The sequence below is a fragment of the Caenispirillum bisanense genome, assembly GCF_039523075.1.
Classification (GTDB): domain Bacteria; phylum Pseudomonadota; class Alphaproteobacteria; order Rhodospirillales; family Rhodospirillaceae; genus Caenispirillum; species Caenispirillum bisanense.
The window spans coordinates 1-55,666 of record NZ_BAAAEP010000003.1; the positions used below are offsets into that span (position 1 = coordinate 1).

Below are 55,666 nucleotides of genomic sequence, written 5' to 3' on the forward strand. Positions count from 1 at the left end.
GCCGACGATCTGGATCTGGTGCGGATAGGTGACGGACGAGTTCTGGCAGGCGGTGACGTATTCCCTCTGGCCGTTCGCCCGCGTGTAGTAATAGCGCTCCTGCCCGGTGCTCTGGCCGGCGCTGATGTTGTGCTCCCAGGTGCCAGGGTTTTCGCAGCCGTCAGTGGTGGCGATGAGCGCGCTCGACGCGGTATCGGGCTGGCACTCGGTGATGAACTCCGGCTTGCCGTCCACCGTGATCTGTACTCGGCTGGCGCGGGTGATGCGCTTGCCGGTGGTGTCGACGACGGGAGGGCAGACCTGCTGACCGGCGGCGGTCTCGTAGAGCCGCAGGTGCTGATACCAGGTGTCGCTGTCGATGCAACTGCCGGCCTGATAGGTCAGGCCGCCCATACGGTAGACGAGCTTGGTCTGCCGGTTGGAGCGGCCGGCGGCGAAGTCGTGGCGGAGCGTGCAGCCCTCCGCCGTCTCCACCAGCGGCACCGGCGTCGCGCCTTCGGCCGGGGCGCAGTCGCGCACGACGATGGTGGCGTTCTCGGCATTGCGGTAGCGCAAGGAGCCCTGCTCGACCACGGTCATGCGGTCGTGGTCGACGAAGTGGGGGCAGACGGTGCGCTCTTCCTCAATCGGGAAGATCTGCTCAGGGTTGTCTTCGCACCGCTTGACCTCCACCTCCTGGCCGGCTGCGTTGACGTAGAACTGGCGGCGCTGGGCGGTCGCGGTGCGGGCTCTCACGTCGATGCGGTCGGGGCAGGTCAGCGACGACCACAGCAGCGGATAGCGGGTGGCGCCGTCCTCGCAGGGCTCGGTTTCGGTGGTGGCGCCGGTGGTGATGACGACGCGGCTCTGCTGGATCGCCACACCCTGGCTGCGGTCGATGCGGATGGGGCAGCCGTCGGTGATGATGGCCACCTCGGGCAGCGGGCCGGGGTCGAACTCCTTGCCGTCTCCTTTGGCCTGCTGCAGCCTGTCAGGCGTCTTGTAGCCGGCGGCATCAGGGTTGGACGACGTGCCGGATCCGCTCTTGCCGTCGCGACCGTCCTTGCTGTCGCGGCCGTCCTTCTCGTCCTTCTTTTTGTCCTCTTCCTCCTTCTCGTCTTCCTCCTGCAGGCGCATCAGGGCGGCGATCATGGTTTCCTGGTCGCCTTCCACCGTCACTTCCTCGGCGGTGGGAAGGACAGGGGCGGCCTTGATCTCGAACTGGCTGACGAACAGCTCGTGCGGCAGCGCCTCGATCTTTTCGTCCTTGGTGACGGCGGTCAGCACCAGCTGGCCGATGCGGTCGCCCTCCACCGTGACGTAGCGGGTGAAGGCCTTGGCGGTGACGCCTTCGAGCAGCTTGGGCTCGGCGCCGGGCACCGCCTTCAGGGTCATGTCGAGCGGGATCGGCTCGCCCTCGGGCACCTCCACCGACACCTTGGGCAGGGTCAGCATGGGCACCTTCTGCACCACCAGCGCGTCGGCCTCGGCCGGCGTGCCGGCGGCGCCGGGCTGGGCGGTCCCTGGTTGGGTGGCGTCAGCGGCGCCGGGCTGGGTCGGGGCGGCAGGATCGCCCGCCGCCGGCGCCGCCGGATCGGCCGGCGTGCTCTGCGCCAGCAGCGGCGCGCTGAGGCAGGTGGAGGCAAGCAGGATCAGCACGAGGCGTTTCATGAGGTCACCTCACGGATGTACCAGTCGGCGGAGGGGCGGATCTGCACGCGCGTGCCCTGCGGCACGGTGATGATCGGCGCCAGGTCGATGGTCTGTTCGAGGACGGAAGCGGTGATCTCGCCGAAGCGGGTCGACATCTCCTCGGCCCCCTTGTCGGTGGCCTGGGCCAGCGTGTCGGCGGTCTTGTCGCCGGTGGAGGCCATGGCGGTCGCGAGCCGCACCGCGGTCGAGATGCCGGTCAGCATCAGCGCGGTGCCGTAGCGTTCGCCGAAGCGGGTATCGACCTCGCCGGTGAAGCCGGCGCGGCCCTGGACATCGCCGGCGGCCGAGGCCAGCTCGATGATCTCGGCCCGATGCTCGGCCATCAGCACCCGGTTGCACGACACCGCCAGGCGCGAGGCGCCGATCTGGTCGGGGCTCTCGTAGTCGCACACCAGCCGCGAGCCCTTGGGGATCAGCAGGTTGCGGCCGTGGTAGCCGAACACGTCGCGGCTGACCTGGATGACGATGGAGCCCGACGAGCCGTCGAGCTGGCTGTTGATGCCGGTCTCCAGCACGCCGACGATGTAGCGGTCAGTGGTGACGATGCGGCTGTTGTCCACCGGCAGGCTGGAAACCCGGCGGTCGCCTTCGTAGTCGGGCTTGGGCGCCGGGGCCGCCACGGCCGGCGGCGCCACCGTCGGCCCCGGCGTCAGCGATGCTGGCATCAGCTGCGGCATGTTGGCCCTGTAGGTGCTCATGCTGCCGTCGAAGGTGGGGCGGGCGGCGGTGCGGGCGTTCCACGCCGCCTGCGCCGCCAGCCGGTAGGGATCGGGCGGCGGCGGGGCCGGCGGCGGCGCCGGGGGATCAGGCGGCGGCGGCGCCGGCATCTGCACCACCTTGGTGATGACGACGGGCGGCATGGCCGGGGCCGGCGGCCGTTCCGGCGGCGCCGGCGGGGCGGGCACCGACCACGCCGCTTCGTCGTCCTCGGGCAGGGCGGCGGCCGGTGGCGGTTCGGCCGGCGGGGCGCACAGGCCCGACAGCGTCAGGCCGAGCACCAGGGCGACGTCGCAGACGGCGCTCATGCCCCGGCCTCCGCTCCGTCGTAGCGGATGCACAGATAGCTGTCGCCCGACTTCAGCGTCACCAGCCGGCGGGTGCTCTCGACGATGAAGGTGTCGCCGTCGACGCGGGTGTTGACCAGCTCGTCGATGCCGTCGACCACCACGTAGGCCGTCGGCAGCTCGATGTCCTTCCAGCGGTCGCCGAACTTGATGTAGGTGAAGTGGTCGTCGCGGTAGACGGTCTGCGGCTTCAGGCTGTCGTCGCTGCCCCACAGGCTGTACTGGCCCCAGCCGCGCAGGGACGACGGGTTGAAGGGAGCGGATTTGACGAAATCCTTGTCGCTGGCCTTGCCGGTGGTGGCCGCCGCCGCCTCGGCAACGGCCGCCGGCGGCACCAGCGGCAGCGGCGCCGCGACGGTCGTCGTGCCGCCCAGCGGCTCGAAGCCGGGCACGGCGGGGTCGCTGTCCGGCCCCACCTTCACCGACCCGTCGATGCGCACCAGCAGGTCGGGGACGCGCTTGGAGTTGTAGCCCTCGGCGCGCAGGTAGATGGGATAGACGGTGCCGCTCTTGCCGTAGACGACGATGTTGCTGTCGAACCCGAAGCCGCCGGCGCGGATGGCGAGGCGGCGGTCGCCGCGCGGCTTCACCTCGAAGCCCTTGCTGTCGCCGAGGTCCACCGCCTCGATCTGCTCGCCGGCCGGCAGTTCGAGCACCGTCACCATGTACTCGCGCACCCGCACCTTGTAGGTGCTGGAGGGGTCGAGGTCGTAGGTGAAGACCGCCGCGCTCTCCGGCGCGTCATCCCAGGCCGACTGGATCATGCCGATGGAGCGCGCCCGCGACAGGTCGCCGAAGTCGCCTTCGGCATGGGCCTTGATCTGCTGCACGATGTCCTCCGGCACCGGGATCGCCGGCCCCTCCGGCGGCTTGGCGGTGGGCGCCACGGCGGCCGGGCTCGGCGGCACGCTCTGAACGGGGGGCGGCGGGGGCGCGCCGACCGGCGTCTGGGCGAGCGCCGGCGTCGACAGCAGGTGGAAGACGGCGAGGCCGGCGGGAACGGTGAGGAAGCGGCAGGTCATCGGGAAGGGTCCTCGGACAGGGAGCGGCTGAGGGCGGCGCAATTGGCGATGCCCGACAGCCCGCCGGCGAGCGCCAGCAAGGCCAGGGTGGGCAGCAGGAAGGGCCGGCCAGAGGCGCCACTGGCGCCGGCGTAGGCATCGGCCAGGGCGAAGGCAGCGGCGACGGCCAGCAGGACAAAGCGGCCTCCAGGCGCGGCCGGCGCGGCGCGGTGGAACCGCCGCGCCACGGCGGCGGCGGCCGTCCACGCCCCGGCGCCGATGGCCCCTGCGGCGACCAGCACCATCCAGGCCAGCGCCGGCCGGCCGGTGGTGATGATGTCGCAGGCGGCGGCCGTGGCGAGAGCGGCGGCGGTGCCGGCGAAGGAGCGGGCGGCGGTCATGATGTCGGCCGCTCCTTCAGCACGAACTGCAGCACCGTGATGCCGAGCGGATTGCTGAAGCGGTCTTCCGCCGTCACCGACTGCGGCCGGGTGGTCATCGACAGGTAGGCGCGCAGCGCCTTGCGCCCGACCTCCTGGCCGCGCCGCTCGTCGATCTGGGTGAAGTCGACGGCCAGCTTGTAGTCGTCATCGAAGCTGACCAGGCGCGTCGCGTCGTCGACCACGACGTGGCGGATGACGCCGTCGGCCAGCGCGTCGGAGCGCTCCTTGGTGTCGATGCGGTCGCGCCGGAAACCGCGCCAGAAGCCACCGTCGGACATGCGCGCCGCCTCGGCGCGCCGCTCGGCCTCGGTGATCGGGTCGATCTCCAGCACCAGACGCACGTAGCGCCGCGCCATGGATTCCAGCAGCAGGTCGAAGCCCTGCACGTCCTCCGAGATCGGCTCGATCTGGTAGAGCTTGTCGTCGGCCTCCGAGGTGCGCACCAGGGCGACCTCGGTGGTCTTCAGCGGCACCAGGGCGCCGATGGCGTTGGCCTGGACGACGACGGAGGCAAGCAGGCCGACGTTGACGACCACCGACAGGCGAAGCAGCCACGCGAGGCGCCGATGGGACACGGCGAATCCGTAAGGGTCCGCCTCGGCGACGGCGGTGTGGCGGTTGAGTTCGGGCGCGGGGCTCTCGGGTTCCGCCGGTGCATCATCGGCCGCCGACGGAGTGGCTTCCGCCGCCACTGGCTGGCCCGCCTTGCGCCGGCGGCGCAGGGTGGGCAGCGTCGGGCGGCAAAGCGTGATCTGGCTCAGCCGACCCATCGGAAGCCCTCGCTGTTGTAGTCGATGGGATCGCAGGCGCAGGGGCTCAGCTTCATTTCGTCGGCGCCATTGCCGCCGCCGTTCTGCGGCATCTCGCGCGGGGCGCCGCAGGCGGCCAGCGCCAGGGTGAGGACGAGGACGGTGAGGATCTTCATGGGGATGGGCCTCTTCGGGGATGGGGACAGGGGAGCGGGCGCCGTCACTTGTCGAAGTGCGGCGTGTTCAGCTTTTCCTTGATCTTCTCAACGGGGGTCCGCGCCTGGTTGAGCTTGTCACCGACGTTGCCCGCGACGTTCTTCAGCGGCTTGCCGATGAGCGCGAGACCGGTCGCCGTGGCGCCGGCGGTGATGATGGCGGCGGCCTGGTTGGTCAGCTGCGAGTGGGTGACGGAGTTCGCGATGCTGGTGGCTTCGGCGAGGAAGGCCGTGCCGAGCCAGCCCAGGGAGATGGCGATCAGCAGCTTGGGGTTGCTGAAGGTCATGGTGTCGGCGATGGAAGCGCCCATCGCGGGATCGCCGATGTTGAGCGCCTTGACGCCGTAGAGGATCAGCGCCACGGCCACCGTGCTGCCGAACAGCACCATGAAGGCGGCAAAGAGGGTGCGGAGCGCCGTGTAGGCCATGCCGCGTCCCCAGCCGAAGCCGAAGCACATCATCAGGATGGGCGACAGCGCGGCCAGCATCATCACGCGGAAGATGCTGACCACCACCTGCGCGAAGAACACCACCAGCAGCAGGAAGTACGGGATGATCAGCAGCAGGGCGTAAATCAGCGGCGCCAGCGGGTCCATCAGGCCGGTCTGGCTGGCCATAGCAGCCGCCATTCGGAACACCTGAAAAACCCCTTCCTCCGCCGTCATGACCAGCTTCGTCATGCCACCGACGCCCTCGGGAGCAAGGCTTTCGCCGCTGACCTCCCCCACCGACAGCGCCGCACTGGCGCCCGATCCCATCACCGCCAGTGAGGCGTCGTAGACCTGGGAAACGAGCCCCGGTCCTTGGCCTGCCAGCAACAACCCTGCTATGCTAACAAACACGAATTCCTTGCCGAGTGCGGCCAGATCGGCCTGCCCGAGCATCATTTTGAAGCCGTGGACGACGATCCACAGGCTCGCCAATGAAAGGAAGACCGCCCACATGGGACCGATCAGCACGTCGCTGAGATCGCTGACGAAGTTGTTCGCGAGATCGACGTATTCCGTCACGATGTCGCAGGTGAAGCAGCGATCTTTGCTGGCCCTATCTACAGCCATGGTTTGTCTCCTTGTTTCCACCGCCGCCGACGCGCAAGACGTTCGGAAGAAGATGTTTGTCGACTGGGAGTACGCGGTGCGTGCATGGCAGACCCTGCCGACAGGCGAGGATTTCGACCGCGAGGCTGAGCGCGTGGGACCGGCCTTCGAGGCGTGGAAGAAGGCGAACGGCCAACCGGACGTGGCGACGTTGAGCGCCCTGACCGGCAAGGACGCCGATCTGGTTCGCCAGGGCTACGACCTGGAGCGCGTGTACTGGATGTGGCAGGAGGTCTACAGAAACTGGGGGGCTGGCCGGGGGCTGGTCAGTCCTGCTGAGCCCTGGAACCAGAGCACGCGTTGCGGCTTGATCGAAGCCACCAACATCTTCACCGGCCAATGCAACGACATGCCGGACTGGCGAACGGAAAAAGGGCGTGCCCGCGACGACAAGAAGATGGCTGACTTCCTTGCCAAGCAGGCCAAGAAGGCCGCCACCAACTGACGGGATCTGACGACGGAGGGTGCTCATCGGGCATCCTCCCGGACGTTGGGGGCGTCCTCGTCGCTCATGGGGTCCTGGTCGACCATGCTCATGGTCGCCTGGGCGCCCTGGATCTTCAGCAGGCTCGCCAGCAGCTGCGTCTGCGTCGCCTGCTGGCGGGCGATCAGCAGCAATGCCTGGTTGCTCACCGCGAGGCGGGTGTTCACGTCCTTCGCCGCCTTGGCGGCGGTCTCCAGCTCGCGCACCGCCCGGTCGGACTGCTCAGCTGCGGCGGCGGTCTGCACGTCGGCATGGGCCAGGGCGTCGACGGCGGCGGTGCGCAGCACCCGCGCCCGGCGCTGGATCACCTCGCGGCGGGCTTCCTCCTGTTCGGCCCAGCTCATGCCGCGGGCGCGGGCGGGGTCGAACCACAGGGTATTGGCGTAGGCCTTCCGCGCCCCGCACACCGACGACAGGTCGAGGTCGTCGAGATCCACATCGGGCATCAGGGTGCTGAGGTCCGGCAGCAGGCAGTTGGCATCCCGCTGCAGCTGGCCGGCGATCTTCGCCATGTTCAGGAACGGGATGTCGATCTGCCCGACCTCGCCAAGGGCGTTGACCGTGTCCTGCACGAAGGTCGACACGTCGTTCAGCACCGACAGGATCTGCAGGCTGTTTTCCACCTCCTGCTTGATGAGCGAGATCTGCTCCTTCAGCGCCGACAGCTGCTTGGCCGCCTCGGCCAGGTTCTTGGTGTCGATCACCGCATAGGTCGCCATGGCCGCCGTCGGCGCGACGATCAGCCCGAGGGCCAGAGCGATGGTCGGCAGGACGCGCCGTTTCATCGCTCACCTCCAGCGCTCTTGCGGGCGCGGATGTGGCTCCAGGTTCTGGCATCGGTGACACCGCAGGCAAGGGCGCAGAACACGAAGGCCGTCACCGGAGCAACGACATTGAGGGTGCCGAACAAGGACGCGAGAGCGAGGGCGAAGCCGGTCATCGCCAGCGGCCAGCGCGTCAGGCGCAGATCCCGGAAGTCGAGATCGGCGGTCGCCATGTCCTTGGGGTGCTTGACCTCAAAGGCGCGGATGATCACGAAGATGGGCGGATAGGTGACCGCGAACGCCATCAGCGTGAACGGACCACCCAGAGCGGACAGAACCAGACAGGTGAGGGAGTTCGAGAAATGCCGAATGTGTGGGAGTGGGCTGGCTACGGGGCCATCGGGGTGAGCACCCTCCTCCTTGCCGTCCTGTTCTTCAGGCCGTGGTGGCTCGGAAGTCATGTCTGGCTTCCCATTGTTCTTGTTCTGATCATGGCCGTGAGCGGCATCGTGCTGCTCACCATCGGTCAGTTCTGACGGCGGCCGTTTCATCGCTCACCTCCGGCGCTCTTGCGGGCGCGGACGTGGCTCCAGGCGTCGGCCTGGACATCGGCCAGGGCACAACCGAAGGCGCAGTAGACGAAGACGGCCAGGGGGGCGAGAAGCCCGATGTTCCCCGTCAGGTGGGCCAGGCCGAACCCCAGGCCCGCCACCCCCAGCGGCCAACGTGCCCGCTGGACCTCGCCAACGGCGGGATCACCTTGCGGCAAGGTCTGTGCGCCGTTGATCCTCAGGTGGTATGAAATCCCCAGCGCAAACGCATAGGCGGCGAGGAAGACGCCGAGGCCCGGAAGGCCGGCGGAGGCGCTGAACAGCCAGCACGTACCCGAGAGGGAGAGAGACACATGAGCGTTGTAGCGAGCCTCGCCGACGGACGGCGACGGAAGCAGGACGCGCCGTTTCATCGCTCACCTCCGACGGCCATGCGGTCGCGGCGGTATTGGCTCCAGGCCTCGCTGTCGGCCAAGCCGGCGAACAGGCCGGACAGCACGCCGAGCGCAGCGCCGACGATGACCGCCTTGTCATTGCCACCTCCGAAAGCGATGCCAAAGCCGGCCATTGCGAGGGGAAGACGCGCGACATACAGTTCCCATGCGGGAGCCGGCGAAATGCCCGCCTTTGCCGCTGCCTTGTCGAGCCGCCAGGACACCAGCATCACCGCCGCATGGATCGTGACGAAGATCAGCCCGGCGGCCGGTAGGGCAGACACCGTCATCGCGAGGCAAAGGACGCTGATCAACGAGGAAAAGGTGGCGGCATGCTTCAGGTTGTCGGTGTTCTTCTCATTGCCTTGTCCGGAGTCGTGATCTGGCGATTGCATGATCGGATGGTGCTCCTGACGCATACGAGACACGCTCTCGGCGTGGTGGGATGTCTCTTTCTGGTCGGCTTCTTTCTGGCGGTTGTCGGCAGCCTCTGATGCCGGATTGCCACCCTGGCTCGTCCGCCGGGGCCTCACAGGTGCCGGTGCCATTGGTCCCCCCAGGCGGTCTTGAGCCGGTCAAGGTCGGCGTTGGCGTCGACGCCGGAGCGGTAGAACCGCAGCGCGCCGCCGAGGAACGACAGGTCGATGTCGAGGATGGCGCTCTCATCGAAGCCGGTGGCGCCGTCGCGCTTGACCACCAGCGCCTGGCGCCGGCCGCCGGTCACCGTCTGGCCGAGGCAGAAGGCCAGCTGCTCGTCGTTGAGGCCAAAGGGCGCGAAGGTCTCCGCCTTGGCATTGGCGTTGGGCAGGAAGATCAGCGTCGCGCAGCTCTCGACAAAGGCGTCGGCGCGGCCGGTCTTGAACAGCGCCGCCGGGTCTTGGAAGGCCATGCCGACGACGCCGTTGAGCTTGCGGTACTCGCGGAACATCTCGACGGCGAGATCGAGGAACCCGGCGTTCTGCAGGAGCTTCGCCGCCTCGTCGATGAAGATCACGAAGCCGCGGCTGTTGCGCGCCGCCGTCTGGCCGATGGACGACGCGATATGCGCCACCACCGGCGGGCCGAGGTCGGGATCGCCCAGCGCCTCGTTCATGTTGATGCCGACCATGTAGTGGTCGAGCACGCCGGCGAGGCTGTCGTGAGGGGCGTTGAAGACGTGGGCGTGCATGCCCGTGTTGCCCTTGTCGTCGACCACCCACTGGCTGAAGTGGCGCCGCAGGTCGGAGCGGCGGGCGAAGGCATGGTCGAAGATCTCGTTGAGCGTCCGGTGCGGCGGCTCCAGGTGGAAGGCGAGGTCGACGGCGTGGTTGAGCGCGTCCTTGTCCTCGGCCGTCAGGTCGAGCCCGCCGCACAGCGCCCGCAGGATGGCGTAGACGCGGTTGCGGGCGGCCGGCGTGTCGGCGCCGACGTCGAGCGGGTTGAGCGCCAGCTGGTCGTAGCTTTGATAGGCGCCGCCCATGCCTTCGACCATGAAGCGGGTGCCCTCTTTGGAATCGAAGATGTAGCTGCGCACCCGGTCGAACTTCGCCAGCCCGCCGAGCAGGTGCATGAGCAGCGTCGACTTGCCGCCACCCGAGGGGGCGAACACCAGGAAGTGGCCGAGGGACTGCGGCTTGTCGGCGACGTGGAACTGGAAGGCATAGGCGCCACCGGAGGGCGTCATGAAGTAGCGCACGGGCTGGGCGCCGAACGGCCCCCGCTCCAGCCCGCGCGGCGCGTGGTGGACCGGCCACAGGGCGGCGATGTTCTGGTCGCGCAGCACCAGCGGCCGCAACAGCCGGCCGCCGGGAACGACGGCGCGCTTGGCCGGCGCCGTGGGAAGACGGGCGAACCAGCAGACAGGGGCGCCGGTCGTCTCGACGGAGTAGCTGATCCTGCGGTCGCCGAGGACTTCGCAGACGCGCTTGACCAACTGCGCCAGGGCCAGCTCATCGTTGGCGCGGGCGATCACCTGGAACTGGGTCACGAACAGCGTCGAACTGCCGTCCGACAGCAGCTCCAGCACCGCCGCCGTTTCCGAGGCCAATGCGGCGTTGCCGATGAGCGCCGTGCGCTGCGCCCGCTCCTGGCGTTTGTACATGAGCAGCGCCTTGTCGCGGTCGAAGGGGTCGCAGACCTGGACGATCTCCAGGTCGCCATCGAGGGCCAGCAGGTCACCGATCAGCCGCCCCGACACCGCCTCCGGCCATTCGCGGATGCCGATGATGCGGTGAAAGGCCGCCTGCGGCCCGTAGCTGCGCACCAGCCCCGAGGGTTCGAAGTGCAGATCGCAGGCCGGCAGGCTACCGGACAGAGACCGCGATTGAGGCTTGAGATCCCGTCGGTACTCGCCGCTGACCAGGCCGTTGAGCAAGCCGGTCAGCAGGCAAGGAGCGTGGGGATCATCGGGCCGCGTCACCGCCTCCGGCTTGTACGCCGCAAGGCTCGACGCGACGGCCTGGTCCGCATCGGCCAGCACATGGTGCAGCCGCCCCGTCGCGATGAGATACCATTCGACCTCGTAGCTCGACTGGTAGCGGGCCGTCTCGGCGGCGCCGATCTCGGCCAGCGTCGGGTGCGGCCAGCTGCCGGCGCAGGACAGCGGCCGGCGCCGCTTCACCGCCAGCCAGCGCAGCTGCAGCCCCTTGCCACCGAGCTGGTGCAGCAGCGCCTGGCGCCCCAGCAGCAGGGCCAGTTGTTCCCGCTCCACCTTGGCGTCGTAGCTGACGCCGCGTAAGGCCCACACGCGGGTCAGGGCGCCGTCCTTGCTCACCACCGTGCAGCCGTCGCCGGCGATGTGGTCCAGCTCCAGCTCGCCCTGCAGCCAGTCCTGCTTGACGTCGCCGAGCACCATGCGGCGGGCGGCGGGCACGGCGATGGCGCCGCCGAGCGCGGCCATGACGCCGGTCGCGATCACGTCGGGCCAGATCATCGCCGCGCACTCCCCGCCACCAGGGCGCGGCCGGAGCGCAGGCGCCCCTTCCACCAGCGGCGGGCGGTGAGCAGCACCCGGTCATGGTGATGATCGGCGCGGGTCGCCCGCCAGAAGCGGTGCCACAGGATGAGGAACACGGCGACGCCGGCCGGCAGGCTCAAGGGCATCAGGCCCGACCAGATGCACAGCGCGATGGCGACGAAGGCGCCGGCCGAGGTGAGGCCGAACAGCGCCGGCGGCAGGCCGAGGATGGTGATGGGCCGCTGGATCTGCGGCAGGACGGGGCTGGCGGCTTTCATGATCCCGCCCTCACGAGGCGAACAGGGCGGCGACGATGGTCGGGCCGACCATCACCAGCAGGCCGCCGATGAGCGCGAAGGCGAAGCGGTTCCAGTCCATGCGGCCCGACATCGCCGCCCACAGGCCAAGCGCGATGATGCCGAGGCCGAGCACGCCGGCTCCGATCTGGCCGAGGCCGCTGGTCAGCGTCTCGATGAACTTGGTGATCGGCGCCGTCCAGTCGTCGGCGGCGAAGGCCGGGCTGGACGACAGGGCGAGCAGGACGGCGAGCGGCAGGGCACGAAGACGACGGATCATGATGGGAAGTCCTTGAGTCAGGGGATGTGCGACAGGATGAGGAAGAAGCCGCCGAGGACGCAGGCCGCCCCGAGGAGCGGCGCGGTGAGGCAGGCGACGAGGAGCGAGCGGCGGCCCATGGCGGCCCTCACCGCAGCACCAGCACGGCGGCGGTGACCGCGAGGGTCGCGGCGACGCCGGTGGCGAGGCTGAGAAGGGAGAGGCGGAAGACCAGGCGCCGCATGGCAGCGGTGCTGCGGTCGGCGAGTACCGCCGCCTCCTGCATGGCCGCCAGCCGCTGCTTGAGCGCGTCGGAGGTGACGGCGTCGTGGATCTCGGCCAGTGCGGCGCGCACCTCGGCCGTATGGCCGCGCGAGACCGCCGCCACCTCGTCGCGCAGGGCGGTGCGGAAGGCATCGAGCGCCTGGACGGTCTCGCCCAGCGCGGCGCGGTGGATGGTGTAGACCATCAGCACCGGGTCATCCTTGCCGACCGAGGCGCCATGGTCCTTCAGGAGGGCGGCGCGCAGGTCGTCGATGCTCTGCGGCGGCGGCAGCGGCGCGCTCATAGCTGCGCCAGCTCCATGGCGGCGCGAATGCTGCGCCAGGTCATGGACAGCCGTTGCCGGCTCATGATGCTGAACTCGGGGTCCTGCGCGGCCTGGTCGAACGCGAGATGGCGCCGCAGCATCATCTCGATGTCCAGACCGAAGGTCTCCTTCCGCACCTGCGGCAGCCGCACCATGGCGAGGATGCGGTCAGCGTTCTTCTTGTAGAGAGCCGCGTCCTCGAAGGTCTGCACCTTACCGCCGCTCACCCGCTCGACCCGGCCGAAGTACTCGTTCAGCCACACCACCACCGGGACGGTGGGGAAGTACTGCAGCACCGACGCCAGCCCTTCCAGCGTGTCGGTCATGGCCTGGCCGCCGGTGACGACGGAGTGGATGCGCACCTCGTGGCCGGCGCCCTGGATGAGGTCGAGGGCCTGGTTCTCGACCATGTAGGCCAGCAAGGGCAGGAAGGTGGCCGCACCGTTGTCGATCACGACGGTGGCGTCGGCCGGTGCGGTGACCAGCTTCTCCAGCAGGGCGTCGAAGGAGCGCGGGTTGATCTCGTCGACCCGCTCGCCGAGCTGCACGCGCTCGACGCCGAAGGCGGTGTAGCCGCCGAACGACTGGTTGACCGGGTCGGTGTCGTAGCAGGCGAGCGCCCCGCCGCGGCCCTGGTAGTACTGCGCCAAGAGCGAGGCGACGAAGGACTTGCCGACGCCGCCCTTGCCCTGAAGGGTGAGATTGATGAGCGCCATGGATCTGTTACCTCAGTAGGGGATGTCATCGTCGGCATCGGCCGGCGGCGGCGCGTTGCCGCCAGGGCCGGGCGAGCGGTCGAGCAGCAGCAGCTGGCTCTTGAAGGGGTTCAGCACGACCTCGGTGGCGTAGTGGTCCTGACCGCTCTGGTCCTGCCACTTGCGCGTCTGCAACTGGCCCTCGACGAAGACCATCAGGCCCTTGCGCAGGGACCGCTCGGCAAAGTCGGCCAGCGGGGCGGCGAAGATCACCACCCGGTGCCACTCGGTGCGCTCCCGCCGCTCGCCGCTCTGGCGGTCCTTCCAGATCTCCGAAGTGGCAAGGTTGAGGGTGACCACTTTGTCGCCCGCCTGCGTGTGCCGGACCTCGGGGTCGCGCCCCAGCCGGCCGATCAGCTCGACCCTATTCAGCATTGTCAGTGTCCTTGACGGAGGGAGGGGCGACGGACGCGGCTGCGCCCTCGGCGCTGATGGCGCCGGCGTCGGTCGTGTCGGTGTCGGGAGAGGGGTGATCGTCGCCCCAGATGTCGGTGTCGGTGCCGCGCATTCCCGGCGCGTGCTCGACCGTTGGCATCAGCGAGCTGATGATCGCCGAGTTGTCTGAGGCCGGCGCCGCCGGTGTCGGTGGGCTCGACGGGCGCGGCCTGGGGGACAGGGATGTACTCGCGGTGAGGCGGCCGGTTCGGACCTGGCGCTGCGGCGCCGCGTCCGGTTCTGTCAGAGCCTTGCGAATCTTATAGAACGCGGCACGGGACATGGTGATGCGCCCGGCATCTCGCATGTCTCCGAAGATCGAATTCAGGCTTTCTCCGGCGCCAGCGCGCCGTTTGATTTCCGGCCAGACGGCGCGGAATTCGATCTGTGATGCTCCCCACTTCCCCACGTCAAGCCTCGATTGCTCGTTCGACTTGACAGGGTGCCGAAGGTTGTGGCTCTAACTTATGCGTTGGCGGCGAAAAATCTCGTCATCCAACTCATGTTACCACGAAGGCAGTGCAGGCCCCCGCAACCACCGACAGTGAAAGCCCCTTGGCCTCCGGCCAGGGGGCTTTTGTTTTCAATGGGTTGCGCCAATCCGGCGGCGGCCAAGATGCCAGTGAACGATCCCTCGAACAGGATGACGGCTTCACCATCCTGGGCAGGTTGCACCGTGATCCGCTCGATCATGCCGCGCAGCATGTCGCGTAGCGGGGCCAATTGCTCCTCCTTGTCGGAGGTGGCCTCGGGCGTCAGCAACAGCAGCAAATCCTTGATGAGTGCATGGTACACCGCCATTACGTGACCGGCGCTGAGTGGCGGTAAGGGCACGCCTGCGGCAGTGTCGAGGTCGTTGATCTCCGCTGCGACCTTAACCTTCTCCGCCTCCAGGTTCGCCAACTTGGCGAGGAGAGCCGTCGAGTGCCCGGCGGCGGCGATGGCGTCGGTTAGCTTGTCGATCTGGCTGTCCAGTCGGCGCAGTTTGGCACCCAGGGCGGCGCGTTTGGCCTCGGCCTGCCCGGCGTCCTGCTCATGCTGCTCCTGCACGCGATTGAGCGCCAAGCCCACGGCTTCTGGTGCCATGAGCCGGTGTCGTAGGGCATCGGCAACGCGCGTCTCCAAATCGGCACGCTTGAGCTTGGTGTCGTTGGGGCAGGTGCCCTTACTGCGGTTCTGGGCGCAGCCGTAGCGGTAACCATCCACCATGACGTAGGGCGAGCCGCAGCAACCACAGTAGAGCAGGCCGGATAGGATGTATCGGTTGCGGTGCGCCCTATTGAGGGCATTGCCGTCTTCGTCCCGGCCCATCTCAGTCCGCACCTCACCTTGGCGTGCCTTGACCCTGGCCCATGTCTCGTCGTCGATGATGCGGAGTTCGGGGGCCTCCACTACCTCCCATTCCTCGGGAGGCTTGGGGCGGGCCTGCCGCTTGCCAGTCACCGGGTCCTTGACGTAGCTGCAACGATCCCACTCGATGCGGCCCACATACGCCGCGTTGTTCAGCAGGCCGGTGCCGCGCGCGACTTGCCCCCGGATGGTGGTGTCGCCCCACGGCCTGCCGCCGGGACCGGGCACGCCCCCGGCGTTGAGTTTGGCGGCAATAGTGCGGGGGGATACGCCATCGGCGTATAGGGTAAAGATGCGCCGCACCACGGCGGCCTCCTCGGTGTCGATGATGCGTTTGTCAGGGGTGGCGGGATCGGCTCGGTATCCGTAGCCGATGCCGCCAGCCGACAGCCCGGCCAGCACCTTGCCCCGCAGGCCACGCCGCGTCTTGTGGCGCAAGTCTTCAAGGTAGGACTGCGCCACGGCTCCCAGGACACCGGCCAGCAGGGGGGTAATCTCGCCTCGGTCGGTGGTGTGTAGCTTGACTCCGAGGAAGGCGAGGCGGTCGTGCAATCCGGCCACGTCGGCGACACGGCGGCTGAGGCGGTCCAGGGCCTCGGCCACCACCACATCGAAGGCGCGCCGATCCGCATCCCGGCGCATGCGCTCGTACTCCGGTCGGGCTGCGCTGGCACCGGACATGGCCGCGTCGGCATAGGTGGCGACAATGGTCCAGCCCATGCGCTCGCAATACTGGCGGCAGGATTCAATCTGATCCTCGATTGATTCCGGGCGCTGCTCATCGGAGGAGTAGCGAGCGTAGATGACGGCGCGGAGAGGCTGCGTGCGCTGGTTGCGAACGGGCATGGTTATGTCCTAATCTGCTGCGGTGTGAATGATACACTCACAAAAAATATCACTCAAGGGCGTTCACAAAAAATGTTGACGATGCCGCTTGAATGGTAAACTGTGTACGTCACATTCACTGGCGTTGGGAGTGGGGTCATGGATCTACTGGGTTTGGCGGAAATTGCGGCTCTGCTGGGGGTTTCTAAGCAGGCCGTTGCCAATTGGAAGGCTCGGAAGGCCGATTTTCCGAAGCCGATTGCTGAACTGAAAAGCGGACCCGTCTGGTCCAAGGCTGCTATTGTCGCTTGGGCCGATAGCGAGGGGCTGTCTATCGTTGAGGCCGAAGAGGACGATGAGGCCGAAGAGGAAGAAGAGGGGGCTGCCCGCCGGGCAATTATCGCGGCCCTCATGAACATGAAGGGCGGTGTGGGGAAGTCCACCATGACGGCAAACGTTGGGTGGTACGCTGCCTATCACCGGAACTTGCGCGTCCTCCTGATCGACCTTGATCCCCAATTCAACCTGAGCCAATACATCTTGGGCGCGCGCGGGTATGAGAAGCTTCTGGACGAAGGTTCTCCGACGATTGAGTCGATTTTCCGGGACAGCAAGAGTGGCAACAAGCCTGATTCCCTCGCGGAGGTTATCAGGCCAGTCGCCAATTGGAACGACGGCTCCTGCATCCACATTGTTCCCGCGAGTTTGGAGCTTGCGTGGGCCATGCGGTACGCAACCGACCGCGCGCATATCCTGCGCGACTACATTGATGATATCCGTGACCAGTATGACCTTGTTCTGATTGACTGCGCTCCGACTGAGTCGATTCTGTCAACCGCAACCTATCTTGCCACGGACTACATCTTTGTTCCGGTGAAGCCTGAGTTTTTGTCAACGATTGGCCTGCCGCTTCTCCTGCAATCCATTCGGGAGTTTCAGAACACGCACAAAAACGCGCCCCTCCCCGAACTTGGGGGTATCGTATTCAATGATACTGGGGAAAAGGTGGAACACGACCGTTCGAGGGACTACGTTCGCGGTATCGCGGCGGAGAACGATTGGTATGTGTTTGAAAACGAGGTGAGCCACTCGGACTCCTACCCCGCAGGCGCGCGCGTCGGGAAGCCTATCTTTCTTACTGACAATGCACGATCTTGGAAAAAGGAAGAGTTTAACCGGGTTGCTGGCGAATTTCTGGAACGGATGGGGGTGTGATGGCTAGGTCGGAACAGCTAGTACGGGACATCGCCAAGTTGTTCGTCAAGTACAGCTTGGATGACTGGCGGTTTGTTCTGGATATGCTAAGGCAGGGCGGGCCAGAGCATGCTGAGTTTGCGGTTGCCATTGAGCAACTTGCGAAGCAACGCCCCTCGAAGGTGCGTTCTGAGAGGCGGCCCGATGACCGTGCGGCCACTTTCCTTTCCGAGGTAGAAGGCTCTCGGGGCACGGTTCTGCGCGAGCTATACTCGAACCTCAAGAGCAAAAAGCTCGCGCCGAAGCTTGCTGATTTAAGAGACATTTATCTCCGCACGGGTGGGAAGGACAAGCTGCCGCAGAGGCGTGATGACGCGATTTACGAAGTTTTGTTGCACATGGCGCGCCTCCCAGAGGATGTTCTGGCATCCTCTGTACAAGAGTTGTGTGAGCGGGATAGAGACCTAAAGAACGAGTATTCTCGCTGGTTCGATATAATTTACTCAAAATCTGAATGACGATTTCATAGTTGCTTGTTCTATAAATCGAATCCAATCCCCAATACGTCCCCCGCCTGCGGGGGAGTGGTGCGGGCCGGGGTGGATAGGTGGGCGCAGGGCAGCCCTAGCTTCGGATGCATTGCTGTTGCATACTACCCCTTTCAATTGAATGGGGGTAGTTATGAGCCTGACGGTATCTATCATTAAAAACGGCCAGCCCATCGCGTCCACGACGCTTTCCAATCCCCAGCCCGGAGACGTGGAAGCAGCTATAAGCCAGCTTCTTGCCGGACTGCGCAATGCTGGACATACCCCCCTTTGGCCTTTCCAGGTTGATGTGCGGTAGGGGCTAAATGCTGCCCAGCAGCATTGCCCCACGCTGCCGCCACTGCCGCACAGCGCCCCACCGGCCCCTGGCTGGTGGGGTGGCAAGGCGCTGGTCGCTGCCGGGGTAGCGATGCACCTTGCCGGTCAAATCGGGCTGCGGCTCGGCTCCGCCACCGACAAGCTGGGCGGCCATGCCCGCCCAATCATCCGTCGCCAGGAACAGGGCATGGAGGTCCGGGCAAGCGGCCAATACGTCGCGGTGGATACCAAAGGCTGGGCGCTCGCCCCTCTGCGCGGCCCGGACATGGGCGATGGCAGCGCAAATGATCGCGTCCGCCACGTCGTACAGCCCCGGTTCGGGCACTCCACCATCCCGCCGTAGGTTGCGGCGGCACTGGGCAAGCCGTTGAGTGACCGCGCGCACAGTGGCGGCGGTCATCTCGGGATGTTGGATATCCAACCACGCCTCAGCGCGGCGGTTTCGAGCGTAGCTCCACATCAGCGCCGCCCCGGTGCTACGGGACCGCCGGGGCCGTCCTGGTCGGGTTCATCGTCGTCCTTCTTGCCACCCTTGCCGGGCTTGGGCGTCGGGGCCTGCACGGCGGCCTCCTGCTGTAAGATGGCCTCGCCGCTGGCTTGCCAGCCCGCCAGCATGGGGACGATCTCCCACGGCTCCTTGCTGGAAAGCGCGGCCAGTTCCTTTTTCCGCAGGCTTTCCAAGTACGCCTGGATTTCCTTGGTCGGGGCCTCGCTGCTGGTGCCTCGCAGAAACGCCAGGGCATCACGCGCCACCTCGGCGCGGTTGGCAACGTTGGCTACAGCGGTCGCCTCCTTGTTGCGGGCCTTGGCTTCTGCCGCCGCCTGAGCCTTCAAGTGCTCGGGGGGATCGAAGCCCTGTACCTCCACGCCCTGGCGCTGGGCCTCTAACCACAGGCGCGATTTGAAATCCTCGCTGCCGCTGACGATCTCAAGGCGGCCCTGCCACTCGGATTTTGCCTTGCTGACCATGGCCCGTAGGCTGTCTTCGGTGAGTGCCCCATGCAGGACCATGGTACTGCCTGAATCGAGGATGCGCGATGATGGCCCGAGGGCAATCCAGACGCCCTTTGGGCTGGTGGTGATGTCGGTGTAACCGGCTTCCTGCCACCACGCCACAAGGCGCTCGATTTCCTCCTTGGAGGTGCCCCGGCGGCGGTAGCGGCCTTCCTGGGCCTGCGCGCGGGCGGTCGGGGGAAGACGCTGGATTGCGTCTCTTTCCCAGCCCTGGGCGTCGGCCAGGGCCTCGGCAAGCTGCCGGGCGGTGCCGTCCGGGCCATAGAGGAGGATGCGCCCGTCCTTGCGCACCTCGACCATCGAGTCATCACGCATGACGATCTTGGTGGACGCTGGGCTGCTGACATCCACGCGATAGATGGAATCTGCCCCCAGGCGGGCCGTGTCGAGGTCGGGGTATCTTTCCCGCAGGAGTGTTTCCTTGATGGCTTGTTTGCTCTGCTGATAGGGGATTTTGCTGGTTTTTTGTACTGCGTGCTCCATGGCTACCTCCGTGCTTATCGCGGCTTGTTCTGCTCGGCGGCGCTGCCGCATGACGCCGACGATTTGCTGGTTTTGACTCGGTTTTTGGGTCCGACGATGGCGGGCGGCTGCCGTTTCACCGTAGGTCGGCTCAGTTTCGAGGTCGGCGGCACCGCGCCGCGCCCTGCTGCGGTTATCAACGCGCGCGTTGATGCCCAGCGCCCGGAAGGTGTTGTTGATCTCTGTTGCCCAGCGTGCCCGCTCGGCGTCCATGGCCTCGCCCCGCTGCCCGCCGTACCTGCCGCCGCTGGAAAACATCGCCTCCAGCGCGGCGCACTTGGTCCGGGCGAAGCCTTCAGGGGTGATGGCGCGGGGTGTGATGGTGGCGTGAAAGTGGCCGTTTTCGGCCCCGTCTGCTGCGTCTGGGGCATGAAATGCCCCGTCCACAATGCAGCCTGCATCCAAGTACGGCTGGATGAGGCGGCGGGCGAGCGGTTCCCAATGTTCACGTGGAAGTTCGCGGGGGATGGTCCACAGCACCTCCCGCGCTACCTGGGCGTCCGGGCGCTTTTCCGCTCGCTCCACCGCGTTCCACAGGGCCTCCCTGTTCGTGGCCCACTCGGGGGCGTTGGCAGGAACGGCTATGAAGTTGCCTAGGACGCCCTTGCGCGTGTAGTCGAAGGTCTTGCCGATTCGCTCGTCCGTTGCCTTCACCCCAGCGCGGTACGCAACAAACGCGACGGCGCTGCGCCCCTCGCTGCGCTTCACCGGATTGGACTCCAGGCGGAAGATCGCTTCGTGTGGCGGTCTGGTCCGGGCTAGGGGCGAGACGGCGTTCATTCGTCGAGGCCGTAGGCTCGGCGGACTCCAGCCTCGATGGCGTACCAGACGGCTCCGGCGACTTGGGCCTTATCGGGCACTGCCGCCCATACCGCGTCCGCATATGGACGGCCTTCAAGCCAGTGCTCTTGCCCGATCTCGTGGCCGATCTCGACTAGCTCACGCCAAATGCGTAATGCATCGGCGCTGCACCAGTATTCCGGCCCTGGGCCTGGATAATAGCCATTGTCAATCATGACGCCTCCACTATTTTGACTCCGCAGGACGCGAGCATTGTCGAAGACAATGCATAACGCGCACTTCGTGAGTTGTTGCTTCCTTTAATCTTGCTTTCGATGTCTCCAACTACAATATCTTTTGTGAGTGCGACAATTATTATCGGAGACTTAGTAATGATCGGAGATGTAGTCGAGGACTGCTATGTCGAGTGGTCCGACTCGGTGAGTAGGATGAGCACAAGCCGCGCCTTGAGGGCGGCCACCGTCCATCATGTCGGACGGAATCTCGTTGAGTGGGTGCGGCCCAGGTCCGGGGCGGTCGTGCGCAAGCGCCTGACGGGCAAGCACGTCAAGATCGTAGCCCCCGATGGCCGCGATCTCGTTGCCGCGTGGCTGGAGTCCGAGTGATGGGACTGCGCGACGTTACGGCACTATCCCAGCGCCTTGCCCGAGCGGAGGCAGAGGTTGCGCGGCTGACCACCGCAGAGAGGGAGGCGCGCCGCAAGATGCAGACGCGCAGCAAGATCGTGGTTGGTGCCGCCGTCCTGGCGGCTGCTCGGCGCGATCCGGCCTTTCGGGTGGCCCTGGTCGCCGTCCTGCGCGGGGCCGAATTGAGCGTGCGCGATACCGCAGATGTCGCCTCCGAGCTAGGGGAGGGCTGGCACCATGACGCCTGATCTCGCCCGCTGCAATTTCCTCGGCCTGGGCCGCCGTGCCGTCGAGGTCACTGCCTCGGCGGCCATCGCCTTCGGGGCGTGGCTGCTGCTTATGCCCATCCTGGGCTTTGCCGCCATGGCGCTACAACGCCTGCTGACCGGCGAATGGCCGTGGCCTGCCAAAGTCATGTACCTGGGCCTGGGCCGCCTGCTGGGGCTGATTTGAGATGGACGGCGGCACGCTCCAATCCCTACTGGCCGTACCGGCAACCGATATCGGCGGTCAGTGGCTTGCTGGCTTGGTGCCCGAGGGGTCGCCCCTGGCTGCCGCCCTGTCTATTTTTGGGTCGATCTTGTCGGCCATCGCCGCTGCCGCCCTGGGCTACTACATGATCGCCGGTACGGTCGCTACTGCGCACGATGGCAAGGTGTTGGGGGCCAAGTGGCATACCATTTGGGCACCAGTGCGCGTGATCGTCGGCCTGGGCCTGCTGGTGCCCATCGGCGGCGGCCTGGGTGGCGGCGAGCGGGCCGTGCTGGAGCTTGCCAAGGCTGGTAACGGTCTGGCGTCCACGGTTTGGGTGACGTTTGTCGAGGCGGTCGCCCAGGACGGCGGCACCCTTCCGCCACCCCAAAGCATTGCGGGCGCAAAGGTCGCTCGCATGGTCTGGGAGTCCGAGACGTGCGTTGCGGTCATCGACAAGCTGCTCCCCCAGGGCAACACAGGGCTTGATCCGCGCGTCGCCGCCACATTTCCCGCGCTGCCCCCGGCGTCACCGGGTGACGGCGAGGCGGTATGGGATTATGGCCTGTGTGGGCGCGTGTCGCTGGCGTCACCCGGTGATAATCCCGATACGGCGGCCTGGGCCAAAGCGCGGGCTGCGGCGATCAGCAGCATGGTTACGGAGATGCGCGCCTCGGGCACCCTGGATGCTGTCGCCGCATCCGCTGTGCAGGTGCCGTCGCTGCCCTGGCCCACCGGCATTGCGGCATATCTGGATGCTCTGGGACAGCGGTACGACAAGGCTGCCCAACAGGCGGCCAGTACCTACATTGCCAGCCGCGACCGTGACCGGCGCAGCAAGATTGTTGACCACGCTCGGGCGCAAGGATGGCTGTCAGCCGGGGAGTTGTGGACCACGCTCCGCGATCTGAGCCAAGCGGTTGCCAATGAGGCAAACCGGCTGCCCGACCGGCAACCTGTCCGCCTCCAGGAGCTTGGGCGGCGCAATGGCTTGGGCGATCTGGTGGCGGCGGCCAAAGAGGCGTATGGCAGGGTCAGGGCGAGCTTGCCGCCCAGGTCCAGGCGCAGGCCGAATCCCAGATTACGGCTGATGATCTGGCGTCCCAAGGGGACGCCAATGCGGCCACGCTGCAACGCTTGCTCGCCCCGCTGACAAGGCCCTTGGCGGCCTGGGCGCTGTCCTCTGATCCGACCAGCGATCCCGTGGGCGGCCTGATCTCGCTGGGCCACAACATACTCGCCGCCGTTGAAACGTCCATCGTTGCTGGTGCCGGTGTTGCGGCCCTTGCTGGCAACGCCATTTCCGATCTTGCGGGCGGTGGCGTGATTTTCCAATGGCTGGCGCAGCCGGTCATGTGGGCCATTGCGGTGCTGCTGGTCTGCGGTGCCGTCCTGGCCTACGTCTTGCCGGTATTGCCGTTTATATTCCTATTTTGGCACGCCGTGGCTTGGTATGTGTCGGTCCTGGAGTCCCTGATTGCGGTGCCGATCTGGGCCTTGCTTTTCGTCCGGCTTGATGGGGCTGAGATGGTGGACGGCCCACAAAAGCAAGGCGTCCTCCAACTTTTCAACGCCTTCCTGCGCCCGGTTTTAGGCGTCCTGGCGCTGATCGGCTCGTATTACATCATCCCCCCGACGATCTCATTTTTGCGGACCCATTTTGGGGTGGCATTCCTTGCGCAGCAGGGCGGCCATGTCGTCGGCGTCGTTGGAATCGTCGTGGGCATCTTGCTCCTGACGTACCTCTCGTACAAAGCGACGACGCGCATCCTTGAGCTTGTCGCCGGTATGGCCGACAGGATCGGGCGCTGGTACGGGGTGCCACCCGAGCGTCTTGGCGAGGGTGAGGCCACCACTCAGGTTATCGCCGCGTCAATGCAGGCAGGGCAACGGCTGGAGCATGCCGGGCCACGCCTGCCCAAGGCTGGCGGTGATGGTGGCGGCGGCGGTGGTGTTGAGGGCGGCTCTGTAACCGGCGGTCGCGGCGGTGGTGGATCAATCCAGCGGGCCGGGGAGTAAGCCATGGGCTGGCGCGACTCCTCGATCATGCACGCCCTGCGGCTCCTTCGCCGCGATCCTGCGCGGCTGCCGCCAGATGTCCAGGCGATCCCGGACCCGGTGGCAAGGTTTGCCGCCGCCATGGTCCACCACGGCACCACGGACGCCATGCTCGGCGCGTTACTGTCCGCCGCTCGGGTGCAGGCCATCGGCTTTGCCGCCCTGGCCCTGGCGGCAGCGGCGCTGCAAGTGTGGCTTGCGGTGGCGGTCCTGGTCCTGCTGTCCGCTGATCGTGCGCGGATGGCTTGCGAGCTACGGGACCGGCGTTTTTACTCTCTGTTGGGCTGGGTTTTGGCCGTGTTGCCAAAATAATGTTGATAAAAATAAGTTACGGTAGCTGTTGTCAAAATAATGTTGACAACCGTGATTGCGACAGATATTGTTGCCAATCTCATATCTGATCATTTTACGCTTGCAGCTAACCTTGTGTGCTGCTAAGTTCTGCGCATGTCCACTTTCTGGAGCGCAGCAATGATCTATATTGAGATTGCATCGTCTGACGGTGGGGAGCGCTTGCGCGATGCCGCCGCTCGCTACCTGCTCCGTGCCATCGGGCATTGGGGCGTCACCGATCCCGACCGGCTGGAGCAAGGCTTAGAGGGCTTGGGTATCGCCGCCGATATCGAGATGGCTGAGGACGGCACCCTGCATGCCGTGGTCCTGCCCCTGGCCGTCGTGCTGGCCGATGAGCGGGAGGCCGCGTGATGTTGCGCCGCATCAAAAACCCCTTCGCCACGGTCATCTTTTGCGCTCTGGCTGGCCTCTTCCCTGGCGCAATTGCTCATTTTGCCGGGGGTGCACCCCTCAACGTGGCGGTATTCGCGGCAATTGGCGGCGCTAGCTGCGCCGTGGCCGCTGTGCAAACGGCGACCGGGACAGGTAAATGGCGCTAACGGTTGTTGCCAAGTACGTTGAACTAATAAAGTCGGCGTTACCCCGCTGCATTGTTGACAAGTTGTCAGTATTACTTACATCGATGTTCGCTTTTCTTCAATTATGCGGCCATGCCTGCAATTATGTACTTGACCGATTGCCGTGCGTCCGCTTATTTGGTCCGTAATGGACGATCGCCTTTGGAGGGTTATTATGGATGAGGTTGCCGATTACCAGATTGTGATCAATCTGCCCGAGGATGTTGCGATGGACTTTGCCCAAATGGTCAAGCGGCTGTCGCGTCGCAATATCGGCCCGTCTGGACTCGATCTGGCGACATCTTACGAGGAGGGCGGGGCCGAGACTGGGTTAGCTCATCTCGCCGCCGCCCTGGCTTCCGCCGGTCTCAACCCGCGTTGAGGAGGGCTGACCATGGGACGCGCTGTCGGCTATGCGCGTATCTCAGGCCCTGCCCAAGACCTCCAGCGACAGGTGGCTGCGCTCCGGTCGGCTGGATGCGAGCGCATCTATCAAGAGCAGGCGAGCGGTGCTGCGGGCAAGGATCAGCCCGAGCTTGACCGCTGCCTTGCCGATCTGGTTGCGGGCGATGCGCTGGTGCTGGCCGAGTTGTCCAGGCTGGGACGCACCACCGGCAAGGTGGTTACACGGCTGGACTCCCTGCTCGATGCCGGGGTGACTGTGCGCGCCCTGGATTACGGCCTGACCCTCACGCCCGCCAGGGACAACCCCCTAGGGGAACTCGTGGCGACGATCCTTGCCGCCCTGGCAAAGATCGAACGGGACACGCTGGTGCGTCGGCTGGCGGATGGCCGGGAATACGCCAAGCGTGTTCTTGGCCGTTATTCGGGCCGCAAGCCGGTCGATCCGGCGAAGGTGGCAATCGCGGTCGATCTGATCCGGGCCGGGCGGCCTCTGCGACAGGCGGCAATGGCGGCGGGCATCGGAAGAACGACCCTGTATGACGCCCTGGATCGCCTGGGACTCGATCCCGCACAGTTGCGGGAACAAAGAGGCAACTTGTAAACACGTTGGAGGCAAGAATGGTTGATCTGGCTCAGATTGAGGTCGTGAGGGAGTGCGCGGAAATTATGGGTGCCGTTTTGGGTGCCGCGCGGAATGAAGGATACGAGGCTTATTGGGCCAAGCTTAAGCCCAAGGCCGAATGCCCGTATCCCGACAGCCCGCATCACATGAGCTTGCTGCGGGCGGCGTGGATAGAGGGATGGCAGAATGGATGGGAGTTGGATGCCCCTGCCGATGAGGTTGAGTGATTGGGGCCGCCATCGTGCGGCCCTTGGTCATTCCGGCCACCACCTTGCCCAATATGGCTCGTAGGATGCGCTGGGCGGCCCCCAGGATGCGACGGATGGGGCCGGGGCGTCTCCATGTCAAAAGCTCCATCTGGCGCACCCTGAACGCCTCCAGGGCCTTCCTGTCGGTGGGACGGCTGGCCGGTCGGCGTCGGCGGGGATGCGATGGTGCGGCCACCGGCTGGCCCTGGTAATAGGCCCGGTGCCGCTGGATGTCCTGCTGGTACAGTTGATCCGCCAGCAGGGGATAACGGCCGCCCAGACGACGGCGCAGCGCGTCGCGGCGGCTGTTCGCCCTGGTGATGTTGTTCGCCACGTTGCCCTCCTTTCCTCGTCCTCGGGTTGAGGCTCGCCCTCAACCCTTGGCCCTCGCCGAGAGCAGGGGGGTAGCAAGGGGTTGCCCGAGCCACAGGGACCCGGCTGCACAAGCCCCATAGGGGCGCGGAAGCTGGGTAGGCGCAGTGGCTTCCCCGCGCGAGGGACCGGCGGTCCCTTAGCAACACTGGCCGCGTCTGCGGCTGGTGATCTGCATCAACACGATGGCCGGTGGGCGGCCCATTGACCGGCGTCACCCGGCGACCGATGATGCGGCGCGCCATCATGGCGTCACCGGGTGATGGGGGAGCAATGAGCGAGACGTTGACCGGCGCGGAGCGGCAGCGGGCATACCGCCAGCGGCAGTACATGCGCAGCATTGATGTCGGGGATGATATTGCGGCGCTGATCGCAGGATTGCGTAAGCGCCTGGGGTGTAACACCACCAATGCGCTTGCTGCGGCACTGCTGGCCTTTGATCCCATTTACGCCCTGGGGCAGGCCGTCGCCAAGCGGCTGGGGCACGATGTGCCCTACGATCTTATCGCCCAAATCGCCGTCCAGGCGGCTGGGGTCGATCAGGTGGCGGATGCAGTTGCGGCGGCCACACCGTCCGAGTCACCCGGTGACGGCGATATAGGGGCCGCCCCGGCTCTGGTCGCGCCTGCCACCAAGGAGTCACCCGGTGACAAGAAGCATAAGCGCCTCCTGGCGCGTGCCGCGAAGCTCAGGGCCGAGGTAGATGGGCACGTCTACACCGTCAGGTGGCTGGGCTATTCCGAGCGGTCGTACTTGCCTCAGTTCGCCATCACGCGCGACGGCGCGGATACCGGCGTCGAAATCTGGCGGCGCGGTCGGTCGATCTTTTGGACCGTATCGCCTGTGGGCGGCTATGCCCAACTCGGTATTGGTGGGGCTTTTGAGGCTGCCGTGGCCTATGCGGCGCACGGCACCTTGCCGCCACGGCAATGCTGACGCGACGCAGGCCATGACCGGTGGGGGCGCGGGGCGCGCCGGTCATGTTCACCAACAGCCCCGCCAATCATTACACGTCCTGCTCCCGGTCCTCCTGCGTCACGGCGCAAGGCCGTGCCTGCCCGGACCTCCTGTTGATGGTCAGGGCTTCCGCGTTGCCCACCGTGAACTAGGTGGGATGGGTCAGAATGGAGCTTCCGGGGAGGTCGATTCCGGGTCCGGGTCGGGTGGTCCATGCCCAGATTGTTGGCTGTTTACATGTTGGCCGGAAGTGTCTGTTATGTTTTTAGAAATTGCCGTGCTTTGGCTCATGTTTGCGTAATCAGCCGCCCACGCTAGGGCATGACTTAGGTCATATTTCCGGGCCAAGGTGGCGATGTCGCCCCGGTAGCCACGGACGAACAGCACGGGCCGCAGACGGCCATCCTGGGCGCGGCAGGTGCCAATACGGATGATGACTTCGCCATCACGGGACGCGCCTTCGCGGCGGCGATACTTATCCTTGCCGTCTTGGCCCTTCTGCTGCTTCCGCTCGTTGCGGAATGCCTGGAAATCCCCGTAGTGGCGGGTCGATTGCGGCCTGTGCCCGGCAAGTAGCTGGGCGAATTTGTAGGCCCACTCCGGGTCCCAATCGCCCACACAAGCTGGCTTTTCGAGGTACTCGGACAGCGCCCACGCATCCCTGGGCTGCGCACCAATCCAGCCGGTAGGGTACGCCTTGCGGAGCCACGCCCGAAACTGCCGCCGATGCTTGTAGGTGCCGGTGACGACGAGGTGACCGTGGGTGTCGAGTAAGCGCCCGCCTTCCACGGGCTTGGCGTGAACCTTGCCCACCAGCACGGCAACGCCGAACTCTGCTGCCTTCGCCTCGATCTCGGGCAGGGCGATGGAGACGGCACGGTAAGCCGCCCAGAATTCGGCGTGCGTCACGCAATCCGAGGAAACCCGGAAACTGACGCTGTACACCTTTATCCCACGCTCCTGGGCGTACTCCTGCATGGTGTCGGCCTCCCTGCGGACTTCCCAGGGACGCGGGGAGCGAAACATGGGCAGGCACCGCAAGGTGCGGCCCAGGTCTGCGACCACCTCGCCCTCATGATCGGGCGTTAGGTCTACTGCGGCCACGGGTTGCTCGGTGCGGTACGGCGTCCAGGTGGTATCACCGATGGAGCGAGCGTACTGCTCCATGCCCGCCGCAAGCTGCTGATCGCGCTGGGCGTTGGTCGGTTCATCTTCTGGGCGGCTGTCAACAATATATGGAGTAAAATTGTTGACAGGGTAGGGGAGAGTTGAGGTGTCGGTGGCTAATTGTCTATATAGCCACCCGCCGCTCACCGATTGTTAATCGGGGCGGGAACCATCTGTATTTGGTTGACAATTTCGATGTGCGCGGGCATATCTTACTCATCTCACTTGATTTCGCCACCCATTACAGGGTTCCCGCCCTAGGGTGGCGATTTCTTTTATATGTCTCACTCCTTGCATGAGTCGATTCTTGGCTGCCGCCAGCCATGGAAAAAGCCCGGTGTCTTAAAACGGGCTTTAACCTTCCTGGGGCGTCAGATTGCGAGGGCGGGCATCTGTATCTTAGGTAATTTAACTCTCGGGGGTTTCGTGCCCCCGCAACCAGATCACGAGCCCGCATGGCCAGAAGCCGTGCGGGTTTTTGCTGTTCGGCACCGAACTTCTGGCGCCAGGCACCACAGGCCACGGTCCATCCGGCGGGAGGTGTTGACACCTTGCTCTGCTGATTGTTCTCAGCCTGCTGCCATGCCACCATTCCCCGAGGTTAGGGAGGCGGATGGGCGGACGATGGCAGGGGCGGGGGAGGTGTTGCAGGGTGTCCTGCTCCTGGATGTGGAGGCGGAACGGCAGACGGCACGGCTGAGGGAAGTCGGCCTCGTGCTGGATCGCAAGTCCTGGCACTGGGTGCGTGGTGGTCCCACACCGCTGGCCGAGGGGCTGCAGGGTTTCGCTGTCAATGCGACGGCCGTTGCCGGGCACAACATCATCGCCCACGACATCCCGCTTCTCGCCGCCGCCGGAGCCTCTGCTGCCGTGGACCGGCTGCCGGTGATCGACACCTTGGTGCTGTCGCCCCTGTCACATCCGCAGAACCCCTATCACCGCCTCATCAAGGACTACAAGCTGGTGCGCGAGGCGGTGAACGACCCCGTCGCAGACAGTCGCCTGGCCGGCCGTGCCCTGGTGCTGTCCTGCGAGGCTTTCGCCGCCATGCCCCCCGACCGCACCGGCTTCCATGCCTGGTGCCTGCGCCAGGCCCGCTTCCCGGGCGGCGTGTCCGGCGCCGGCATGGCCGATCTGCTGGAGCGTCTGGGCGCGCAGGCCGTCCGCTCCGCCACCGACGCCGCTGCCCTGTTCGAGGCCCTCACCGATGGCCGCGCCTGCCGCCACGTCACCCCCGACCTCGCCCGCACGGCCGTGGCCGATCCTGAGCGGTGCCTCGGCCTCGCCTATCTGGTCGCCTGGATGAGCGTCACCGAAGCCGGCGACAGCATCATCCCGCTCTGGGTGCTGCGCTCCGTGCCCCAGGTGCGGGACCTGCTGCGCTCCCTGCGTGACACGCCCTGCACCGACCCCGGCTGCACGTACTGCCGGCAACACCACGATGCCATCCCTCTGCTGCAGAAGACCTTCGGCTTCCCGGCCTATCGCGCCGAGCCTGCCGCCCCCGACGGTGGCAGCCTGCAGCAGCGCATCGTCGAGGCCGGCCTGCGCAACGAGCCGACGCTTGCCATCCTGCCCACCGGTGGCGGCAAGTCCCTGTGCTTCCAGGTACCGGCGCTCGCCCGTTTCGCCCGCTGCGGCGTGCTCACGGTGGTGATCTCTCCCCTGCAGGCCCTGATGCGCGACCAGGTGGAGAACCTGGAAAAGAAGACGGGGGCGACCTGCGCCGCCGCCCTCTCGGGCATGCTCACACCACCGGAGCGCGCCGACGTGCTGGAGCGGGTGCGCATGGGGAGCATCGGGCTGCTCTACATCTCGCCGGAGCAGCTGCGCAACCGCTCCACCGTCCGCGCCCTCTCGGCCCGCCACATCGGCGCCTGGGTGTTCGACGAGGCCCATTGCCTGTCCAAGTGGGGCCACGACTTCCGGCCCGACTACCTCTACGCCGTGCGCTTCATCAAGGAGAAGGCGCCGGCTCCCGTCACCTGCGTCACCGCCACCGCCAAGCAGGAGGTGGTGGCGGAGATCCGCACCATCCTGCACGAGCAACTGGGGCAGGAGCTGACCCTGCTCCCCGGCGGCGTGCGGCGCACCAACCTCACCTGGTCGGTCCAGGATGTCGGCGGCCAGGACAAGACCCGCGCCGTCCTCGACCTGCTGGCCATCCATCTTGACCCCGAGGACGACAGCGCCTGTGCGGTGATCTACGGCAGCACCCGCGGCCGGGTGCGCGACATGGCCGCCGCCCTCCGCGCCGCCGGGATGGAGGCGGATTACTTCCACGCCGGCCGCTCGGCGCGCGAGAAGGCGGAGCTGCTGGAACACTTCTCCGCCGGCCGGGTCCGCATCATCTGCGCCACCAACGCCTTCGGCATGGGCATCGACAAGGACACCGTGCGGTTGGTGATCCATGCCGACATTCCCGGCTCGCTGGAGAACTACCTGCAGGAGGCGGGGCGGGCGGGGCGCGACGGGCTGCCCGCCCACTGCGCGCTACTGTACGACGCCAGGGACATCGACGCCCAGTTCCGGCTGTCTGCATTTTCCGAGGTGGCCCATAAGGAGATATCGGGCCTGCTGCGGGCCTTGCGCCAGATGTCCAGACGCCTGGGCGAGGATCGGATCATCACCACCCCCGGCGAACTGATCGAGGATGACGGCCTCGACCAATCCCAGATCGACACCAAAGTGAAGACAGGTGTTGCCTGGCTTGAGAAGGCCGACCTGCTGCGGCGGGAGGAGAACGACACCAGCGTCCTCGCCGGCCGTCCCAGCCTCTCCAGCCTGGAGGAGGCGGAACGTCGCCTGGCTGCCTTGCCCCTGGCGGAGACGGTTCGCCGCTGCTGGAAGGCCATCTATCGTGCCCTCGTCGCCGCGGCCGGAAGCCCGGACGAGGACGAGAACAGCCTCTCGACCGACACCCTTTGCACGCTCGCCGCCGTGCGCTCCCTGTCGCTGCCGCCGGAACGGCTGTCTTCACAGGTCATGGCCATGCTCAATGCCATGGAGGAGGAGGGCCTGGTTGAGGCCGGGACCGCTTTGTCCGCTCTGGTCAAGCCGGTCGGCCTGCGGGCCGCCTTCGACCAGATGGCACGTCTGGAACGCGCCATGCTCGACCTGTTCCGCGAGGCAGTGCCCGAGGCCGAGGGCCACGGCTTGTCGGTCGGCCTGCGCCATCTGGCCCAGCGGCTGCGCGACGCCGGCCACACCTGCGAGCCCGACCTGCTGCGCCGCCTGCTCAAGGGGCTCGACCAGGGCCAGCGGGTGGATGGCCGCTGGTTCTCCCGCCTGCGCGTCCAGACCCGGGCTCCGGGCCACTGGCGCATCCATCCCTTCGGCACCTGGGGCGAGATCGTCGGGATGGTGGAGCGCCGCCAGGCCGTTTGCGCCGCCGTCCTCGACCAGCTCATCGCCCTCACCCGCAGCGACGGCGGCCGGGCCGCGCAGGCGGTGGTGCGCTTCACCATCCCCAAACTGACCACGCCGTTGAAGCAGGACATGCTGCTGGCCGCCGGTGCCAGGGATCTGTCGGCGGAGGTGGAAGACGCGCTGATCGTGCTGCACGGCTGGAAGCTCATCACTCTGCAGCAGGGGCTGGCGGTGTTCCGCCAGGCCATGACCATCGACCTCCACCCCGACCGTCGGCGGAAGTTCACCAATGCCGATTACGCGCCGCTCGCCCAGCATTACCAGGGCCGCATCTTCCAGGTCCACGTCATGGCGGAATACGCCCGCCTGGGTCTCTCCGACATCGCTGTGGCGGAGGCCTTCGCCAACGATTACTTCGCCCTCAGCGACCGGGCATTCGAGGCCAGATACCTGAAGGGGCGCGAGGCCGACTTCCGCCGTCCGCTGACGCCGGAAGACTACGCCCGCATCGTCACCAGCCTGAAGAACCGCGACCAGCAGGACATCGTCACCGCCCCGGCGGAGGCCAACCTGCTGGTGCTGGCCGGACCGGGGTCCGGCAAGACGCGGGTGATCGTCCACCGGGTGGCGTGGCTGCTCAAGGGCTTGCGGGTGCCGGGGCGGTCGCTGCTGGTGTTGTGCTATAACCGCGCCGCCGCTGTCGAGTTGCGCTGTCGCCTGCGGGCGCTGGTGGGCGAGGAAGCGGCGTTCGTGGATGTCTTCACCTATCACGGCCTCGCCATGCGGCTGATCGGCGCCTCCTTCGCCCGCGAGGGCGAGCAGCGCGGCGGCGAGGCGGTGGAGGAGCGGCTGAAGACCGTCATCCCCGACGCCACCGCCCTGCTGGAGGGGCGCGTCAGCCTGCCCGGCCTTGATCCGGAGGACGTGCGCGACCGCCTGCTGTCCCGCTACCGCACCATCCTCATTGACGAATACCAGGACATCGACGGCGACCAGTACGCCCTGGTCTCGGCCATTGCCGGCCGCCAGGAAGAGGACCAGGATGCCAGGATCGCCCTCATGGCGGTAGGCGACGACGACCAGAGCATCTATGGCTTCCGCAAGGCCAGCGTCGCCTACATCCGCCGCTTCGAGGAAGACTACGGGGCGAAACGCCACTATCTGGTGGAGACCTACCGCTCCACACGGGCCATCGTCGATGCCGCCAACCAGCTCATCGGCCTCAATCGGGACCGCCTGAAGACCGACCACCGCATCCGCGTCGACAAGGCCCGCAGCCGCGATCCCCTGGGCGGGCGCTGGCAGGGGCTGGACGCCGTGGGGCAGGGGCGGGTGGGCTGCCTGGAGGTGCCCGACGCCCGCGTGCAGGCGATGGCCGTGCTGGCGGAGATCCGCCGCCTGCGGGCGCTGGACCCGGGGTGCGGTTGGAGCGACTTCGCCGTGCTGTCGCCCACCCACCGCGAACTGACCCGCCTGCGCGCCCTGTGTGAGGCCGAAGGCGTGCCGGTGGCGCCGTTGACCGACGAGGGCTCCCGCGCCTTCCCCCTGAGCCGTCTGCGTGAGGTGCAACTGCTGCTGGCTGCCCTGGAGGGCGAGGGGGACGTGGCTGTGGAGGCCCTGACGGCCGTGGGGGCGCAGGGAGGTGGCCGCCGCTGGTCGCATGTGGTTGATGCCCTGGTCACCGAGCTGGCCGATGCCACCCCGCCTTCCCGCCGCCTGCCGCGCACCCAGGCCCGGGAGATCGCCTGGGACGCGCTCGCCCAGATGCGCCGCGACCGCCCGCCCGGTGATGGCGTCGTGCTGTCCACACTGCACGGAGCCAAGGGGCTGGAGTTCCCTCACGTCCTGCTGCTCGACGCTGACCGCCCGGCCGACGACGTGGAGGAGGAGCGTCGCCTGTTCTATGTCGGCATGACCCGGGCCCGGCAGACCCTGACCCTGCTGTGCCGGGACGATACCGCCCATCCGCGCGTGACCGAGGTCGCCGGCCATCTGCTGCGCCGCCGCCTGCGCCTGCCGCCGCCGCCGGCCGCCATCAACCGTCAGGTGGCTCTGATCGGCCTGGAAGAACTGTTCCTCGACTGGGCCGGCCGCCAGCCTGCCGGGGCCCCCGCGCACACCGCCTTGCGCGCCCTATGCCCAGGCGCTCCGCTGGTGCTGGTCTGGACAGGGAGTGGGAACGGCGAACTCCGCGACTCCACCGGTACCGCCATCGCCTGTCTGTCTGCCAAGGGAGATGCCGTGTGGCGTGCCAGAGCGGGCCGCCTGGACAGCATCACCCTCCACGCCGTCGTCACCCGCACCGTGGCCGACAGCGGCGAAGACTGGCGCGCCAGGCTGCGCTGCGACAGGTGGGAAGTGCCGGTGGCGGAGGTGTGGTGGCACGCTGACGGTGGGAGAGACTGAGCGGCGGTCGATGTGAGGGGGGCGCGCCGTTTTGGTGCTGTGTTCAGTGTTTTGGTAGTTCGTCAGTTAAGACGTATTGACGCGTTGATCGAGTGGCGATATAGATAGTTCCAACATCTATGCGGCGCCGCGAGGGCGTCAGGAGGTGGTGGATGATAATATTGCATGGGAACGCCCACCGCTCGGGCCTCGCCCCGAGCGGTGGGTGCCGATTTCCGAAGGGGTGATCTGCTTCCCAGTGTGATGCTGGCCTTTTTGAAGATGGTAGTGCGTCAGTTAGAGTCTGGCGGACCGGCGTGTTTCCCCGGGCAGCAATGTCCGGGCCTCTTTAACTCCCTCATTTTATGAGGTCATTGCATCACTCGTTTTTGATGTGTTATGCGATGAGGTGTCGTTAGAGGCGGGTAAGCCTCGCTTGATGTTGCGGGTGCGTATGGTGGTGCACTGGGTAACGGACTCGTCGCATGACCTTTGACCTGTTCTTCGCTTCCGCCTTGGGAGAGGCCCCCTACGAGTACCAGCGGCGGTTGGCGCTGGGTGAGTGGCCGGCCGTGCTGGTGGCTCCGACGGGTCTCGGGAAGACGGCCGCCGTGGTGATGGGGTGGTTGTGGCGCCGCTTGACGGCGCCTGAAACCACCCCGCGGCGCCTGGTTCTGTGTCTGCCCATGCGCACTCTGGTGGAGCAGGCCGAAGGTCAGGTCAGGGATTGGCTTGCCAGGCTCCATGCGTCGGGAGGGCAGTGGGCCGGCAGCCAAAACCTGCCCGCTCCAGACGCGGTTCATGTGCTGATGGGTGGGCAGGAGCGGGAAAAGGGGGCGCCCGCCTGGGGGCGAAATCCCGAGTGCCCGGCCATCCTCATCGGCACCCAGGACATGCTGCTGAGCCGGGCGCTGATGCGTGGCTACGGCATGAGCCGATTCCGCTGGCCGGTGGAATTCGCTCTGCTGCACGCCGACACCCAATGGGTCTTCGATGAGGTGCAGGCCATGGGCGCCGGCATGGCCACCTCTGCCCAGCTGGAAGGGCTGCGACAGGTTCTGGCGGCGGCGCCGGCCTCGCGCTCGTTATGGCTTTCGGCGACGCTGCAGCCCGAATGGCTGCGCACTGTGGATCATCAGGTGCCCGATGCCGTACTGCGGGTGCCTGACGACGTTCCCGAAGACCTGGCCGATCCGCGTGTAACGGCGCGGCGGCATGCCCGCAAGCGACTGAGCCGCGCGGCCGCCCGCCCTGAGGGATCGGGGCGCAAGGAGATCGAGGCCTACGTCCGCGCCTTGGCGGCCGAGGTGGTGGAGGCGCACCGGCCGGGGCAGACCACGCTGGTGATCCTCAATACCGTCGCCCGCGCCCAGGAGCTTTATCGCCATCTGCCCCGGACGATGGAACGCCTGTTGCTTCATGCCCGCTTCCGCGCGGCGGATCGGCAGGCGGCCATGGAGCGGCTGCGGACCGGGCCGGCCGACCGCATCATCGTCGCAACGCAAGCGATCGAGGCCGGTGTGGACATCACCTCGGCAGTGCTGTTCACCGAACTCGCCCCCTGGTCGTCGCTGGTGCAGCGCTTCGGCCGCGTAAACCGCTACGGCGAATGCGGGGAGGAGGGAGCGGAGATCCGGTGGATCGACCTTGACGACCCCAAGGGCGACCTTTCCGCGCCTTACGAAATGGCGGAGCTTGCCGCTGCCCGGACGCATCTGAGCGATCTGACCGACGGCGCGCCGGCCAGTCTGCCGCCGGTGGTGGGCGGGCCGACCAGGCGGCACATCCTGCGGCGCAAGGATCTGCTCGACCTCTTCGACACCGATCCCGACCTGACGGGCTTCGACATCGACGTCAGCCCGTACATTCGCGATGCTCAGGATACGGACTTCCAGGTCTTCTGGCGTGACACGGCTGCGGTGGACGCGGCCCAGCAGCCGCTGCCGCGACCGGAGGAACTGTGCGCCGTGCCGATCCGACGGGCGACCGAGCTTCTGAAGGGCAGGGAAGCCTGGCGGCTGGACCCCCAGGCGCAGGCTGCCGGCCCAGGTGCGCGCGCAGCCTGGGTCAGGCAGGAGGGCGACCGGGTCTGGCCCGGTCTGGTGGTGATGCTCGACGCGGCTGTCGGCGGCTACCACCTGGAACTGGGCCTGCTGCCAGACCACAAGGAGCCGGTCCCGGTGGTTGCCGCACCTGCCGAGGCCTCGGGGCCGGAGGCCGATGTCACCGAAAGCCATGACGATGATCGCGACAGCCGTCAGTCCTGTGCGGTGTCCCTGACGGCCCATCTCGGTCATGTGGCCGCTGAGGCGGAGGCCCTTTGCGCGTCCCTGGGGCTGCCCGAAGCCGACCGGACGGCTGTCGTCACGGCCGCCCGATGGCACGATGTCGGTAAAGTGCATGAGGCGTTCCAGGACAGGTTGGTCGAGCCCGATGGCGGCGCCGACCGGCCCTTGGCCAAGGCTTCGGTCTACGACCGGTCGCGGGGAAGGCCCTATTTCCGGCACGAACTGGCCTCGGCCCTTGCCTACCTGCAGCAGCGCGACGGGGAGGCGGTGGCCGATCTGGTCGCCTATCTCATCGCCGCCCATCATGGCAAGGTTCGCCTGTCGCTGCGGGCCCTGCCTGCTGAGACGCAACCCCCTGGCGTGACCCGCTTCGCCCGCGGGGTCTGGGAAGGGGATATCCTGCCGCCGGTCGATCTCGGCGGCGGCGAAAGCTCGGACCGGGTGACCCTGACGCTCGACATGATGGAGCTGGGCGACGGCGTCTCGGGGCCAAGCTGGAGCGCGCGTACCGCCAGGCTGTTGAAGGAGCATGGGCCGTTCCGGCTTGCCTGGCTGGAGGCACTGGTCCGTATCGCAGACTGGCGGGCCTCAAGCCGGGAAGCGCAGGGGGATTACGATGGCGACCGCTGACTGGCACGACCATGTCCTGGCCGGCTGCGCACCGGTTCCGCTGGCCGGCTACCTCAAGGCGCTGGGCATCCTGCGTCTGGTCGCCGAGCAGGCGGACGACGACGCGCGAGGCTGGTGGCAGGACGAGGTGTTCCATCTGCGCACCCGGTTGAGGCGGGAGGATCTGCTCGCCTTCTTTCTCAACGCCTATCGGCCGAGCCCAGTGGTGGCGCCGTGGAACGGCGGCAGCGGCTTCTTCGCCCCAGGCACTTACGCGCCTCTGACGAACAGTGCGGCCCCTCGTCTTTCTGCTTTTAGGGAGGCCGTCCTTGCTTGCGAGGAGGCGCTGGCGGAGACTGGTCTGGGCGGACGCCCCCAGGGTGCCGCAAAAGCGGAGTTCGTCCAGCGGCTGCGAGGGCGTCTGGCGGACGAGGCACTGGCGTGGCTTGACGCGGCGCTGACGCTTACGCCCAGTGACTTGCGGTTCCCGCCGCTGCTCGGTACCGGCGGCAATGACGGGCGGCTCGACTTCACCAACAATTTCATGCAGCGCCTGGTGTCACCGTCCACACCGCAGGGGCTGTTCGACGCTGCGACGGGGGCGCCCCGGCCGGCTGCTGCCGCGATGCTGCCTGGCGCGCTGTACGGCGTCCCGGTGGGCGGGCTGGTCGATGCGGCCATCGGCCAGTTCGCGCCCGGCGCCGCCGGTGGTCCCAACTCCACCTCGGGCTTCAAGGGCGGCGGTAACGTCAATCCGTGGGACTTCGTCCTGATGGTGGAGGGGGCGCTGTCCTTCGCCGGCGCCGTCACGCGCCGTAACGAGAATGCCCGCCGCTCCGGCGCCAGCTTTCCCTTCACGGTGAAGCCGACCGGGGCGGGGTGGGGCGGCATTGATGTGGAGGACGAGGGTGACGCCCGGGCGGAGTTCTGGGCACCGCTGTGGGGCGCACCCGCCACGATGCCCGAAATCACCCGCCTGCTGGCCGAAGGGCGTGCCGTTCTGAACGGGCGCACGGCCCGCGACGGCCTGGAGTTCGCCCGCGCCGCGGCCGCCCTGGGCACGTCGCGCGGCATTTCGGCGTTCCAGCGGTTCGGCTTTGTCATGCGTGCCGGCAAGGCCTTTCTGGCGACGCCCCTCGGCCGGCGTCCGGTCGCCCGTGCGGCATCGGGCACCGTTACCCTGATCGCCGATCTCGAACGGGGTCATTGGCTGGAGCGGGCGCGGCTCAAGCTGCGGAGCGGCGAGGAAGCGGCGCGCGCCCGTGGCACCGTCCGGCGCCTGGACGACGCGCTGTTTGCGCTGTCCGACCCCGGTGCCGGGGCCATCGAGGTTCAGGCCGCTCTGATGGCGCTGGGCGGTGTCGTCCGCTACCTCTCCACGGCCCCCCGGGTGCGGGAGGTGCTGCCCCCGCCGCCCGTCCTCTCCCCCCGATGGCGCCGGCTGGCTGACGACGGGTCGCCTGAGTTCGCCGTTGCTGCCGCGCTCGCCAGTCTCGGATACGGTCCGGTGGGGGAGGTGGCGGCGGCCCCCTCGGTGCCCATGGCGGCCCACTTTGCGCCGCTCGACCTCAGCCAGCCGTTCCGCGGCAATGTGCTTTGGCATGAAGACAAGCCCCGCAAGCCTGACACCCGCGACGGTCGCCTGGAGGCGGTCTGGAACGACGGGGATCTGCCCCGTAACCTGATCACCGTGCTGGAGCGACGCCTGATCGGACGCACGGACACCAAGGACGGGGAAGGCGATCCGTTGCGCGCGGCCTTCGGGGCGCCGTTGTCGGCAGTCCTGGCCTTTCTGGCGGGGTCTCCGTTCTTCGACGACGCGCGCTGTGCGGCACTGCTGGCGGGCCTGGCCTGGGTATCGCCGGGGCAGTCGCCCCTTCGCTCCACCAGTGGCGATCAGCGACTGCCGATGCCGCTCGCCTTCGCGGTTCTGAAGCCGCTGTTCATCCCCGCCGACCGCCTGCGCAAGACCCCGATCAAGGCTGGTTCGGATGCGATGCTGCTTGCCGAGGGCCGCTCGCTGCCGGTGCCGCCGGGGTTGGTGGCTCGGCTGCGACGGGGGGACCTGGGGACGGTGGTGCGCGACGGACTGGCTCGCGCCCGCGCCTCGGGCCTTTCCTCGCCCTTTGTTGGCGAGCGGGCGTTTGCCGACGGCGTGTCCGATCCCCGTCGGCTTGCCGCCGCACTGATCATTCCGCTCGATGATGCCGGTCTTGCCCGGGTGATCGAGCGTGCCTACCCACCACCAGCCGATGGCGATCCCAAGTCCGACACGGAGCCAGCCGATCATGAGCCTTGACCTTTCCCCCCTGGCGAGCGCCCCGCGCCTGCTGCTCGAAGCCGTCCTGATGCCGGTCCAGGGCTCCCGCTTCCAGCCGACCGGCTTCCCCAACCTTGGCCATGCGGCCTATCCCGCCCCTGACGGCAATGGCCGCATGCTGCTGGTGGAGAGCGCCCAGAGCATGGCGAACCGCCTGGAGACGGTGTGCTGGGACGAGGCTCGGGAGGCCTGGCAGCCGCCGCTGGAAGGGTTGCCCCTGGTCTCCGTCGTCGATGACAAGGGGACCATGCTGACCAACTCGGTGCTGGAGGCTCATCGGCTGAACTCGCCGTACATCCTGGAAGGCAAGGACCGGACGGTTTTCGACCTCCTGAAGGCGGAGCTTGCGGCGATGGAAGAGGGGCGGGTCGACCTGCGCCGGCTGGCGCGCGTCGTCCTGAAGCTCGATCCCAATGCCCTGCTGCACGGCCTGTTCCTGGCGAAGAAGGAACTGGCCGGTGGGCGCCTGCGGCTGCCGCGCGCCTTGTCGGCCTTCATTGAGGCGGAGGATGCCCGCGAAGCCGCAAGCGGAGGAGTGAAGAACGACGGCGTCAATCCGGGCGGCGATACCGGCAAGGGCTTCGGCAACGTTCCCTTCGCTCGTGACGAATGGGTTGCGCGGCGTATTGTTGCCTACTTCAACCTCGACCTGCATCAGATCCGCGCCTTCGGCCTGGGGGCCGCGGCCGAGACGCTGCTGGTGACGCTGGCGCTCTACAAGATCCGGCGCTTCCTGACGGAGAGCCTGCGGCTGCGAACGGCCTGCGACCTTGTGGTGAAGGGCGAGCCGCAGGTGACGGCGCCGGGTGGCTTCACCCTGCCGTCATTGCAGGACCTGGAAGCGGCACTGCCTGACATGGTTCGGGCGGTGGCGGCAGAAGGGTTGTTCAACGACCCGCCGGTCCTGACCGTCACCTGGCGGAAGTGAGTCCGGGTCATGCTGGCGCTTGCCTTCACCTTCACCGCCGGGCGGTATCACGCGACGCCCTGGGGCCGGCACGTCAACGAAGCCGATGTGGCGTGGCCGCCTGAGCCGTGGCGCATCCTGCGCACCCTGGTGGCGGTGTGGTGTCGCAAGGCCGAGACCGCGCGCTTTACCGAAGCGGATTTTGCCAGCCTGATCGACTCCCTGGCGGAGGCGCCGCCCGACTACGTGCTGCCGGAGCGGGCGATTCACGCCCATAGTCGCCACTACATGCCGCAGGGAAGCAGCGAGACGAAGCTGGTCTTCGACGCCTTCGCGCGCTTTCCTGCCAAGGAACCCATTGTTGCCGTCTGGCCCGACCTGTCACTGGACGACCGGGCGCTCGATCTGCTCCGTCATCTGGCTGAGCGGATCGGGTATCTCGGGCGGGCGGAGAGTTGGGCGGACTGCCAGGTCTGGACCACGGAGGGGCCTTGGCGCGTGAACTGCCGCCTCGCCGGCCGTGGTGGCGCCGATGAGTCCGATGCGCGGGCGGAGGCCGTGCGGGTTATCGCGCCCCATTCCGCCGCAGGCTACGCCGAGGAGCGGAGCCGGCTTCTGGCTGCGGCCGAGGCGGCAGTTCTGGCGAAGTGGTCAAAACCGAAGCCTCCGACCGCCAAAGCGATGGCCAAGGAGATTGCCTCCACCGCAGCGGTGTTGCCGGAACGTTTGGTCGATGCGCTGGCTCTCGACACCGACGTGCTTCAGCGCCGGGGGTGGAGCCGCCCTCCCGCCAGCCGGGTCGTGCTGTACCACCGCGTACCTCTGGCACCGTCCCTACGCCGGGCGCCGGTGGTGAGCCGGGCCGAAGGTCATCGGCCGCAGGTTGCGCGCTTTCTGCTGGCCGGGCGGCCGCGACCGCGCCTGGAGGATGCGGTCCGCATTGGCGAGTTGATGCGTCTTGCCACGCTGGCCCGCTCTCCCTGGATTACCGATCCTGTCACTGGGGCTCGCCGCCCGAGTGCGCCCCCGATCTTCACCGGAAAGGATGCGGAAGGCCGCCCGCTGACGGACGATCCGGCACACGCGCATGCCTTCTGGTTGCCGCAGGACGCGGACGGCGATGGCTTCATTGACCATGTGGTGGTCTATGCCGCGTGCGGATTTGACGCAGAAGCGCGAAAGGCATTGGACGGTGTGACGCGCTTGTGGCTGGGGGACCGTCATCGCCGTTCCGAGGGCGATGCGGATGAAACGCCGGAGGCATCTCGGGAGTGGCGCCTCGCTCTGGAAGGTTTCGGCACGGTCAGCGAGTTGGCCAAGGACGTGCCTTATCTTGGAACGAGCCGTAGCTGGGTCAGCGTTACCCCGTTCCTGGCTGCCGGTCATCTCAAGCGCGGCGGGTATCCGGCGGAGGTGCGGCGCCTGCTGGTTCGCCGGGGCATCGTGCCGGCCGATCGCAAGGACGAGGTGATGGTGACGGAGGTGCCAAGGATCTCCGTCGGCGGGCAAGCCCGTCTTCCCGCCCATTTCCATCGTTCGCGGTCGCGGCGAACCGAGCAGCAACCGGACGCCACGGGTGCGTTCCTGCGGATCACCTTGCCGGTGAGTTGGGAGGGGCCTTTGGCGCTTGGCTATGCGTGCCATTATGGCCTGGGCCTGTTCGTCCCTGAAGGGCAATCCTGCTGATCGTCTGCTGGTGGGGCGGGCCTTGGGGCGCGGCCCGCCGCCACCCCTCAATGAAAGTTCCGGGATTTCAGGTGCATCTCGCCGCTGCCCAGGCTGTGGAGGGCTGGGGTGAGGTCGGTCAGGTGGGTGGCGATCACGTGCACCACGATGCCCTCGCGCTGAACCCGGCCGTCAACCCGCAGGCAGGTGGCGGTCATCAGGGGGCGGCGGAAGGTCTCGAAGATCTGCGGCCAGACCACGATGTTGGCGACGCCGGTCTCGTCCTCCAGGGTCAGGAAGACCACGCCCGATGACGTTCCCGGCCGCTGGCGCATCAGCACCAGCCCGGCGACGGAGATCTTTCCCGTGGCCTCGCGCAGGCGCTCCGCCGGGGCGATGCCCATCCCGGTCAGGGGCGAGCGCAGCAGGGCCAGGGGGTGGGCCTTGAGGGAGAGCTTCAGGCTGGCATAGTCGTGGATGATTTCCTCTCCCGCCGTTGCCCGCGGCAGGGTGACGGCGGGCTCGGCGGCATCGAGGCCGGCGAGCAGGGGCAGTGGCGGCGCGGTCAGGGCCTTCACCGCCCACAGGGCATCGCGCCGGGCAAGGCCGAGGGAGCCGAAGGCGTCGGCCTTGGCCAGGGCCTCCAGCGCCTTGGCGTCCAGTTCCGTCCGCCGCCACAGGGACTGCGGCGAGCAGTACCCGTCGCCGCGCCGTTTTTCCACCGTGCGCCCGGCCTCTTCCGACAGCCCGCGGATCTGCCGCAGGCCGAGGCGCAGGGCCGGTCCTTCCAGGGTGCAGTCCCAGGCGCTGGCGTTGACATCGGCCGGCAGGATGGCGACGCCGTGCTCCTGCGCGTCGCGCACGATCTGCGCCGGAGCGTAGAACCCCATGGGCTGGCTGTTCAGCAGCGCGCAGGCGAACACCGCCGGGTAATGGCATTTGATCCAGGCCGAGACGTAGACGAGGTTGGCGAAGGCGGCGGCATGGCTTTCCGGGAAGCCGTATTCGCCGAACCCCTCGATCTGGCGGAACACCCGTTCGGCGAAGTCGCGGGTGTGGTTGTTGGCCAGCATGCCGGAGATCAGCTTGTCGCGGAACATGGCCACCTTGCCGCTGTTGCGGAAGCTGGCCATGGAGCGGCGCAGCTCATCGGCCTCGGCGGGGGTGAAGCCGGCGCCGACGATGGCCACCTGCATGGCCTGTTCCTGGAACAGCGGCACGCCGAGGGTGCGCTCCAGCACGCCCTTCAGGTCCTCGGACGGGTAACTCGGCTTCTCCTTGCCCTCGCGCCGGCGCAGGTAGGGGTGCACCATGTCGCCCTGGATGGGGCCGGGGCGGACGATGGCGACCTCGATGACCAGGTCGTAGAACTCTTCCGGCCGCAGGCGCGGCAGCATGGTCATCTGGGCGCGGCTTTCCACCTGGAACACGCCGATGGTGTCGGCGCGGGCGATCATCGCGTAGACCGCCGGGTCTTCCGGCGGCACGGTGGCGAGGGTGAGGTCGAGGCCGTGGTGCTGCCGCAGCAGGGTGAAGGCGCGGCGCAGGCAGCTCAGCATGCCGAGGGCGAGCACATCCACCTTCATCATGCCCAGTTCCTCGATGTCGTCCTTGTCCCACTCGATCACCGTCCGCCCGGTCATGGCGGCGTTCTCAATGGAAACCAGGTCGTCCAGCCGCCCGCGCGAGATGACGAAGCCGCCCACATGCTGCGACAGGTGGCGGGGGAAGCCGGTCAGCTCGCCGGCCAGGGACATCGCCAAGGCCAGGGTGGGGTCGTCGGGGCAAAGGCCGGCCTGGCGGACATGGTCGGGGTTGATCGGGTCGCTGCTCCAGCCCCAGGTGGTGCGGGCCAGCGCCGCGACCGTGTCCTCCGACAGGCCCAGCACCTTGCCGACATCGCGGATGGCCGAGCGGGCGCGGTAATGGATGACGGTGGCGGCAAGCCCGGCATGGTCGCGGCCGTAGTGGTCGTAGATGTACTGGATCACCTCCTCGCGGCGCTCGTGCTCGAAGTCCACGTCGATGTCGGGCGGCTCGTCGCGGGCGTCGGAGATGAAGCGGGCGAACAGCAGCTGGAATTTGTCCGGGTCCACATGGGTGATGTAGAGGCAGAAACACACCGCCGAATTGGCCGCCGAGCCGCGCCCCTGGCTGAGGATACCGCGGCTGTCGGCGAAGCGGACGATGTCGTGGACGGTCAGGAAATAGGGGGCGTAGTTCTTGCGCGCGATGAGGGCCAGTTCCTCCACCAGCGCGTCGCGCACCTTGTCCGGCACGCCGGCGGGATAGCGCCTGGCCGCGCCCTCCCAGGTCAGGCGTTCCAGCCGGGTTTGCGGGTCGGCGTCCTCCGTCGGGTAGTCGTAGCGCAACTCGTCCAGGGAGAACCGGCAGCGCCGGGCGATCTCGACGCTGCGGGCGACGGCGTCGGGGTGGTCGCGGAACAGCCGCGCCATTTCCTCCGCCGGCTTCAGGTGGCGTTCGGCGTTGGCGGCCAGCCGCCAGCCGGCCTCGGCCAGGGTGCAGCCCTCGCGGATGCAGGTCACCACGTCCTGCAGGATGCGCCGTTCGGGGATGTGGTAGTGGACGTCGTTGGTCACCACCAGGGGCGCGCCGGTGTCGCGGGCGAGGTCGGCGAGCATCGCCAGCCGCCGCCGCTCATCGCCGCGGAACAGCCAGTGGGCGGCCAGGAAGACGCGGCGCGGGCACAGGGCCGCCCACTCCCGCAACTGGGCGGCAAAGTCGGCGTCCGGCGTTTCCGGCGGCAGGGCGATCAGGATCTGCCCCTCGGCATGGGCCGCCACGTCGGCGCGGGCGAGGTGGCATTCCCCCTTGGGCGCCCGCCGCTTGCCCAGGGTCAGCAGGCGGGTCAGACGGGAATAGGCGGCGACGTCGGTGGGGTAGCACAGCAGGCTGGCGCCGTCGGTGAGGTCGAGGCGCGCCCCCACCACCAGCCGCAGGCCCAGCTGCCTGGCCGCGCCATGCGCCCGCACCACCCCGGACAGGGTGTTGCGGTCGGTGATGGCGAGGGCGGCCAGCCCCAGCGCCTTGGCGGCCACCACCATGTCGCGGGGGTCGGAGGCGCCGCGCAGGAAGCTGTAGTTGCTGGTGACCTGAAGCTCGGCATAGGGCAGGGGGGCGGTCATGGGAACACCCCGTGCAGATACCAGCGCGGCGGCGGGTCGGCGCCATAGAGGCCCTCGCGGAACAGCCAGAAGCGGCGGCCGCTGTCGTCCTCCACCACGTAGTAGTCCCGTTCCGGCGCCGTGCGCCGCCACCATTCGTCGGCGATGCGTTCGGCGGCGTCGGCGCGCACCACCCGGTGGGTGCGGTTGCGCCAGCGGAACATGACCGGGGGCGAGTCGGGAACCGGCGCCATGGCCTCCACCGGCTCCGGCCTGCTGAACAGCCGCACCGGCCGGCGGCGCTGCGGCCACGCCAGGGCGGGCATCGGCGCCGCCGGCGGCAGCGGCACGACGGCCCGTTCCGGCACATGGCTCTGCTGCGGCGCCAGCCGCATGATGCGGTCGAAGCCCAGGCGGTTGCCCAGGCTGTCGAGCAGCCGGGCGAAGTCGTCGGAGCGGGCGGTGCCGGCGCCCAGGCCCGTCTGCTCGGGCGGCAGCGGCGCCACCTCCAGGGCGGCCAGGCGCATCGCCTCGATGCCGAAGCCGGGGTCGAGGGCGGGCAGGTCTTCCGCCAGCAGGCGGAGCAGGTGGGCGGGGGCGCGCACCGGCCGGCTGGTGCCGATGGCGATGGCGCGCCAGGTGGCATCGACGCGGAAGGCCGTGACCTCCAGCCGGCGCAGGCCGAGGCCGTCGGCCTCCAGCTGCCCGCTCAGGCGCTCCAGCAGGCGGCGCACCGCCTCGGCGATGTCCTCGGGGCGGGCAATGGGTTCGGCGAAGGCGGCGTGGACGCCATGGTCGGGCGGCGGCCGGCGGGGCGAGATGGGTTCGGTCTCGTGGCCCAGCGCCTGATCAAGCCGCTGCGCCACGCCGCGTCCGAAGCGGGCGGCCAGCCCGGCGCGGGGAACGCCGTAGAGATCGCCGACGCAGCGCAGCCCGAGGCCGTGCAGGGTGGCGACGGTCGCCGGCTCCAGGCGCAGGGCGGCCATGGGCAGGGGCGCCAGGGCGTCGCGCTGGCCCCGCGGCGGCAGGCAGGGGGAGCCGCTGCCGCCGGGCGCCCAGGCCCAGGCGGCGCCGGGGGTATCGGCCACGGCGGCGCGGGCGGAGAGGCCGCCGCGACGCAGGCGTCCGCCCAGGTGCCGCAGCAGCGCTTCCTCGCCGCCGAACAGATGGGCGCAGCCACTGACGTCCAGCCACAGGCCGAAGCCGTGGGGCCAGGGATCGGCCGCCGCCCAGGGGGTGTAGCGGCTGCACCAGTCGGCCAGCCGGTCGAGCAGCGCCCGGTCGGCAGCCTCGTCGTCGGCGGCGAGGGCGAGGCCCGGCCGCACCGCCAGGGCGTCGGCGACGCTCATGCCCGGCCTGATGCCGGCGCGGCGAGCGGCTTCGCTCACCGCCGCGATGCGACGGACGGGGCCGGCGGTGGCGGTGGCGAAGGGCTGGTCAGCCGGCGGCGCGGAGCCGGCCCGGCGCAATCGCTCGATCGGCAGCAGGGGCAGCCAGACGGAGACCACGCGCTTGTTCATCCCACTCCACCTCCCAGGCGGCAACCCTCCCCTGGTCATCGACGCCGCGCCCCCGGCAGCGCAGCAGTTCCACATGCCAGCACCAGCGGCCCACCCCCAGGGCGGGATCGCCGCGGCTGGGGCTGCTTTCCACCCCCCAGCGGGTCACCGCCGTTCCCCCGCTCGGGCCGTGGTTGAGCAGCACGGCCGGCACGCCCGAGGCCCTGGCCGCCAGTTGCAGCCGCCGCGCGGCGGTGAGGTCCACGTCCCGCACCTCCGCCAGCACCCCGGCCAGGGCGCGACAGCGTAAACCTTCCTCCAGCACCCACAGGCACTGGGCGGCGCGGTGGGGCTGCACCATCACCAGCCGCTCCGGGCTGAGGCCGAGGGCGGCGAGGCCGGGGGCATAGGGCATGTCGCCACGGCTGATCCACAGCGCCGGCTTGCCCGCCCCGGCGGCCAGCCGGCCCAGCAGCACGGCGGAAAAGGCGGTGGCGGCCCCGTCGGCGGGACCGGAGCCGGGGCCGGAACCGGAGCCGGCCACCGTGACCTCGTGCAGGCAGCCGAGCGCCAGCCCGCCCCATGGCAGGGCGGCATCCAGCTCCGGCAGGCCGAGCGCCACGGCGCCGGGCACGGCGTCGGCACCCACCCCTTCCAGGGCGACGATACGGGCGCGCAGGCGAGAGAGTTCGGCAGGGGAAGACACCGGCAGCTCCATCTTTGTTCTGCAAATGTTCGCAGAACGGCGGGGCCGGAGTCAAGCCTCCGTCGGGGCGGCCGAGGGGCGGGTTGAGAGGCGGGAGAGAGTCGGGGAGGGGCGGCGGGCGCCCCTCCGCCGCCGTTTACAGGGCGTCGGCGGTCACCGTGATGCGGGCCAGGGCCTCGCGCATGGGGGCGGGCAGGGGCACCGGGCGGCGGCTTTCGCGGTCGACGTAGACGTGGATGAAGTGCCCCGCCGCCGCCGGCGTCGGGTCGTCGCCGCGGAACAGGCCGACTTCATACCGCACGCTGCTGTTGCCGAGCTTCGCCACCCGCAGCCCGGCTTCCACCCGGTCAGGGAAGGTGATGGGAGCGAAGTAGTTGCAGCTGGTCTCGATGACCAGGCCGATGACCGGGCTGGTCTCGATCTCCAGCACCCCGGCGTCGATCAGGTAGCGGTTCACCACCGTGTCGAAGTAGCTGTAATAGACCACGTTGTTGACGTGCCCGTAGACGTCGTTGTCCATCCAGCGCGTCGGAATGGTGAGGAAATGCGGGTAGGCCGAGCGGTCTTCGGTCTTGCGGCTCATGGCGGGCTTCCTTCCGGGCGGTCAGAGAATGGAACGATAGATGTCCAGGGCGGCATCGTAGGTCATGGCGCGCGGATTGTTGACCAGAAGACGCTCGATCTTCATGGCGTCGGTGGCCAGCAGGGGCAGGGCGTCCTCGCCGATGCCCACCTCGCGCAGGGTCTGGGCGAAGGGCATGCGGCGGACCATGGCGGTCATCGCCGCGATGAAGGCGTCGCAGGCGGCGCCGCTGCCGCCGCTGCCGGCCTGCTGCGGGCAGACCACCGCCGCCAGCTCGGCATAGAGCGCCTCCGCCTCCGGCCGGTTGTAGGCCAGCACCGGCGCCAGCACCAGGGCGTTGCTGAGGCCGTGCGGCACGTGGAAATGGCCGCCCAGGGGATAGGCGAGCGCATGCACCGCCGCCACCGGCGCATTGGCGAAGGCCATGCCGGCAAGGCAGGAGCCGAGCAGCATGGCCGACCGCGCCTCGATGTCGCCGCCGTCGGCGATCACCCGGTCGATGTTGGCGGCCAGCAGGGCCAGCCCCTTCAGCGCCAGGGCGTCGGAGATGGGGTTCTTCTTGTGGCGGCTGGTATAGGCCTCAATGGCGTGGACCATGGCGTCGATGCCGGTCGCCGCCGTCACCGCCGGCGGCAGGCCGAGGGTCAGGCCGGCGTCCAGCAGGGCGATGTCGGGGTAGAGCAGCGGGCTGACGACGCCCTTCTTCTCCTGCGTCGGCGTGGTGACGATGGAGATGGGCGTCACCTCCGACCCGGTGCCGGCGGTGGTCGGCACCTGGATCAGCGGCAGGCGCGGCCCCCTGGCGAGGCCGATGCCGTAGATGTCGGCTAGCCGCTGGTCGGTGCCGCACAGCAGGGCGACCAGCTTCGCCGTATCCATGGAACTGCCGCCGCCGAGGCCGACGACGGCATCAATGGCCTCGCCCCGCGCCATGGCGACGGCGGCCTCGACGGAGGCTTCCGGCGGGTCGGCCTCCACCTCGCTGAACCGGACGCAGGCAAGGCCGGCCTCGGCCAGGGAGGCTTCCGCCCCCGCCAGCAGCCCGGCCTTCACCAGCCCCGGATCGGTGACCAGCAGCACCCGGCGGGCGCCCAGCTCGGCGCACAGGCGGCCGAGGTGACGGATGCCGCCGGTTTCGCACAGCAGGCGCGGGGTGGTTTCAAAGGTGAGGGTGGTCATGGTGGGGAGTCCTCCGCTCAGGCGACTTCAAACAGCCCGGCCGCGCCCATGCCGCCGCCGACGCACATGGTGACGACGACGTGTGTCACGCCCCGCCGCCGGCCCTCGATCAGCGCGTGGCCGACCATGCGGGCGCCCGACATGCCGTAGGGATGGCCGATGGCGATGGCGCCGCCGTTGACGTTCAGCCGCTCGTCGGGGATGCCCAGGCGGTCGCGGCAGGGGATGACCTGGGCGGCGAAGGCCTCGTTCAGTTCCCACAGGCCGATGTCGTCCACCCGCAGGCCGTGGGCGGCCAGCAGCTTGGGCACGGCGGCGACCGGGCCGATGCCCATTTCGTCGGGATCGCAGCCGGCCACCGCCATGCCGCGATAGACGCCGAGCGGCGCCAGGCCGCGCCGTTCCGCCTCCCGCCGCTCCATCACCACGCAGGCCGAGGCGCCGTCGGACAGCTGCGAGGCATTGCCGGCGGTGACGAAGGCGCCCTCCGCCACCTGCTGGCCGTCGCGGAACACCGGCGCCAGCTTCGCGAGGCTGTCCAGGGTGGTGCCGGGGCGGTTGCCTTCGTCCCGGGTCAGGGTGACCTCGCGGCGGGTGACTGCGCCGGTTTCGCGGTCGACCACCGCCATGGTGGCGGTCAGCGGCACGATCTCGGCATCGAAGCGGCCGGCGGCCTGGGCCTCGGCGGTGCGGGCCTGGGACTGCACGGCGTAGGCGTCCTGCGCCTCGCGGCTGACGCCGTAGCGGCGGGAGACGATCTCCGCCGTTTCCACCATGGAGATGAAGATGTCCGGCCGGTGCTGCACCAGCCACGGGTCGCGCCAGCGGTGGGTGTTCATGCGCTCCGTCTGCACCAGCGACACCGACTCGAGGCCGCCGCCGACCACCACCGTCATGCCGTCGGCGATGATCTGGCGGGCGGCGATGGCGATGGCCATGAGGCCGGAGGCGCACTGGCGGTCGACGCTCATGGCGGCGACGGAGGTCGGCAGGCCGGCGCGCAGGGCGCTCTGGCGGGCGATGTTCATGTGGGTGGTGCCCTGCTGCAGGGCGGCCCCCAGGATGACGTCGTCCACCTCGGCAGGGGCGACCTGCGCCCGCTCCAGGGCGTGGCGGATGGCGTGGCCGCCGAGCGCCGGCGCCTCCAGGTCGTTGAAGGCGCCGCGATAGGCCTTGCCGATGGGCGTGCGGGCGGTGGCGACGATGACGGCTTCTCTCACGGCCGTGCCTCCCCGCCGGTCACTGCGCCGCGCGGCGGGCGGCGCCGGCGCGGGAGAGGATGCGTTCCACATGCTCCGGCCCCGACCCGAACTCGGTCGGCGCGGCCATGTCGGCGATGCGGTCGAAGGCGGCGGCGACCGCTTCCGGCGTGCGCTCGCCTTCGGGCAGGAACACGCCCTCGGACTCGACGATGGCGAGGCGGGCATAGGTGCCGGCGCCGGCCAGGATGACGGTGCGGCTGGGGGCGTCCTCCGACACCAGGAACAGGGCGGCGGGGGTGGCGTATTCGGGCTTCAGGGCCGCCAGCGCCTCGGCGTCGAACAGGTCCTGGGTCATGCGGGTGGCGGCCGTGGGCGCCAGGGCGTTGACGTGGATGCCGTACTTCGCCCCTTCCAGGTGCAGCACGTTCATCAGCCCGACCTGACCGGCCTTGGCGGCGCCGTAGTTGGACTGGCCGAAGTTGCCGTAGACGCCGGAGGTGGAGGTGGTCATCAGGATGCGGCCGTACTGCTGCTCCCGCATGATCGCCCATACCGCCTTGGTGCAGGTGGCGGCGCCCATCAGGTGGACGTCGACGACGGCGCGGAAGTCCTCCAGCGACATCTTCACGAAGGTCTTGTCGCGCAGGATGCCGGCGTTGTTGATGAGGATGTCGATGCGGCCCCACGACTCCATGACGCGGGCGACGGTGGCATCCACGGCGGCGGCGTCGGTGACGTCCAGGCGGGCGGCCATGGCCTCGCCGCCGGCGGCGGTGATTTCCTCGGCCACCGCGTCGGCGCCCGCCATGTCGGCGATGACCACGCGGGCGCCGCGGGCGGCCAGGGCCAGGGCGTGGCTGCGGCCAAGGCCGGTGCCGGCGCCGGTGACGATGGCGACGCGGCCGTCGAATCTCAGGGACATGCGGAAACTCCTTACTTGAGCACGGTCAGGATCAGCCAGTCGGCGGCCAGGGCGGGGCGGGCGAGGCCTTCCGCTTCGACGCTGACGGCATAGGTGGCGAGGTGCTGGTTGCGCCCCTTGTCCACCAGGTCGGTCAGGGTGAAGCGCCCGCGCACCCGGCTGCCCACCGGCACCGGGGTCAGGAAGCGGATGCGGTCGAAGCCGTAGTTGATGCTGACGGCGGCGCCCTCGATACCCGGCAGTATGTCGAGGCTCATGGCGGTCAGCATGGACAGGGTGAGGAAGCCGTGGGCGATGGTGCCGCCGAAGGGGCTGTCGGCGGCGGCGCGGGCCGGATCGACGTGGATAAACTGGTGGTCCTCGGTCAGGTCGGCGAAGGCATTCACCGTCGGCTGATCGAGCAGGAACCAGCGGGACACGCCGATCTCGGCGCCCTTGCGGCGGGCCAGGTCGGCAATGGTGATGGCAGGCGGCATCCGTCTCTCTCTCCCGGACTTGAGCGGTGGCGGCCAGGGCGGTTGAGCTTGCCAAGGCGCCGAAGAACATACTAAGTAGTATGTCACGCCGTCACGACTTGTCCAGGGGCCTGTGGCCGGGGCAGGGCGGCGCCGGAGCGTGGCGGCTGGGAATGGGCTGGCGCGCGATGTAATGGTATGTGTGCCCACCGCGGTGGGGCGGGTGGCCCGGCGGCAACGGCGGGGCACACCGCCGGCAGGCAGCGTGGGATCTGGAACGGGACGGACAAGATGGTGAAAACGACGCTCCGCGAAGCGCCGCGCAGCGACAAGAGCGGCAATGCGGAGCTTCTGCAGGCGGCCGCCGAATGCTTCATGGAGCAGGGCTTCCACGCCACCAGCATCGACGACGTGGCGCGGCGCCTGGGGGCGACCAAGGGGCGGGTGTATCACTACTACCGCTCCAAGACCGACCTGTTCTTCGACGTCCACCGCGAGGGCATGCGCCGCAATTTCGACGCGGTGCGGCCGGTGGCGCGCGGGCCGGAGCCGGGCGCGGCGCGGCTGCGCGCCATGTTCCTGCGCCATGCCCTGGCGATGATGGAGAACCTGCCGTTCGAGACGGTGGTGGTGCAGGGCGTCCACATGCACCGCATGGCGGCCACCACCCCGGCCCAGCGCCGGGTGCTGGACGAGCTGATGACCATCCGCAACGACTTCGAGGCGCTGTTCAAGTCGGTGGCCTACGAGGGGGTGGAGGACGGCTCCATCCGCACCAACGACGTGTCGGTCGCCATCAAGGCGGCGCTCGGGGCGCTGAACTGGATCTGCATCTGGTACCGCCCGCGCAGCGGCGAAACCCACGACGACCGCCTGATCCTGGCGGAAAAGATCGTCGACACCATCATGAACGGGCTGGCGGCGGGGTAACCCCGACACAGCGGGCAGAGCCGGCGGCGGAGCGATCCGCCGCCGGTTGTCTTCTCGTGGTCAGGACAGTTTTTCGCGGGCGAGGCGCACGCCGGCCGCCTCGCGGTCCCAGGTGTCGGGGGTGAGGCCCTGGGTGCGCAGGACGTGCTTCTGCAGCTTGCCGCTGGCGGTTTTCGGCAGGTCGTCCACCACCCGCACGTAGCGCGGCACCATGAAGTGGGGCAGGCGCGGCGCCAGGAAGGCGATCAGGTCCGCCGGGTCGAGCGTCTCGCCCTCCACCGGCGTCACCACCGCCAGCACGTCGTCCTCGGTAACCGCGCTCGGCACCGCCAGGGCCATGGCTTCGCGCACCTTTGGGTGGGCGCAGATCTCCGTCTCCAGCTCGAAGGACGAGATGTTCTCGCCGCGCCGGCGGATCACGTCCTTCATGCGGTCGACGAAGAAGAACCGCCCCTGGTCGTCCTTGCGGAAGGCGTCGCCGGTGTGGAACCAGCCGTTGCGCATGGCTTTCAGCGTCGCCTCCGGCTGCTTGTAGTAGCCGCTGCATAGCGCCCACGGCCGCGACGAGCGGATGATCAGCTCGCCCACCTGGCCGGTCGGCACCTCCTGGTCGTTGGCGTCGACCACCCGCAGCTCGAAGCATGGGCGCGGCGTGCCGGCGAGGCCCGCTTCGCTGATGCCGGGGCCGGCGGTGAGGGGGCTTGCGATCTCCGTCATGTTGTAGACGGTGTGGAGGTCGACGCCGAATCGTTGGTGGAAGGCGGGGGCATCCTCGCCGAAGGGCACGATGAAGGCCTTCTTCAGCGGGTGGTCGCGGTCCTGGTCGGTGGGCGGCGCCTTCAGCAGGAAGTTGGCCATGACGCCCAACAGCAGCACCACCGTCGACCCGGTATCCCGGATCGCCGGCCAGAAATCGGCGGTGCGGAATTCGGGCACCATCGCCATGGTGCCGCCATGGGCCAGCACGGCGTAGACATAGAGCGTGCTGCCGCAATGGAAGATGGGGCCGCAGATCATGCAGCAGTCGTCTTCCGTCACCGCCGCCATGGCGTCCGGCCCCATGGTGTAGAGCTGGACGTAGGACGACACCACCCCCTTGGCCGGGCCGGTGGTGCCGGAGGTGTACATGATCGCCTGCACGTCCCACGGCTGGATCGGCCGCTCCAGCGCCAGGTCGTCGGCGGTGGCCGCCACGTCCGTCAGCGGCGCGATGCTGACGCCGGCGAGGGCAGGGGCGGCAGGGGAGTCGGCCGAGTCGCCGACGGTCAGGATGGTCGTCACCTTGCCCGGCGACAGGTCGGCCAGCCGCGGCAGCAGGGCGCGGTGGGCGATCAGGGTGGCGGCGTCGGCATCATCCAGGATGTGTTCCAGCGGCCGGCCGCGCGCCCCGGTGTTGATCGGCACGTAGACGGCGCCCAGCAGGTTGATGGCGAACCACGCCGTCAGCAGGTCCGGCCCGTTGCCCATCCAGCACAGCACATGGTCGCCCTGGCGCACCCCGGCGCGGCGCAGGGCGGCGGCGCGGTCGCGCACGCGGGCGAGGGTGTGGGCATAGGTCCAGGTCTCGCCTTTCCAGAACCGCACGAACTCGCGGTCGGGGAAGCACCGGGCCTGCTTTCCCAGCAGATCGCGCAGCACACAGTCCTCCGGCGGAGGGATTCGCGAGGGGTCGTCGGCGGTCATCGTGGTCGGCCTCCCTGGGTTCCGGCGCCGTGGCGCCATACCGCTGAGTCTTGTGGCTTAGTCTTCCGGCGCGACACGGGCGGGGTTCGCGGGCGGCGCCCCAGGTGTTTCAATGGGCTTCGCTGCGTCCTCTGCCGCCACGGCCGGCATGGAACTATTGCAACATACTCCGTAGTATGTCAAAAGGGTTCTAAGAGCCAACGACGCTGCCGGGGAGAACGTCTGATGGGAGTGGTGACGGTGGAGCGGGACGGCGCGGTGGCCGTGGTGCGCTATGACCGCGGCGGTGCCGCCAATGCCCTGAGCGCCGCCGCCATGGCCGAGCTGACCGCCGTGGCCCATGATCTGCGCGCCGACCGCGATCTTGCCGCCGTGGTGCTGACCGGCACCGCCCGCGTCTTCTGCGCCGGCATCGACCTTTCCGACCCCGCCCTGTGGGGCGCGCCCGATGAAACCCTGTCGCCGGCCCCGCTGGCCGCCGCCGAACAGGGCAAGGCGCTGTGCGAGGCCTGGGCGGCGCTGCCGCAACTGACCATCGCCGCCGTCGAAGGGGCCGCCATCGGCGGCGGCGCGGTGCTGGCGCAGGCGCTCGACTGGCGGGTGATGGCCCGCAGCGCCCGCATGCGGCTGCCGGAGGCCCGCCTCGGCTTCAACCTCGCCTGGGGCACCCTGCCGCGTCTGGTGGCGCTGGTCGGGCCGGCGCGGGCCAAGCGGGCGCTGTTCACCGACCTGCAGATCGACGCCGCCACCGCCGAGGCCTGGGGCCTTGCCGATGCGGTGGTCGAGGATGGCGCCGCCGTGGCCGAAGCCCTGCGCCTCGCGACCGAGGCGGCGGCGGTGCCGGCGCCGGTGCTGCGCATGACCAAGCGCGCCATCGCCGCCCAGGTGGAGGCGCCGCACCTCGCCCACGCCGACGCCGACCAGTTCCTTCTCAGCATCTGGATGGCCCAGCGCCACAAGACCGCCACCGCCTGACACCCACCGCCAACAAGAGGCGCCTGAAGGCGTCCGGCCCCAAGGGAGGCACTCCATGACCATGCCGGTGACCCGGCCCGCGCTGCCGCGCGTGACCTATTCCAATACCGGAGAGGACTTCTCCGCCGTCCATGCCCACCTGGACGCGGTGCTGCCGGCCGTGCGCCGCCACCTGCTCGGGCGGGCGCAGCCGAACCGCATCGGCGGCGCCGACGACGACAGCGACGGCGAGGCCTACGACGCCGCCAGCCCCATCGACCGCGCCCTGCTGCTCGGCCGCTTCACCGCCGCCGGTGCCGGCGCCGTCGACCGGGCGGTGACCGCCGCCGCCGAGGCCGGACGCGACTGGGGCCGGCGGCCGTGGGCGGAACGCCTCGCCATCCTGCGCCAGGGCGCCGTCGCCATGGAGCGGCGCAAGTACGAGCTTTCCGCCGCCGCCCTGCTGGAAGTCGGCAAGTCGCGCCTGGAAGCGGTGGGCGAGGTGGAGGAAGCCATCGACCTCATCCGCTACTACTGCGACGAGATGGAGCGCGCCGACGGCTTCGACCGGCCCATGCAGCGCGCCTTCCCCCACGAGGCGACCCGCTGCGTGCTGCGCCCCTACGGCGTCTTCGCGGTGATCGCCCCGTTCAACTTCCCGGTGGCGCTGTCGACCGGCATGATGACCGCCGCCATGGTCGGCGGCAACACGG

At 68.3% G+C, this 55,666-nt stretch carries 53 protein-coding genes (1 of these 53 cut by a window edge); 21 read left to right on the top strand and 32 right to left on the bottom strand.

The features are described 5' to 3' along the window. From ABD056_RS02805 to ABD056_RS02835, 7 genes are all read right to left on the bottom strand, one after another. A partial coding sequence (locus ABD056_RS02805; protein ID WP_343864193.1) for a hypothetical protein occupies positions 1 to 1,650 on the bottom strand: 1,650 nt, incomplete at its 3' end. Continuing rightward, positions 1,647 to 2,717, bottom strand: coding sequence for a TraB/TrbI/VirB10 family type IV secretion system protein (locus tag ABD056_RS02810; RefSeq protein WP_343864195.1), 1,071 nt, complete (start codon positions 2,715 to 2,717; stop codon positions 1,647 to 1,649). The genes ABD056_RS02805 and ABD056_RS02810, both read right to left, overlap by 4 nt. Beyond that, positions 2,714 to 3,778, bottom strand: coding sequence for a TrbG/VirB9 family P-type conjugative transfer protein (locus ABD056_RS02815; RefSeq protein WP_343864197.1), 1,065 nt, complete (start codon positions 3,776 to 3,778; stop codon positions 2,714 to 2,716). The genes ABD056_RS02810 and ABD056_RS02815 overlap by 4 nt, the downstream gene beginning before the upstream one ends. Continuing rightward, entirely contained in the window at positions 3,775 to 4,158 is a 384-nt protein-coding gene (locus ABD056_RS02820; protein WP_343864199.1) for a hypothetical protein, read from the bottom strand. The genes ABD056_RS02815 and ABD056_RS02820 overlap by 4 nt, the downstream gene beginning before the upstream one ends. Continuing rightward, positions 4,155 to 4,970: a VirB8/TrbF family protein gene (locus ABD056_RS02825; protein ID WP_343864201.1), complete on the bottom strand. Its 816-nt coding sequence runs from the start codon at positions 4,968 to 4,970 to the stop codon at positions 4,155 to 4,157. The genes ABD056_RS02820 and ABD056_RS02825 overlap by 4 nt, the downstream gene beginning before the upstream one ends. Beyond that, positions 4,958 to 5,125 carry a hypothetical protein gene (locus ABD056_RS02830; protein ID WP_343864202.1) on the bottom strand — a complete coding sequence of 56 codons (168 nt, stop codon included), beginning with the start codon at positions 5,123 to 5,125 and terminating at the stop codon, positions 4,958 to 4,960. Before ABD056_RS02830 ends, ABD056_RS02825 begins: the two co-directional genes overlap by 13 nt. A gap of 44 nt (positions 5,126 to 5,169) precedes the next feature. Continuing rightward, on the bottom strand, positions 5,170 to 6,222 hold the full coding sequence (locus ABD056_RS02835; RefSeq protein WP_343864203.1) for a type IV secretion system protein: 1,053 nt from the start codon (positions 6,220 to 6,222) through the stop codon (positions 5,170 to 5,172). A 52-nt stretch (positions 6,223 to 6,274) separates the two neighbouring features. On the opposite strand from ABD056_RS02835, the gene ABD056_RS02840 reads away from it, so the two are divergent. After that, the gene (locus ABD056_RS02840; protein WP_343864204.1) at positions 6,275 to 6,706 is read left to right on the top strand and encodes a hypothetical protein; all 432 of its coding nucleotides are present in this window, start codon (positions 6,275 to 6,277) and stop codon (positions 6,704 to 6,706) included. 23 nt (positions 6,707 to 6,729) lie between these two features. On the opposite strand, the gene ABD056_RS02845 is transcribed toward ABD056_RS02840, so the two are convergent. The 12 genes from ABD056_RS02845 to ABD056_RS02900 all read right to left on the bottom strand — a co-directional run bounded on the left by ABD056_RS02845 (position 6,730) and on the right by ABD056_RS02900 (position 15,959). Further along, entirely contained in the window at positions 6,730 to 7,530 is an 801-nt protein-coding gene (locus tag ABD056_RS02845; RefSeq protein ID WP_343864206.1) for a hypothetical protein, read from the bottom strand. Further along, positions 7,527 to 8,060, bottom strand: coding sequence for a hypothetical protein (locus tag ABD056_RS02850; protein WP_343864208.1), 534 nt, complete (start codon positions 8,058 to 8,060; stop codon positions 7,527 to 7,529). The genes ABD056_RS02845 and ABD056_RS02850 overlap by 4 nt, the downstream gene beginning before the upstream one ends. Beyond that, the gene (locus ABD056_RS02855) at positions 8,057 to 8,473 is read right to left on the bottom strand and encodes a hypothetical protein (RefSeq protein ID WP_343864210.1); all 417 of its coding nucleotides are present in this window, start codon (positions 8,471 to 8,473) and stop codon (positions 8,057 to 8,059) included. The genes ABD056_RS02850 and ABD056_RS02855 overlap by 4 nt, the downstream gene beginning before the upstream one ends. Next, positions 8,470 to 8,913 carry a hypothetical protein gene (locus tag ABD056_RS02860; protein ID WP_343864212.1) on the bottom strand — a complete coding sequence of 148 codons (444 nt, stop codon included), beginning with the start codon at positions 8,911 to 8,913 and terminating at the stop codon, positions 8,470 to 8,472. Before ABD056_RS02860 ends, ABD056_RS02855 begins: the two co-directional genes overlap by 4 nt. Positions 8,914 to 9,023: 110 nt before the next feature. Next, positions 9,024 to 11,405, bottom strand: a complete 2,382-nt coding sequence (locus ABD056_RS02865; protein WP_343864213.1) for a VirB4 family type IV secretion system protein — start codon at positions 11,403 to 11,405, stop codon at positions 9,024 to 9,026. Continuing rightward, complete coding sequence (locus ABD056_RS02870) at positions 11,402 to 11,707, bottom strand: hypothetical protein (protein ID WP_343864214.1); 306 nt, start codon at positions 11,705 to 11,707, stop codon at positions 11,402 to 11,404. The genes ABD056_RS02865 and ABD056_RS02870 overlap by 4 nt, the downstream gene beginning before the upstream one ends. A 10-nt stretch (positions 11,708 to 11,717) precedes the next feature. Beyond that, positions 11,718 to 12,005, bottom strand: coding sequence for a TrbC/VirB2 family protein (locus ABD056_RS02875; RefSeq protein ID WP_343864216.1), 288 nt, complete (start codon positions 12,003 to 12,005; stop codon positions 11,718 to 11,720). A gap of 127 nt (positions 12,006 to 12,132) precedes the next feature. Then, a complete protein-coding gene (locus tag ABD056_RS02880) occupies positions 12,133 to 12,552 on the bottom strand; it encodes a hypothetical protein (protein ID WP_343864218.1) in 420 nt (139 codons plus the stop codon). Further along, positions 12,549 to 13,289 carry a P-loop NTPase family protein gene (locus tag ABD056_RS02885; RefSeq protein ID WP_343864220.1) on the bottom strand — a complete coding sequence of 247 codons (741 nt, stop codon included), beginning with the start codon at positions 13,287 to 13,289 and terminating at the stop codon, positions 12,549 to 12,551. Before ABD056_RS02885 ends, ABD056_RS02880 begins: the two co-directional genes overlap by 4 nt. Before the next feature lie 12 nt (positions 13,290 to 13,301). Further along, on the bottom strand, positions 13,302 to 13,703 hold the full coding sequence (gene ssb / locus ABD056_RS02890) for a single-stranded DNA-binding protein (RefSeq protein ID WP_343864222.1): 402 nt from the start codon (positions 13,701 to 13,703) through the stop codon (positions 13,302 to 13,304). Next, positions 13,693 to 14,172, bottom strand: a complete 480-nt coding sequence (locus tag ABD056_RS02895) for a hypothetical protein (protein ID WP_343864224.1) — start codon at positions 14,170 to 14,172, stop codon at positions 13,693 to 13,695. The genes ssb and ABD056_RS02895 overlap by 11 nt, the downstream gene beginning before the upstream one ends. Before the next feature lie 56 nt (positions 14,173 to 14,228). Continuing rightward, positions 14,229 to 15,959, bottom strand: a complete 1,731-nt coding sequence (locus ABD056_RS02900) for a recombinase family protein (RefSeq protein ID WP_343864226.1) — start codon at positions 15,957 to 15,959, stop codon at positions 14,229 to 14,231. Positions 15,960 to 16,097: 138 nt separating this feature from the next. Between ABD056_RS02900 and ABD056_RS02905 the strand changes: the two genes are divergently transcribed. After that, positions 16,098 to 17,153: an AAA family ATPase gene (locus ABD056_RS02905; RefSeq protein ID WP_343864228.1), complete on the top strand. Its 1,056-nt coding sequence runs from the start codon at positions 16,098 to 16,100 to the stop codon at positions 17,151 to 17,153. A 38-nt stretch (positions 17,154 to 17,191) separates the two neighbouring features. After that, entirely contained in the window at positions 17,192 to 17,650 is a 459-nt protein-coding gene (locus tag ABD056_RS02910) for a hypothetical protein (RefSeq protein ID WP_343864230.1), read from the top strand. Positions 17,651 to 17,981: 331 nt separating this feature from the next. Here the strand turns inward: ABD056_RS02910 and ABD056_RS02915 are convergent, their stop codons facing one another. From ABD056_RS02915 to ABD056_RS02925, 3 genes are read right to left on the bottom strand one after another with little or no spacing between them, the layout of a single operon-like run. Then, on the bottom strand, positions 17,982 to 18,458 hold the full coding sequence (locus ABD056_RS02915; RefSeq protein WP_343864232.1) for a hypothetical protein: 477 nt from the start codon (positions 18,456 to 18,458) through the stop codon (positions 17,982 to 17,984). Next, complete coding sequence (locus ABD056_RS02920; protein ID WP_343864234.1) at positions 18,458 to 20,314, bottom strand: MobA/MobL family protein; 1,857 nt, start codon at positions 20,312 to 20,314, stop codon at positions 18,458 to 18,460. Before ABD056_RS02920 ends, ABD056_RS02915 begins: the two co-directional genes overlap by 1 nt. Continuing rightward, entirely contained in the window at positions 20,311 to 20,550 is a 240-nt protein-coding gene (locus ABD056_RS02925) for a hypothetical protein (RefSeq protein WP_343864236.1), read from the bottom strand. Before ABD056_RS02925 ends, ABD056_RS02920 begins: the two co-directional genes overlap by 4 nt. A 389-nt stretch (positions 20,551 to 20,939) precedes the next feature. Here ABD056_RS02925 and ABD056_RS02930 point away from each other — a divergent pair, with 389 nt between their 5' ends. From ABD056_RS02930 to ABD056_RS02975, 10 genes are all read left to right on the top strand, one after another. Next, a complete protein-coding gene (locus ABD056_RS02930; protein WP_343864238.1) occupies positions 20,940 to 21,209 on the top strand; it encodes a hypothetical protein in 270 nt (89 codons plus the stop codon). Then, on the top strand, positions 21,199 to 21,414 hold the full coding sequence (locus tag ABD056_RS02935; protein WP_343864240.1) for a hypothetical protein: 216 nt from the start codon (positions 21,199 to 21,201) through the stop codon (positions 21,412 to 21,414). The genes ABD056_RS02930 and ABD056_RS02935 overlap by 11 nt, the downstream gene beginning before the upstream one ends. Before the next feature lies 1 nt (position 21,415). Further along, entirely contained in the window at positions 21,416 to 22,585 is a 1,170-nt protein-coding gene (locus ABD056_RS02940; RefSeq protein ID WP_343864242.1) for a DotA/TraY family protein, read from the top strand. Between the two features lie 8 nt (positions 22,586 to 22,593). Beyond that, positions 22,594 to 23,451, top strand: coding sequence for a DotA/TraY family protein (locus ABD056_RS02945; RefSeq protein ID WP_343864244.1), 858 nt, complete (start codon positions 22,594 to 22,596; stop codon positions 23,449 to 23,451). A gap of 3 nt (positions 23,452 to 23,454) precedes the next feature. Beyond that, positions 23,455 to 23,802 (top strand): hypothetical protein, encoded by a 348-nt coding sequence (locus ABD056_RS02950; RefSeq protein WP_343864246.1) that lies wholly within the window; start codon positions 23,455 to 23,457, stop codon positions 23,800 to 23,802. A gap of 135 nt (positions 23,803 to 23,937) precedes the next feature. Beyond that, the gene (locus ABD056_RS02955; protein ID WP_343864248.1) at positions 23,938 to 24,195 is read left to right on the top strand and encodes a hypothetical protein; all 258 of its coding nucleotides are present in this window, start codon (positions 23,938 to 23,940) and stop codon (positions 24,193 to 24,195) included. Positions 24,196 to 24,576: 381 nt separating this feature from the next. Continuing rightward, on the top strand, positions 24,577 to 24,783 hold the full coding sequence (locus tag ABD056_RS02960) for a hypothetical protein (RefSeq protein ID WP_343864250.1): 207 nt from the start codon (positions 24,577 to 24,579) through the stop codon (positions 24,781 to 24,783). 12 nt (positions 24,784 to 24,795) lie between these two features. Then, the gene (locus ABD056_RS02965; protein ID WP_343864252.1) at positions 24,796 to 25,407 is read left to right on the top strand and encodes a recombinase family protein; all 612 of its coding nucleotides are present in this window, start codon (positions 24,796 to 24,798) and stop codon (positions 25,405 to 25,407) included. Positions 25,408 to 25,424: 17 nt separating this feature from the next. Continuing rightward, positions 25,425 to 25,655 carry a ribosome modulation factor gene (locus ABD056_RS02970; protein ID WP_343864254.1) on the top strand — a complete coding sequence of 77 codons (231 nt, stop codon included), beginning with the start codon at positions 25,425 to 25,427 and terminating at the stop codon, positions 25,653 to 25,655. A 666-nt stretch (positions 25,656 to 26,321) separates the two neighbouring features. Next, entirely contained in the window at positions 26,322 to 26,984 is a 663-nt protein-coding gene (locus tag ABD056_RS02975; RefSeq protein ID WP_343864256.1) for a hypothetical protein, read from the top strand. Positions 26,985 to 27,167: 183 nt separating this feature from the next. Here ABD056_RS02975 and ABD056_RS02980 read toward each other — a convergent pair whose 3' ends face one another. Continuing rightward, positions 27,168 to 27,983, bottom strand: coding sequence for a hypothetical protein (locus tag ABD056_RS02980; RefSeq protein WP_343864258.1), 816 nt, complete (start codon positions 27,981 to 27,983; stop codon positions 27,168 to 27,170). Between the two features lie 831 nt (positions 27,984 to 28,814). On the opposite strand from ABD056_RS02980, the gene ABD056_RS02985 reads away from it, so the two are divergent. From ABD056_RS02985 to csb2, 5 genes are all read left to right on the top strand, one after another. Then, positions 28,815 to 33,947, top strand: a complete 5,133-nt coding sequence (locus ABD056_RS02985; RefSeq protein WP_343864260.1) for a RecQ family ATP-dependent DNA helicase — start codon at positions 28,815 to 28,817, stop codon at positions 33,945 to 33,947. A 464-nt stretch (positions 33,948 to 34,411) separates the two neighbouring features. Beyond that, on the top strand, positions 34,412 to 36,844 hold the full coding sequence (cas3g, locus tag ABD056_RS02990) for a type I-G CRISPR-associated helicase/endonuclease Cas3g (protein WP_343864262.1): 2,433 nt from the start codon (positions 34,412 to 34,414) through the stop codon (positions 36,842 to 36,844). Continuing rightward, the gene (gene cas8g1 / locus ABD056_RS02995; protein WP_343864264.1) at positions 36,831 to 39,122 is read left to right on the top strand and encodes a type I-G CRISPR-associated protein Cas8g1/Csx17; all 2,292 of its coding nucleotides are present in this window, start codon (positions 36,831 to 36,833) and stop codon (positions 39,120 to 39,122) included. The genes cas3g and cas8g1 overlap by 14 nt, the downstream gene beginning before the upstream one ends. Continuing rightward, entirely contained in the window at positions 39,112 to 40,071 is a 960-nt protein-coding gene (cas7g, locus tag ABD056_RS03000) for a type I-G CRISPR-associated RAMP protein Csb1/Cas7g (RefSeq protein ID WP_343864266.1), read from the top strand. Before cas8g1 ends, cas7g begins: the two co-directional genes overlap by 11 nt. A 9-nt stretch (positions 40,072 to 40,080) precedes the next feature. Continuing rightward, positions 40,081 to 41,736: a type I-G CRISPR-associated protein Csb2 gene (csb2, locus tag ABD056_RS03005; RefSeq protein ID WP_343864268.1), complete on the top strand. Its 1,656-nt coding sequence runs from the start codon at positions 40,081 to 40,083 to the stop codon at positions 41,734 to 41,736. 47 nt (positions 41,737 to 41,783) lie between these two features. Here the strand turns inward: csb2 and ABD056_RS03010 are convergent, their stop codons facing one another. The 8 genes from ABD056_RS03010 to ABD056_RS03045 all read right to left on the bottom strand — a co-directional run bounded on the left by ABD056_RS03010 (position 41,784) and on the right by ABD056_RS03045 (position 51,407). Then, positions 41,784 to 44,861, bottom strand: a complete 3,078-nt coding sequence (locus ABD056_RS03010; protein ID WP_343864270.1) for an error-prone DNA polymerase — start codon at positions 44,859 to 44,861, stop codon at positions 41,784 to 41,786. Further along, positions 44,858 to 46,360 (bottom strand): Y-family DNA polymerase, encoded by a 1,503-nt coding sequence (locus ABD056_RS03015; RefSeq protein ID WP_343864272.1) that lies wholly within the window; start codon positions 46,358 to 46,360, stop codon positions 44,858 to 44,860. The genes ABD056_RS03010 and ABD056_RS03015 overlap by 4 nt, the downstream gene beginning before the upstream one ends. Then, on the bottom strand, positions 46,278 to 47,057 hold the full coding sequence (locus tag ABD056_RS03020) for an ImuA family protein (protein ID WP_343864274.1): 780 nt from the start codon (positions 47,055 to 47,057) through the stop codon (positions 46,278 to 46,280). Before ABD056_RS03020 ends, ABD056_RS03015 begins: the two co-directional genes overlap by 83 nt. Positions 47,058 to 47,181: 124 nt before the next feature. Beyond that, entirely contained in the window at positions 47,182 to 47,628 is a 447-nt protein-coding gene (locus ABD056_RS03025) for an acyl-CoA thioesterase (RefSeq protein WP_343864276.1), read from the bottom strand. 21 nt (positions 47,629 to 47,649) lie between these two features. Next, a complete protein-coding gene (locus ABD056_RS03030; protein ID WP_343864278.1) occupies positions 47,650 to 48,807 on the bottom strand; it encodes an iron-containing alcohol dehydrogenase in 1,158 nt (385 codons plus the stop codon). Between the two features lie 17 nt (positions 48,808 to 48,824). After that, positions 48,825 to 50,027, bottom strand: coding sequence for an acetyl-CoA C-acyltransferase (locus ABD056_RS03035; RefSeq protein WP_343864280.1), 1,203 nt, complete (start codon positions 50,025 to 50,027; stop codon positions 48,825 to 48,827). Between the two features lie 19 nt (positions 50,028 to 50,046). Continuing rightward, positions 50,047 to 50,931 carry an SDR family NAD(P)-dependent oxidoreductase gene (locus ABD056_RS03040; protein ID WP_343864282.1) on the bottom strand — a complete coding sequence of 295 codons (885 nt, stop codon included), beginning with the start codon at positions 50,929 to 50,931 and terminating at the stop codon, positions 50,047 to 50,049. An 11-nt stretch (positions 50,932 to 50,942) separates the two neighbouring features. Next, the gene (locus tag ABD056_RS03045) at positions 50,943 to 51,407 is read right to left on the bottom strand and encodes a MaoC family dehydratase (RefSeq protein WP_343864284.1); all 465 of its coding nucleotides are present in this window, start codon (positions 51,405 to 51,407) and stop codon (positions 50,943 to 50,945) included. Positions 51,408 to 51,677: 270 nt separating this feature from the next. On the opposite strand from ABD056_RS03045, the gene ABD056_RS03050 reads away from it, so the two are divergent. Next, positions 51,678 to 52,316, top strand: a complete 639-nt coding sequence (locus tag ABD056_RS03050) for a TetR/AcrR family transcriptional regulator (RefSeq protein WP_343864286.1) — start codon at positions 51,678 to 51,680, stop codon at positions 52,314 to 52,316. Between the two features lie 60 nt (positions 52,317 to 52,376). On the opposite strand, the gene ABD056_RS03055 is transcribed toward ABD056_RS03050, so the two are convergent. Continuing rightward, the gene (locus ABD056_RS03055; RefSeq protein ID WP_343864288.1) at positions 52,377 to 53,999 is read right to left on the bottom strand and encodes an AMP-binding protein; all 1,623 of its coding nucleotides are present in this window, start codon (positions 53,997 to 53,999) and stop codon (positions 52,377 to 52,379) included. 225 nt (positions 54,000 to 54,224) lie between these two features. Here ABD056_RS03055 and ABD056_RS03060 point away from each other — a divergent pair, with 225 nt between their 5' ends. Further along, on the top strand, positions 54,225 to 54,974 hold the full coding sequence (locus ABD056_RS03060) for an enoyl-CoA hydratase/isomerase family protein (protein ID WP_343864290.1): 750 nt from the start codon (positions 54,225 to 54,227) through the stop codon (positions 54,972 to 54,974). Positions 54,975 to 55,029: 55 nt separating this feature from the next. Beyond that, positions 55,030 to 55,666, top strand: the beginning of a protein-coding gene (locus ABD056_RS03065) for an aldehyde dehydrogenase family protein (protein WP_343864292.1). It continues 959 nt past the right edge of the window; 637 of the gene's 1,596 nt are visible here — the first part of the coding sequence; the start codon lies at positions 55,030 to 55,032; the stop codon falls past the right edge of the window.

Coding starts and splice junctions, on each gene's coding strand:
- ABD056_RS02810 (WP_343864195.1), bottom strand. CDS start 2,717: ATGAGCGCCGTCTGCGACGTCGCCCTGGTGCTCGGCCTGACGCTGTCG.
- ABD056_RS02815 (WP_343864197.1), bottom strand. CDS start 3,778: ATGACCTGCCGCTTCCTCACCGTTCCCGCCGGCCTCGCCGTCTTCCAC.
- ABD056_RS02820 (WP_343864199.1), bottom strand. CDS start 4,158: ATGACCGCCGCCCGCTCCTTCGCCGGCACCGCCGCCGCTCTCGCCACG.
- ABD056_RS02825 (WP_343864201.1), bottom strand. CDS start 4,970: ATGGGTCGGCTGAGCCAGATCACGCTTTGCCGCCCGACGCTGCCCACC.
- ABD056_RS02830 (WP_343864202.1), bottom strand. CDS start 5,125: ATGAAGATCCTCACCGTCCTCGTCCTCACCCTGGCGCTGGCCGCCTGC.
- ABD056_RS02835 (WP_343864203.1), bottom strand. CDS start 6,222: ATGGCTGTAGATAGGGCCAGCAAAGATCGCTGCTTCACCTGCGACATC.
- ABD056_RS02840 (WP_343864204.1), top strand. CDS start 6,275: ATGTTTGTCGACTGGGAGTACGCGGTGCGTGCATGGCAGACCCTGCCG.
- ABD056_RS02845 (WP_343864206.1), bottom strand. CDS start 7,530: ATGAAACGGCGCGTCCTGCCGACCATCGCTCTGGCCCTCGGGCTGATC.
- ABD056_RS02850 (WP_343864208.1), bottom strand. CDS start 8,060: ATGAAACGGCCGCCGTCAGAACTGACCGATGGTGAGCAGCACGATGCC.
- ABD056_RS02855 (WP_343864210.1), bottom strand. CDS start 8,473: ATGAAACGGCGCGTCCTGCTTCCGTCGCCGTCCGTCGGCGAGGCTCGC.
- ABD056_RS02860 (WP_343864212.1), bottom strand. CDS start 8,913: ATGCGTCAGGAGCACCATCCGATCATGCAATCGCCAGATCACGACTCC.
- ABD056_RS02865 (WP_343864213.1), bottom strand. CDS start 11,405: ATGATCTGGCCCGACGTGATCGCGACCGGCGTCATGGCCGCGCTCGGC.
- ABD056_RS02870 (WP_343864214.1), bottom strand. CDS start 11,707: ATGAAAGCCGCCAGCCCCGTCCTGCCGCAGATCCAGCGGCCCATCACC.
- ABD056_RS02875 (WP_343864216.1), bottom strand. CDS start 12,005: ATGATCCGTCGTCTTCGTGCCCTGCCGCTCGCCGTCCTGCTCGCCCTG.
- ABD056_RS02880 (WP_343864218.1), bottom strand. CDS start 12,552: ATGAGCGCGCCGCTGCCGCCGCCGCAGAGCATCGACGACCTGCGCGCC.
- ABD056_RS02885 (WP_343864220.1), bottom strand. CDS start 13,289: ATGGCGCTCATCAATCTCACCCTTCAGGGCAAGGGCGGCGTCGGCAAG.
- ssb (WP_343864222.1), bottom strand. CDS start 13,703: ATGCTGAATAGGGTCGAGCTGATCGGCCGGCTGGGGCGCGACCCCGAG.
- ABD056_RS02900 (WP_343864226.1), bottom strand. CDS start 15,959: ATGCCCGTTCGCAACCAGCGCACGCAGCCTCTCCGCGCCGTCATCTAC.
- ABD056_RS02905 (WP_343864228.1), top strand. CDS start 16,098: ATGGATCTACTGGGTTTGGCGGAAATTGCGGCTCTGCTGGGGGTTTCT.
- ABD056_RS02915 (WP_343864232.1), bottom strand. CDS start 18,458: ATGTGGAGCTACGCTCGAAACCGCCGCGCTGAGGCGTGGTTGGATATC.
- ABD056_RS02920 (WP_343864234.1), bottom strand. CDS start 20,314: ATGAACGCCGTCTCGCCCCTAGCCCGGACCAGACCGCCACACGAAGCG.
- ABD056_RS02925 (WP_343864236.1), bottom strand. CDS start 20,550: ATGATTGACAATGGCTATTATCCAGGCCCAGGGCCGGAATACTGGTGC.
- ABD056_RS02930 (WP_343864238.1), top strand. CDS start 20,940: ATGGGACTGCGCGACGTTACGGCACTATCCCAGCGCCTTGCCCGAGCG.
- ABD056_RS02935 (WP_343864240.1), top strand. CDS start 21,199: ATGACGCCTGATCTCGCCCGCTGCAATTTCCTCGGCCTGGGCCGCCGT.
- ABD056_RS02940 (WP_343864242.1), top strand. CDS start 21,416: ATGGACGGCGGCACGCTCCAATCCCTACTGGCCGTACCGGCAACCGAT.
- ABD056_RS02950 (WP_343864246.1), top strand. CDS start 23,455: ATGGGCTGGCGCGACTCCTCGATCATGCACGCCCTGCGGCTCCTTCGC.
- ABD056_RS02955 (WP_343864248.1), top strand. CDS start 23,938: ATGTCCACTTTCTGGAGCGCAGCAATGATCTATATTGAGATTGCATCG.
- ABD056_RS02960 (WP_343864250.1), top strand. CDS start 24,577: ATGGATGAGGTTGCCGATTACCAGATTGTGATCAATCTGCCCGAGGAT.
- ABD056_RS02965 (WP_343864252.1), top strand. CDS start 24,796: ATGGGACGCGCTGTCGGCTATGCGCGTATCTCAGGCCCTGCCCAAGAC.
- ABD056_RS02970 (WP_343864254.1), top strand. CDS start 25,425: ATGGTTGATCTGGCTCAGATTGAGGTCGTGAGGGAGTGCGCGGAAATT.
- ABD056_RS02975 (WP_343864256.1), top strand. CDS start 26,322: ATGAGCGAGACGTTGACCGGCGCGGAGCGGCAGCGGGCATACCGCCAG.
- ABD056_RS02980 (WP_343864258.1), bottom strand. CDS start 27,983: ATGCAGGAGTACGCCCAGGAGCGTGGGATAAAGGTGTACAGCGTCAGT.
- cas3g (WP_343864262.1), top strand. CDS start 34,412: ATGACCTTTGACCTGTTCTTCGCTTCCGCCTTGGGAGAGGCCCCCTAC.
- cas8g1 (WP_343864264.1), top strand. CDS start 36,831: ATGGCGACCGCTGACTGGCACGACCATGTCCTGGCCGGCTGCGCACCG.
- cas7g (WP_343864266.1), top strand. CDS start 39,112: ATGAGCCTTGACCTTTCCCCCCTGGCGAGCGCCCCGCGCCTGCTGCTC.
- csb2 (WP_343864268.1), top strand. CDS start 40,081: ATGCTGGCGCTTGCCTTCACCTTCACCGCCGGGCGGTATCACGCGACG.
- ABD056_RS03010 (WP_343864270.1), bottom strand. CDS start 44,861: ATGACCGCCCCCCTGCCCTATGCCGAGCTTCAGGTCACCAGCAACTAC.
- ABD056_RS03015 (WP_343864272.1), bottom strand. CDS start 46,360: ATGAACAAGCGCGTGGTCTCCGTCTGGCTGCCCCTGCTGCCGATCGAG.
- ABD056_RS03020 (WP_343864274.1), bottom strand. CDS start 47,057: ATGGAGCTGCCGGTGTCTTCCCCTGCCGAACTCTCTCGCCTGCGCGCC.
- ABD056_RS03025 (WP_343864276.1), bottom strand. CDS start 47,628: ATGAGCCGCAAGACCGAAGACCGCTCGGCCTACCCGCATTTCCTCACC.
- ABD056_RS03030 (WP_343864278.1), bottom strand. CDS start 48,807: ATGACCACCCTCACCTTTGAAACCACCCCGCGCCTGCTGTGCGAAACC.
- ABD056_RS03040 (WP_343864282.1), bottom strand. CDS start 50,931: ATGTCCCTGAGATTCGACGGCCGCGTCGCCATCGTCACCGGCGCCGGC.
- ABD056_RS03045 (WP_343864284.1), bottom strand. CDS start 51,407: ATGCCGCCTGCCATCACCATTGCCGACCTGGCCCGCCGCAAGGGCGCC.
- ABD056_RS03050 (WP_343864286.1), top strand. CDS start 51,678: ATGGTGAAAACGACGCTCCGCGAAGCGCCGCGCAGCGACAAGAGCGGC.
- ABD056_RS03055 (WP_343864288.1), bottom strand. CDS start 53,999: ATGACCGCCGACGACCCCTCGCGAATCCCTCCGCCGGAGGACTGTGTG.
- ABD056_RS03060 (WP_343864290.1), top strand. CDS start 54,225: ATGGGAGTGGTGACGGTGGAGCGGGACGGCGCGGTGGCCGTGGTGCGC.